The sequence below is a fragment of the Mycobacterium sp. NGS34 genome (assembly GCF_059812845.1).
The window spans coordinates 1-55,785 of record NZ_JCALDM010000007.1 but is presented as its reverse complement, the minus strand read 5'-3'; the positions used below and the strand labels follow the sequence as shown (position 1 = coordinate 55,785).

Annotated in this window: 55 protein-coding genes and 2 tRNA genes (1 of these 57 only partly in view); 28 read left to right on the top strand and 29 right to left on the bottom strand. The window is 69.7% G+C overall.

All coding sequences use genetic code 11. From position 1 onward, the window contains the following. From cds1 to AC5Y7V_RS18380, 4 genes are all read left to right on the top strand, one after another. Positions 1–607, top strand: the 3' portion of a protein-coding gene (gene cds1 / locus AC5Y7V_RS18395) for an L-cysteine desulfhydrase Cds1 (RefSeq protein ID WP_499881473.1). It extends 506 nt beyond the left edge of the window; the window shows 607 of its 1,113 coding nt (coding positions 507–1,113); its start codon lies off the left edge, out of view; it ends in the stop codon at positions 605–607. Positions 608–660: 53 nt separating this feature from the next. Then, a tRNA-Pro gene (locus tag AC5Y7V_RS18390) sits at positions 661–734 on the top strand. 194 nt (positions 735–928) lie between these two features. After that, positions 929–1,948 carry a hypothetical protein gene (locus AC5Y7V_RS18385; protein ID WP_499881472.1) on the top strand — a complete coding sequence of 340 codons (1,020 nt, stop codon included), beginning with the start codon at positions 929–931 and terminating at the stop codon, positions 1,946–1,948. A 124-nt stretch (positions 1,949–2,072) separates the two neighbouring features. Then, complete coding sequence (locus AC5Y7V_RS18380; RefSeq protein WP_499881471.1) at positions 2,073–2,507, top strand: nitroreductase family deazaflavin-dependent oxidoreductase; 435 nt, start codon at positions 2,073–2,075, stop codon at positions 2,505–2,507. 20 nt (positions 2,508–2,527) lie between these two features. Here AC5Y7V_RS18380 and AC5Y7V_RS18375 read toward each other — a convergent pair whose 3' ends face one another. The 5 genes from AC5Y7V_RS18375 to AC5Y7V_RS18355 form a co-directional block, all read right to left on the bottom strand. Then, positions 2,528–3,121, bottom strand: a complete 594-nt coding sequence (locus AC5Y7V_RS18375) for a restriction endonuclease (protein ID WP_499881470.1) — start codon at positions 3,119–3,121, stop codon at positions 2,528–2,530. A 60-nt stretch (positions 3,122–3,181) separates the two neighbouring features. Continuing rightward, positions 3,182–4,465, bottom strand: a complete 1,284-nt coding sequence (locus tag AC5Y7V_RS18370; RefSeq protein ID WP_499881779.1) for a cytochrome P450 — start codon at positions 4,463–4,465, stop codon at positions 3,182–3,184. A 92-nt stretch (positions 4,466–4,557) separates the two neighbouring features. Next, positions 4,558–4,854 (bottom strand): DUF4193 domain-containing protein, encoded by a 297-nt coding sequence (locus tag AC5Y7V_RS18365; RefSeq protein ID WP_499881469.1) that lies wholly within the window; start codon positions 4,852–4,854, stop codon positions 4,558–4,560. 126 nt (positions 4,855–4,980) lie between these two features. Further along, the gene (locus tag AC5Y7V_RS18360) at positions 4,981–5,244 is read right to left on the bottom strand and encodes a hypothetical protein (RefSeq protein WP_499881468.1); all 264 of its coding nucleotides are present in this window, start codon (positions 5,242–5,244) and stop codon (positions 4,981–4,983) included. A 73-nt stretch (positions 5,245–5,317) separates the two neighbouring features. Continuing rightward, complete coding sequence (locus AC5Y7V_RS18355; RefSeq protein WP_499881467.1) at positions 5,318–5,629, bottom strand: hypothetical protein; 312 nt, start codon at positions 5,627–5,629, stop codon at positions 5,318–5,320. A 143-nt stretch (positions 5,630–5,772) separates the two neighbouring features. On the opposite strand from AC5Y7V_RS18355, the gene AC5Y7V_RS18350 reads away from it, so the two are divergent. Next, a complete protein-coding gene (locus AC5Y7V_RS18350) occupies positions 5,773–6,465 on the top strand; it encodes an HAD family hydrolase (RefSeq protein WP_499881466.1) in 693 nt (230 codons plus the stop codon). Here the strand turns inward: AC5Y7V_RS18350 and AC5Y7V_RS18345 are convergent. Beyond that, on the bottom strand, positions 6,433–6,939 hold the full coding sequence (locus AC5Y7V_RS18345) for a DUF6328 family protein (RefSeq protein ID WP_499881465.1): 507 nt from the start codon (positions 6,937–6,939) through the stop codon (positions 6,433–6,435). The two genes, AC5Y7V_RS18350 and AC5Y7V_RS18345, sit on opposite strands and share 33 nt — an antisense overlap. Positions 6,940–7,044: 105 nt before the next feature. On the opposite strand from AC5Y7V_RS18345, the gene AC5Y7V_RS18340 reads away from it, so the two are divergent. Genes AC5Y7V_RS18340 through AC5Y7V_RS18330 form a run of 3 tightly spaced genes read left to right on the top strand, consistent with a single transcriptional unit; the run spans position 7,045 to position 9,926 of the window. Then, positions 7,045–7,605: a hypothetical protein gene (locus tag AC5Y7V_RS18340; RefSeq protein ID WP_499881464.1), complete on the top strand. Its 561-nt coding sequence runs from the start codon at positions 7,045–7,047 to the stop codon at positions 7,603–7,605. Next, a complete protein-coding gene (locus AC5Y7V_RS18335) occupies positions 7,606–8,922 on the top strand; it encodes a Dyp-type peroxidase (RefSeq protein ID WP_499881463.1) in 1,317 nt (438 codons plus the stop codon). It begins immediately after the preceding gene. After that, positions 8,919–9,926 (top strand): hypothetical protein, encoded by a 1,008-nt coding sequence (locus AC5Y7V_RS18330; protein WP_499881462.1) that lies wholly within the window; start codon positions 8,919–8,921, stop codon positions 9,924–9,926. Before AC5Y7V_RS18335 ends, AC5Y7V_RS18330 begins: the two co-directional genes overlap by 4 nt. 5 nt (positions 9,927–9,931) lie before the next feature. Here AC5Y7V_RS18330 and AC5Y7V_RS18325 read toward each other — a convergent pair whose 3' ends face one another. Then, a complete protein-coding gene (locus tag AC5Y7V_RS18325; protein ID WP_499881461.1) occupies positions 9,932–10,300 on the bottom strand; it encodes an STAS domain-containing protein in 369 nt (122 codons plus the stop codon). A 156-nt stretch (positions 10,301–10,456) separates the two neighbouring features. Between AC5Y7V_RS18325 and AC5Y7V_RS18320 the strand changes: the two genes are divergently transcribed. From AC5Y7V_RS18320 to AC5Y7V_RS18295, 6 genes are read left to right on the top strand one after another with little or no spacing between them, the layout of a single operon-like run. Further along, complete coding sequence (locus AC5Y7V_RS18320) at positions 10,457–11,350, top strand: STAS domain-containing protein (RefSeq protein ID WP_068101831.1); 894 nt, start codon at positions 10,457–10,459, stop codon at positions 11,348–11,350. A gap of 22 nt (positions 11,351–11,372) precedes the next feature. Beyond that, entirely contained in the window at positions 11,373–11,765 is a 393-nt protein-coding gene (locus tag AC5Y7V_RS18315; protein ID WP_499881460.1) for an STAS domain-containing protein, read from the top strand. Further along, positions 11,755–12,165: an anti-sigma regulatory factor gene (locus AC5Y7V_RS18310; RefSeq protein WP_499881459.1), complete on the top strand. Its 411-nt coding sequence runs from the start codon at positions 11,755–11,757 to the stop codon at positions 12,163–12,165. Before AC5Y7V_RS18315 ends, AC5Y7V_RS18310 begins: the two co-directional genes overlap by 11 nt. A 46-nt stretch (positions 12,166–12,211) precedes the next feature. Next, entirely contained in the window at positions 12,212–12,784 is a 573-nt protein-coding gene (locus AC5Y7V_RS18305; RefSeq protein WP_499881778.1) for a SpoIIE family protein phosphatase, read from the top strand. Next, complete coding sequence (locus AC5Y7V_RS18300; RefSeq protein WP_499881458.1) at positions 12,781–14,997, top strand: SpoIIE family protein phosphatase; 2,217 nt, start codon at positions 12,781–12,783, stop codon at positions 14,995–14,997. The genes AC5Y7V_RS18305 and AC5Y7V_RS18300 overlap by 4 nt, the downstream gene beginning before the upstream one ends. Positions 14,998–15,043: 46 nt before the next feature. Continuing rightward, positions 15,044–16,063 (top strand): iron-containing redox enzyme family protein, encoded by a 1,020-nt coding sequence (locus tag AC5Y7V_RS18295; protein ID WP_499881457.1) that lies wholly within the window; start codon positions 15,044–15,046, stop codon positions 16,061–16,063. Here AC5Y7V_RS18295 and AC5Y7V_RS18290 read toward each other — a convergent pair. The 8 genes from AC5Y7V_RS18290 to selD form a co-directional block, all read right to left on the bottom strand. Then, positions 16,060–16,254: a CDGSH iron-sulfur domain-containing protein gene (locus AC5Y7V_RS18290; RefSeq protein ID WP_499881456.1), complete on the bottom strand. Its 195-nt coding sequence runs from the start codon at positions 16,252–16,254 to the stop codon at positions 16,060–16,062. The genes AC5Y7V_RS18295 and AC5Y7V_RS18290 overlap by 4 nt on opposite strands. After that, positions 16,251–16,934, bottom strand: a complete 684-nt coding sequence (locus AC5Y7V_RS18285; protein ID WP_499881777.1) for a HemK2/MTQ2 family protein methyltransferase — start codon at positions 16,932–16,934, stop codon at positions 16,251–16,253. The genes AC5Y7V_RS18290 and AC5Y7V_RS18285 overlap by 4 nt, the downstream gene beginning before the upstream one ends. Positions 16,935–17,042: 108 nt before the next feature. Continuing rightward, on the bottom strand, positions 17,043–17,597 hold the full coding sequence (locus tag AC5Y7V_RS18280; RefSeq protein ID WP_499881455.1) for a type 1 glutamine amidotransferase domain-containing protein: 555 nt from the start codon (positions 17,595–17,597) through the stop codon (positions 17,043–17,045). A 208-nt stretch (positions 17,598–17,805) separates the two neighbouring features. Further along, positions 17,806–18,792 carry an LLM class F420-dependent oxidoreductase gene (locus AC5Y7V_RS18275; RefSeq protein ID WP_499881454.1) on the bottom strand — a complete coding sequence of 329 codons (987 nt, stop codon included), beginning with the start codon at positions 18,790–18,792 and terminating at the stop codon, positions 17,806–17,808. 126 nt (positions 18,793–18,918) lie between these two features. Next, positions 18,919–20,004 (bottom strand): NrfD/PsrC family molybdoenzyme membrane anchor subunit, encoded by a 1,086-nt coding sequence (nrfD, locus tag AC5Y7V_RS18270; RefSeq protein ID WP_499881453.1) that lies wholly within the window; start codon positions 20,002–20,004, stop codon positions 18,919–18,921. After that, positions 20,001–20,963: a 4Fe-4S dicluster domain-containing protein gene (locus tag AC5Y7V_RS18265; protein WP_499881452.1), complete on the bottom strand. Its 963-nt coding sequence runs from the start codon at positions 20,961–20,963 to the stop codon at positions 20,001–20,003. The genes nrfD and AC5Y7V_RS18265 overlap by 4 nt, the downstream gene beginning before the upstream one ends. After that, the gene (gene fdh / locus AC5Y7V_RS18260; RefSeq protein ID WP_499881776.1) at positions 20,938–24,231 is read right to left on the bottom strand and encodes a formate dehydrogenase; all 3,294 of its coding nucleotides are present in this window, start codon (positions 24,229–24,231) and stop codon (positions 20,938–20,940) included. Before fdh ends, AC5Y7V_RS18265 begins: the two co-directional genes overlap by 26 nt. A gap of 44 nt (positions 24,232–24,275) precedes the next feature. Beyond that, a complete protein-coding gene (selD, locus tag AC5Y7V_RS18255; RefSeq protein ID WP_499881451.1) occupies positions 24,276–25,268 on the bottom strand; it encodes a selenide, water dikinase SelD in 993 nt (330 codons plus the stop codon). Between the two features lie 27 nt (positions 25,269–25,295). On the opposite strand from selD, the gene AC5Y7V_RS18250 reads away from it, so the two are divergent. The 3 genes from AC5Y7V_RS18250 to AC5Y7V_RS18240 all read left to right on the top strand — a co-directional run bounded on the left by AC5Y7V_RS18250 (position 25,296) and on the right by AC5Y7V_RS18240 (position 28,380). Beyond that, a tRNA-Sec gene (locus AC5Y7V_RS18250) sits at positions 25,296–25,390 on the top strand. A gap of 18 nt (positions 25,391–25,408) precedes the next feature. Next, a complete protein-coding gene (gene selA / locus AC5Y7V_RS18245; protein ID WP_499881450.1) occupies positions 25,409–26,698 on the top strand; it encodes an L-seryl-tRNA(Sec) selenium transferase in 1,290 nt (429 codons plus the stop codon). Beyond that, positions 26,686–28,380, top strand: coding sequence for a SelB domain-containing protein (locus tag AC5Y7V_RS18240; protein WP_499881449.1), 1,695 nt, complete (start codon positions 26,686–26,688; stop codon positions 28,378–28,380). Before selA ends, AC5Y7V_RS18240 begins: the two co-directional genes overlap by 13 nt. Positions 28,381–28,392: 12 nt before the next feature. Here AC5Y7V_RS18240 and AC5Y7V_RS18235 read toward each other — a convergent pair whose 3' ends face one another. Continuing rightward, the gene (locus tag AC5Y7V_RS18235; protein WP_499881448.1) at positions 28,393–30,573 is read right to left on the bottom strand and encodes an FUSC family protein; all 2,181 of its coding nucleotides are present in this window, start codon (positions 30,571–30,573) and stop codon (positions 28,393–28,395) included. A gap of 96 nt (positions 30,574–30,669) precedes the next feature. Further along, on the bottom strand, positions 30,670–31,134 hold the full coding sequence (locus AC5Y7V_RS18230; protein ID WP_499881447.1) for a GatB/YqeY domain-containing protein: 465 nt from the start codon (positions 31,132–31,134) through the stop codon (positions 30,670–30,672). Between AC5Y7V_RS18230 and AC5Y7V_RS18225 the strand changes: the two genes are divergently transcribed. The 5 genes from AC5Y7V_RS18225 to AC5Y7V_RS18205 are packed head-to-tail and all read left to right on the top strand — an operon-like array spanning position 31,133 to position 36,616. Next, complete coding sequence (locus tag AC5Y7V_RS18225; RefSeq protein ID WP_499881446.1) at positions 31,133–32,524, top strand: DUF7847 domain-containing protein; 1,392 nt, start codon at positions 31,133–31,135, stop codon at positions 32,522–32,524. The genes AC5Y7V_RS18230 and AC5Y7V_RS18225 overlap by 2 nt on opposite strands. Positions 32,525–32,536: 12 nt before the next feature. Further along, positions 32,537–33,190: a DUF4129 domain-containing protein gene (locus AC5Y7V_RS18220; RefSeq protein WP_499881445.1), complete on the top strand. Its 654-nt coding sequence runs from the start codon at positions 32,537–32,539 to the stop codon at positions 33,188–33,190. Further along, positions 33,187–34,329: a DUF4350 domain-containing protein gene (locus AC5Y7V_RS18215; protein ID WP_499881444.1), complete on the top strand. Its 1,143-nt coding sequence runs from the start codon at positions 33,187–33,189 to the stop codon at positions 34,327–34,329. The genes AC5Y7V_RS18220 and AC5Y7V_RS18215 overlap by 4 nt, the downstream gene beginning before the upstream one ends. Then, complete coding sequence (locus tag AC5Y7V_RS18210; RefSeq protein ID WP_499881443.1) at positions 34,326–35,294, top strand: AAA family ATPase; 969 nt, start codon at positions 34,326–34,328, stop codon at positions 35,292–35,294. The genes AC5Y7V_RS18215 and AC5Y7V_RS18210 overlap by 4 nt, the downstream gene beginning before the upstream one ends. Continuing rightward, positions 35,294–36,616, top strand: coding sequence for a DUF58 domain-containing protein (locus AC5Y7V_RS18205; RefSeq protein WP_499881442.1), 1,323 nt, complete (start codon positions 35,294–35,296; stop codon positions 36,614–36,616). The genes AC5Y7V_RS18210 and AC5Y7V_RS18205 overlap by 1 nt, the downstream gene beginning before the upstream one ends. Positions 36,617–36,626: 10 nt before the next feature. Here the strand turns inward: AC5Y7V_RS18205 and AC5Y7V_RS18200 are convergent, their stop codons facing one another. Further along, positions 36,627–37,619: a stage II sporulation protein M gene (locus tag AC5Y7V_RS18200; RefSeq protein ID WP_499881441.1), complete on the bottom strand. Its 993-nt coding sequence runs from the start codon at positions 37,617–37,619 to the stop codon at positions 36,627–36,629. Between the two features lie 36 nt (positions 37,620–37,655). On the opposite strand from AC5Y7V_RS18200, the gene AC5Y7V_RS18195 reads away from it, so the two are divergent. Then, a complete protein-coding gene (locus tag AC5Y7V_RS18195; RefSeq protein WP_499881440.1) occupies positions 37,656–38,540 on the top strand; it encodes an RDD family protein in 885 nt (294 codons plus the stop codon). On the opposite strand, the gene AC5Y7V_RS18190 is transcribed toward AC5Y7V_RS18195, so the two are convergent. Beyond that, the gene (locus AC5Y7V_RS18190) at positions 38,537–38,926 is read right to left on the bottom strand and encodes a hypothetical protein (protein WP_499881439.1); all 390 of its coding nucleotides are present in this window, start codon (positions 38,924–38,926) and stop codon (positions 38,537–38,539) included. The two genes, AC5Y7V_RS18195 and AC5Y7V_RS18190, sit on opposite strands and share 4 nt — an antisense overlap. 211 nt (positions 38,927–39,137) lie before the next feature. Here AC5Y7V_RS18190 and AC5Y7V_RS18185 point away from each other — a divergent pair, with 211 nt between their 5' ends. Further along, positions 39,138–39,839: a PadR family transcriptional regulator gene (locus tag AC5Y7V_RS18185; protein ID WP_499881438.1), complete on the top strand. Its 702-nt coding sequence runs from the start codon at positions 39,138–39,140 to the stop codon at positions 39,837–39,839. 24 nt (positions 39,840–39,863) lie between these two features. On the opposite strand, the gene glpK is transcribed toward AC5Y7V_RS18185, so the two are convergent. Beyond that, positions 39,864–41,390: a glycerol kinase GlpK gene (gene glpK, locus AC5Y7V_RS18180; protein ID WP_499881437.1), complete on the bottom strand. Its 1,527-nt coding sequence runs from the start codon at positions 41,388–41,390 to the stop codon at positions 39,864–39,866. 125 nt (positions 41,391–41,515) lie between these two features. Here glpK and AC5Y7V_RS18175 point away from each other — a divergent pair, with 125 nt between their 5' ends. The 3 genes from AC5Y7V_RS18175 to AC5Y7V_RS18165 all read left to right on the top strand — a co-directional run bounded on the left by AC5Y7V_RS18175 (position 41,516) and on the right by AC5Y7V_RS18165 (position 45,500). Further along, positions 41,516–42,988: a glutamate-cysteine ligase family protein gene (locus AC5Y7V_RS18175; RefSeq protein WP_499881436.1), complete on the top strand. Its 1,473-nt coding sequence runs from the start codon at positions 41,516–41,518 to the stop codon at positions 42,986–42,988. Between the two features lie 7 nt (positions 42,989–42,995). Continuing rightward, a complete protein-coding gene (locus tag AC5Y7V_RS18170; RefSeq protein WP_499881435.1) occupies positions 42,996–43,673 on the top strand; it encodes a class I SAM-dependent methyltransferase in 678 nt (225 codons plus the stop codon). A 171-nt stretch (positions 43,674–43,844) separates the two neighbouring features. Next, positions 43,845–45,500, top strand: coding sequence for a PPE domain-containing protein (locus AC5Y7V_RS18165; RefSeq protein WP_499881434.1), 1,656 nt, complete (start codon positions 43,845–43,847; stop codon positions 45,498–45,500). 10 nt (positions 45,501–45,510) lie between these two features. Here the strand turns inward: AC5Y7V_RS18165 and AC5Y7V_RS18160 are convergent, their stop codons facing one another. The 9 genes from AC5Y7V_RS18160 to AC5Y7V_RS18120 all read right to left on the bottom strand — a co-directional run bounded on the left by AC5Y7V_RS18160 (position 45,511) and on the right by AC5Y7V_RS18120 (position 54,487). Then, complete coding sequence (locus tag AC5Y7V_RS18160; RefSeq protein ID WP_499881433.1) at positions 45,511–46,899, bottom strand: PE family protein; 1,389 nt, start codon at positions 46,897–46,899, stop codon at positions 45,511–45,513. Between the two features lie 296 nt (positions 46,900–47,195). Continuing rightward, complete coding sequence (gene egtE, locus AC5Y7V_RS18155; RefSeq protein WP_499881432.1) at positions 47,196–48,326, bottom strand: ergothioneine biosynthesis PLP-dependent enzyme EgtE; 1,131 nt, start codon at positions 48,324–48,326, stop codon at positions 47,196–47,198. Next, on the bottom strand, positions 48,323–49,288 hold the full coding sequence (egtD, locus tag AC5Y7V_RS18150) for an L-histidine N(alpha)-methyltransferase (RefSeq protein ID WP_499881431.1): 966 nt from the start codon (positions 49,286–49,288) through the stop codon (positions 48,323–48,325). The genes egtE and egtD overlap by 4 nt, the downstream gene beginning before the upstream one ends. Then, on the bottom strand, positions 49,285–49,983 hold the full coding sequence (gene egtC, locus AC5Y7V_RS18145; RefSeq protein ID WP_499881430.1) for an ergothioneine biosynthesis protein EgtC: 699 nt from the start codon (positions 49,981–49,983) through the stop codon (positions 49,285–49,287). The genes egtD and egtC overlap by 4 nt, the downstream gene beginning before the upstream one ends. After that, positions 49,983–51,278: an ergothioneine biosynthesis protein EgtB gene (egtB, locus tag AC5Y7V_RS18140; RefSeq protein ID WP_499881429.1), complete on the bottom strand. Its 1,296-nt coding sequence runs from the start codon at positions 51,276–51,278 to the stop codon at positions 49,983–49,985. Before egtB ends, egtC begins: the two co-directional genes overlap by 1 nt. Then, positions 51,275–52,543, bottom strand: coding sequence for an ergothioneine biosynthesis glutamate--cysteine ligase EgtA (gene egtA, locus AC5Y7V_RS18135; protein ID WP_499881428.1), 1,269 nt, complete (start codon positions 52,541–52,543; stop codon positions 51,275–51,277). The genes egtB and egtA overlap by 4 nt, the downstream gene beginning before the upstream one ends. Positions 52,544–52,685: 142 nt before the next feature. Beyond that, positions 52,686–53,333 carry a sensor domain-containing protein gene (locus AC5Y7V_RS18130; protein ID WP_499881775.1) on the bottom strand — a complete coding sequence of 216 codons (648 nt, stop codon included), beginning with the start codon at positions 53,331–53,333 and terminating at the stop codon, positions 52,686–52,688. A gap of 223 nt (positions 53,334–53,556) precedes the next feature. After that, positions 53,557–53,976, bottom strand: coding sequence for a hypothetical protein (locus AC5Y7V_RS18125; RefSeq protein WP_499881427.1), 420 nt, complete (start codon positions 53,974–53,976; stop codon positions 53,557–53,559). Positions 53,977–54,103: 127 nt separating this feature from the next. After that, complete coding sequence (locus tag AC5Y7V_RS18120) at positions 54,104–54,487, bottom strand: hypothetical protein (protein ID WP_499881426.1); 384 nt, start codon at positions 54,485–54,487, stop codon at positions 54,104–54,106. A gap of 347 nt (positions 54,488–54,834) precedes the next feature. Here AC5Y7V_RS18120 and AC5Y7V_RS18115 point away from each other — a divergent pair. Then, a partial coding sequence (locus AC5Y7V_RS18115; protein ID WP_499881425.1) for a PE family protein occupies positions 54,835–55,785 on the top strand: 951 nt, incomplete at its 3' end.

The following is a 55,785-nucleotide window of genomic DNA, read 5'->3' as shown; positions in this document are numbered from 1 at the left end:
CGCCACCGACTGGCGCGGCAACAACAACATCGCCGAGTCGATCTACGAGCAGATGCGCGACGAGCGACACCCCGTCCCGGAGTGGATCGTGGTCGGCGCGGGCACCGGCGGCACCAGCGCGACCATCGGCCGCTACATCCGGTATCGGCGGCACGCGACGCGGTTGTGCGTCGTGGACCCGGAGAACTCCGCGTTCTTTCCCGCCTTCGCCGAGGACCGCTACGACGTCGTGATGTCCGCCTCCTCACGGATCGAGGGCATCGGCCGCCCGCGGGTCGAGCCGTCGTTTCTGCCCGGCGTCGTCGACCGTATGGTCGCGGTCCCTGATGCGGCGTCGATCGCGGCCGCCCGCCACGTCAGCGACGTCCTCGGCCGCCGGGTGGGGCCGTCGACGGGCACCAATCTGTGGGGTGCCTTCGGTCTGCTCGCCGAGATGGTCTCCGAGGGCCGCAGCGGGTCGGTGGTCACCCTGCTGGCCGACAGCGGCGACCGCTATGCCGACACCTATTTCAGCGACGAGTGGGTCGGCGCGCAGGGGCTCGATCCGGCCGGCCCGGCCGAGGCGCTGGCCGAATTCGAGCGCAGCTGCGCGTGGCCGAGCCCATAGCCAGCGGTTTGGTCAGTCGACGGGCCGGTGCGATACGCTGTCGTGGCTTCAAGCGGGGTGTGGCGCAGCTTGGTAGCGCGCTTCGTTCGGGACGAAGAGGCCGTGGGTTCGAATCCCGCCACCCCGACCCTATTAGTCGTCCGGCGTCATACAGGACGACACTCGATTCGCGAACGCGATATCAGCGCTCATTCCCTCAGATCCGAGTAGCCGGCTACTCTATCGGCCGCGCATTTTTGGGTGAAGTATTTGTGAGGTCGGCGCCGTCGGCCTGACCGCATGGCGACTGTCGGCTGCCACCTGAGCGGAAGGGATGGCGTCATGGGTTTGGATCAGCAATGCCGGAATGCGAAGTCCATATGGAGCGTGATTGCCGCCGCTCCAGTCGATGCCGCTTTTGCGGGTCTGCTGACCGGCTTCATGATTTCCGCCATTGCCTTCTTGCTGGGCAGAGAACGGCAAGAGGACAAAATCCTTCACGCCGTTGCGCTATTTGCGCCCGGGTTGCTGGTTTTGGCGCTTGCGTGTAATCAGTTTGTCGGCATCGCGGCGGTAGCCCCGAACATGGGAAAGGAAGCCGCACCGCAAACCACGCCGGACGTTGTGTGCAGCGTTGCCTGGACCCAAGGGATGACGGCTCAGGGCATGCTGGGCGTGGGCTTCGTTGTCGCGGTCGCCGGGCTGGTCTGGATGATGGCTCACGCCGTGGACGGAAACGTTGGCCGCGACACCCAGGAAACCGGCGGTCACGACCGCAGAACCCTAATACATCTGGGCAACTTCCTCGTGTTCGTCGCCATTGCCACCGTGTCGCTGCTGTTGATGAACGGCTCGCTCAGTTACTACGACATGATGAGCACCGTCGGCGTGCATCCGCCGCGGCACTTGACGGCCGCAATTTGGTGGACGTTCGGATTAACGATGGTTGTTGACGCCGCGATAATCTCCGTCAGGACCGCGACGTATTACCACGTTCGGCATAAAAGAATCCGCGGTGAGTGGACTGACCGCGGCGAGTCCAAAAGGGCGCGAATCTTGCGGCGCGGTTCCGTTATTCTCGTGGTGGTGTTAACGGCCGGAATGGCCTTGGTGGCGCCTTTACACGCTGGCCTGGTCGCTCAAGAACATTCTGCGCCCGGCGGGGTAGCGGCATTCTTTGCGGTGGCCCTCGGCATGTTCCTTCCATTCGTGATTTTCCTGTTTATTTCCGCTTCGGTGCCGGGACCCGACTTCTGGTACTGGGACATCATCTTCGATACCAAGGGAACACGCGGAGCCGCCGCCTCGAAACCACGCAGCCGGAAGCCGGTTTCGGCCGCCCCGAATCGTCACGCAGGTTGATCCGATTCTCACCGACATCTTCATCCACGGCCTGCGGGCGCAGCTCGACTGGGGCGGCGGCTCTCGATTGGGTAACCCATGAGACGACCGCTATGAATCGTCAGCCGATGTGAGGAGACCCCTGGTGAGCGAGGCCAACGACTTCAACGAGCGCAATATCGCCGAGTTCCGTGCCAACCATGGCCGCGTCGGCGGCCAGTTCGAGGGGGCGCCGCTGGTCATTCTGCACACCGTCGGTGCGCGCAGCGGAGAGCCCCGGACGAACATCATGATGTATCTCCCCGACGGCGAACGGTACCTGGTGTTCGCCTCGAACAACGGCGCCGACGACAACCCCGCCTGGTACTGGAACCTGAAGGCCAACCCGGATGCCCGCGTCGAAGTCGGCGACGACATCGTCGACGTGCGTGCCACCGAGTTGCAGGGCGCCGAGCGTGACGACAAGTACGCCCTGCAGGCCGAGAAGTTTCCGGGATTCGCCGACTACGAGCGCAAGACGTCGCGGACCATCCCGGTTGTCGCGCTCACGCCGACCGGTGCGGCGAGGCCGCGGGAATGAATGTCGCGCCCGCGCTGCGCTTAGGCCTCTAACTCCGGTTGGACGCGCCGACGGTCGGCCCGCGCCCAGATCTGCACCTGCTCCCGCCCGACCAGGCGGCACCGGTGGGTGGTCGCCAACTGGCGGGCCGCCTTGGTGAACCCCTGATTGGTCACCACGACCGTTTGGTTGCAGCGGTGCTGCCGCGCGCCGGCCACCACCTGTTGGACGGCGGCCACCCCGACGGCCTTCGCCTGCCGTTTGCACTGCACCGCCATGCACGCGCCGTCGCGCTTCGCGATCAGGTCCACACCGTAGTCACCGGTGCTGGCGGTGTGCGCGACGCTCCAGCCCACGGTCCGAAGCTGCGCCGCAACGAATTCTTCGAACTCGACGCCCGACATTTCGTCGATGGCCGCCAGGTCCGACGCCGCGTACCGCAGGTCACGCCTGAGCTGCCGCCCGACGCTGTAGCGGTCGCGCCGAACACCGAGCCACAACTGGCCGACGACGGTCAGCGCGAGGCCGCCCAGACCGGCCGAAAATCCCGCCGGGACACTGCCGGTGGCCTGCTGGGTGAAATACCAAGGGACAGCGAACCCCAGCAGGAGGAAGGACCCGGCGATTAGCGACATGGCTCCCCACGGTGGCGATGCGGACTCGTGTGATGAAACGTAGCCGAGGGCTACGACAATTCAGCGGAGGCGAAACCGAACCCTGGTGCCGTGGCGCGGAGCGAGCATGATGGAGCGCCGCACGATCCGCTCCGGCTCCTCGTCGACGGCGCTGAACTCCCCCTCGCGCAGCAGCGTGTGCAGCACCGTGATCAGCTCGCGCATCGAGAACGCGGCGCCCAGACAGCGTTTGACGCCGCCCCCGAACGGCACCCACGCGTAGGTCTCGGGCCGGATCCCCAGGAATCTCTCCGGGCAGAACTCGTTGGGGCGCTCGTAGGTGTTGGGGTTGCGGTTGATCGCGATGATGTGGACGACGATCCGCGTGCCGGCCTCGACGAGGTAGCCGCCGATCGGAAACGGCTGCGCCGCAACGCGGGCCGTGAGCGGCGCCGGCGGCCGGACCCGCAGCGTCTCGTGGATCACCGCGGTCGTGAAGGCTTCCTCACCGCTCAGGGCTTCCTCACGCACCCGCCGTTCCGCGTCGGGATGATGCAGCAGCAGGTCGAAGATCCAGGCCAGCGTCGTCGCGGTGGTCTCGTGACCCGCCAGCATCAGGGTGATCAGGTCGTCGCGAATCTCGCTGTCGGACAGCCCTTCCCCGTCCTCGCCGCGCGCGCACATCAGCAGCGAGAGGATGTCGGGTTGCTCGCCCAGGCGCGGGTCTTCTCGCCGCCGCGCGATCAGCGGCAGGACGGCGTCATCGATCTCGCGGTTGGCCCGCGTCCGTTGCGGCCACACCCGCAACGCGCCCAGGTGGCGCAGCGCGTAGCGGGCGGTCAATTGCTCTGAGACGCCGAGGTTTAGCAAGCGCTCGAAGGGCCGGCCGAGCCGGCGGACCTCCTCGGGATCGTCGACGCCGAAGGTGACCCGGACGATCACGTCCAGCGTCAACGCCCGCGCGGCTTTCAGCATCTCGAACGGACGGTCGACGGGCCAGCTGTGCATCGCGGCGCGCGCGGAGTTCCGCATGATCGGCACGTAACCGCTCAGCGCGGCGCCGTGCAGCGGGGGCGTCAACAGCTTGCGCCGCCGCAGATGCTCGGGCTCCTCCTGCACGAACATCGACGCGGAGCCGTAGATGGCCGCCGCCGGTCCGACGCCCTCGCCGCCGAGCAGCACGTCAGGCGGCGCGGTGAAGACCTGCTTGGCCAGTTCGGGGTCGGACACGATGGCCACGTTGCCCAGGCTGAGAACGGGCATCGTCATGATCGGTCCGTATCGGCGGATCAACCGCAGCATCCGCCGTTCGCCGCCCGCGAGATAGGCGATCGCGTACGCCGCGGCGAACGCCGGCCGAAGCATGCGCGGAGCCGGCAGGCCGGGCGGACGGCTCAAGGGCACGCTGACGACAGAAACACGGCGGACCTAGTTGGTCAAGGCCGCCCGTGGCGCCATTACGCGCAGTCGGCGCAGACCGGAAGGCCGGAGCTCGAGGCGCGCAACCGGCTGCGGTGCTGCACTAAAAAGCAGCTCGAACAAGTGAACTCGTCGGAGCGCTGGGGTATTACCGTCACCGACAGTTCTTCGCCGGAGAGGTCCGCACCGGGCAGCTCGAAGAAGACCACATCGTTAAGGTCCTCGTCGACCACCGCGGTGGGCGCCCCGGCGGTCGCGAGTTCGCGTAGGGCGGACGCATCCGGGGTCTCGACGTCGGATACGCGGCGTGCGTCGTAATCGCTTGCGGTCGTCATAGCTGTTCCTTCCTGCTGAACGACGGGCGGACGCACTTGCCTGTACTCACCCGTGGCACAGTCGATACCCCAATCGGGTTCCGATCACACCTAATCGGCCCAAAAAGATGTCCATTGCGGGCCGGCTCAGCAGGCGATCGGCGCCCTGGCGTGCGCGGCGGAGCCGTCGGCTCGCGGGCCGTGGAGAAACAATGCGACGTTGAAGGCCCGGCGCTGACTCCGTGACACCCAAGCCAGGCCGAACCACGGCGCCGCGACGGCGAGCAGCAGCGCGACAACCGCCGCCCCTGCGTGCCCGGTGGCCAGCGCGAGAACGCCGACCGCCAGTCCGACCGCCCAGGTGCCGGCGGCCACGAGTCCCGGGATGCTGGGACGCGAGGGACGGGACATGTCGAGCATGGCCCCCTTTTACCCGGTCAAGCCGAAAATTAAACATTTCGGTTCCGGCCTGGCCGCGCAACGATCAGCTGCTGGGCGGGGGCGCGGGCCGGTCGGAATTCATTGCCTGCCAGCGCACTTCGGCGGCGCGCACTTTGCGGTGGGTCTGCAACAGCCAGGCGACGCCCGCGGCACCCGACACGGCGGCCAACAGCACCACCGCCGCACCGATCAGCACGTGCCCGGCCGCGAACGCGTACAAACCGATGGCCAGGGCGACCACCGCGAGGGCCGCCCACGCGAGGCCGGGCGCATTGGCACCGTACGTAAGCGATTCACCGGCGTGCTGCCGCGAAGTACGGTGGTGGTCAACCGGGTCAGTTTTCGGGGTGTCCAACTTCCCTCCTCGCGAAAAAGCTTGGGTGGCAGGGCGGTTCGTGAAGTGGAACGCGCCGAAGCCTCGTCTGCGTCTACCCGACGCCCCGACGGGCCAAACGACGCCGGAGTGTCAGCGGGCCCCCGCGCGGGTATGCGGCGCGAATGCACAGAGCGCCCGCCGTCCTGTTCGACGTGGACGGAACCCTGGTGGATTCCAACTATCTGCACGTCTACGCCTGGCAGCGCGCCTTCGACGCCGAAGGCCTGCCCGTCGCGGCGTGGCAGATCCACCGCTGCATCGGCATGGACGGCGACACGTTGGTGCGCACGTTGTCCAACGACGCGCCGGAGCGGGTGCAGGACCGGCTCAGCGACGGGCACAGCCGCCACTATCGCGAGGTCACCGCGCTGCTGGCGCCGCTGCCCGGGGCGCGCGAGCTGCTGCGCCGCGTCGCCGGCCTCGGGCTGCAAGTGGTGCTGGCCACTTCGGCGCCCGACGACGAACTCGAGGTCCTGCTCAAAGTGCTCGACTGCGATGACGTCATCGGCGAGAAGACGTCGTCTCGCGACGTCGACACCGCCAAACCGGACCCCGGCATCGTGCAGGTGGCGCTGGACCGGGCCGGTGTGGACGCCGGGGACGCCGTGTTCGTCGGCGACGCCGTGTGGGACGCCCACGCCGCCGCGGCCGCGGGACTGCCGTGCATCGGACTGCTGAGCGGGGGCATCTCGCGCGCCGAATTGGAGTCGGCCGGCGCGTCACCGATTTTCACCGATCCGCAAGATCTCCTGGAGCACCTGGAATCCACCCGGATCGGCGAGCTACATGCCGCGGCTGCGCAGCAACAGCGGTAGAACCCACCAAAAGAACCCGAACAGCGCCAGCGCACCGGCTCCCGCTATGAGCCCGGCGCTGCGTCCGGCGACCGAGTCGAAAACGATGACCGTCACCCCGGTCAAGGCGGTGCCGAGCAGCGCCAGACCGGCGTAGGCGCACCGGTGCGCGGCCGACACCAGGACCTGCAGGCGATGCCGCCGGAACAGCAGCCGGTGGATGCCGACCGGGGCGACGAGCAGCACCGTCGCCCCTACCGAACAACCGACGGTCACCAGGTACACGATCCGCATCGGTTCCTTGAGGACGTCGAAGCGCTGCTGGAACGGCAGCGTCAGCAGGAAACCGGTGAGCAGCTGTACGCCGGTCTGCACCACGCGCAGCTCCTGCAGCAGGCTGTTCCAATTGCGGTCCAGCCGTTCGATTTCGGTTTCGCCGCGCTGGCTGCGATCCCACTGCTGGTCATCTTCCGGATGATCGACGTCGTCACCCATAACACCGATCATCCCCCCGGACGCTTGATTTAAACGCCAAGACCTACCGAAGCGCAGCGCTGCGGTCAAGAATCAAGAAGTAGACCGACCGAGCGGGAGAACACCATGCCGAGCACCGATCACGAATGGAGCCAACCCGCCGCGATGGCCATCCCCGCGGAGGGATATCTCGAATTGCAGCGCGGCCGGTACGGCCCGGTCTTTCCGCGGACGCCCGCCTGTTACGGCTTCTCCATCATCGCCAAGGTCAAGCCCGGACGCGAAGACGTGATCCGCGAGTACGGCAAGACGATCGAGGCGGCGATAGCAGCCCAGCCCGACCTGCTGGCCCCGCTGCGCCTGCACTATCTGCGGTGGGTGCTGTTCGACGTCGGCTTCGGGCTGCACTTCCAGTACCAGGGGATCTTCGACACCGATTTCGACAAGTACACCGAGGACGCGATCAAGCTGTTCTCGCTGTCCGGCGTCACCACCGTTTTCACCAACCTGGAGGGTTTTCCCGAGGATTGGCAGACCAACCCGGACGCCTTCATCAAGTTCGTCCGCGAACACCAGTTCCCCAGCTTCCTCGAGTACGGCGAGTACCCGTACGTCACCGCCGACGAGATCAAAAAGGCGCTGCGCCTCAAGGCCGCCTTCTCCGACATGCTCGACCAGATGCAGTAAATGCTTGACCTCGACAACATCCAGCACATCCTGGTGACCCGCACCCCGGCGATGACGGGGCGCTACGAATTCCTGTCGTTCGACGATCCGGCGGGCGGGCGGGCGTGGCTGGGCGAGCTGGTGGACAGGGCCCAGTCGGCGGCCGACGCACGCAGGACGATGGACAGCCAGGACCGCTGGATCACACTCGCCTTCACCTGGAATGGCCTACGCGCGCTTGGTGTTCCGGAAGACTCGCTGGCCAGCTTCCCGGACGAGTTCCGGGAGGGCATGGCCGCGCGCGCCGACATTCTGGGCGACACCGGCGCCGCCCACCCGGACCATTGGGTGGGCGGATTGGCGGGCGACGACCTGCACGCGGTGGCAATCCTGTTCGCCCGCAACGAGGCCGAGCACCGACGTTGCACCGCGGTACACGACGACCTCGTCGCGCGTTGCCCCGGCGTGCGGGTGCTGTCGTATCTGGATCTCAACGCGACGCCGCCGTTCAACTACGCACACGATCACTTCGGATACCGCGACCGGTTGTCCCAGCCCGTGATCGAGGGCGCCGGCGAAGAGCCGACACCCGGATCCGGTGGACCGTTGCAGCCCGGCGAGTTCATCCTCGGCTACCCCGACGAAGAGGGCGTCGTACCGAAACTTCCTGAGCCCGAAGAACTGTCGCGCAATGGCAGTTACATGGCGTACCGGCGGCTGCGCGAGCACGTGGGCCTGTTCCGCGGCTACTTACAGGAGCATGCCGACACACCGGAAGGGCAAGAGCTTCTCGCCGCCAAGCTGATGGGCCGGTGGCGCAGCGGCGCGCCCCTAGTCCTCGCGCCGGAGCGCGACGACCCCGAGCTCGGCGCGGATCCCATGCGCAACAACGATTTCAACTACAAGGAGATGGATCCGTTCGGGTATGCCGTACCGTTGGGCTCGCACGCGCGACGGCTGAATCCGCGCGACACGACCGTCAACATGAACCGGCGCCGCATGATCCGCCGCGGCGCCACCTACGGCGAGGCGCTCCCCGAGGGCGCCGACGACGACGGCGCGGACCGCGGCATCGCCGCGTTCATCATCTGCGCCAGCCTCGTCCGCCAGTTCGAGTTCGCGCAGAACGTGTGGATCAACGACCGCAACTTCCATGAGCTGGGCAACGAGCGCGACCCGATCTGCGGAACACAGGACGGCACACTGGAATACAAGATTCCGAAACGCCCCATCCGGAAAGTCCTCAAGGGGCTACCGGCATTCACCACGCTCACCGGCGGTGCCTACTTCTTCCTTCCCGGCATCAACGGCCTGAAATATCTTGCGAGGACACCGTGAGCGCACCAGCACGCACCTACAACCAGAACCACGTTCCCCGCGCACACACACCCGGGCGCCGTCGCATCAGCATCTACTGGACCTGGAGCTACCCGTGGGAGGCCCAACGCGATCCCGCCGCGCTGGACAACCGGTTCTCGACGATGACCGAGGTCCGCAGGGTGGCCTGGCCGAACTACGAGACGCCGGAATGGGACGACGCGCACTTCCTGCAGGGCATCGCCGGGACGCTCGAGCTATTCCACCGCTCGACGCTGCACTTCCAGCAGCTGGCCGGCGAGGCGACCGGTCACCCGGTCGCGGTTTTCCAGCGCATCGACCAGGCCGGCTACAAGCTGCCGATCGACGAACGGGTGCTGGCCGACACCGACACCCTGATGGTGTTCGGGCTCGACCACGTGCTCGGGCAGGAAGAGGCGCAGCCCGAGGAGGTCGAGGCGATCCGGGACTGGCTGCGGCGCGAGGGCACCTGCCTGCTGCTGGCCCCGCACCACGACGTCGGCTTCACCGACGACCCCAAGCAGCGCCAGACGGAGTTCTTGCACCACGGCGACCCGCTCGTCCCCCGCCAACAGCGCTTCAGCCAGTACACCCGCTCCCTGATGAAGGCCCTCGACGTGCCCGTCCACAACAAATGGGGCCTACGGCCGGCGGTCGCCGACGGCGGCCAGATCGCGCCGCTGACCGGCTTCCGGGACCTGGACGCGCCCGGGCTCCTCGACGGCGTCACCACCTTCAACTTCCACCCGCACCTGCCGCACTACGAATTGACGGCGCCGAAAAGCGAGGCCCTGCGCGTGCTGGGGCGCCAGCGAGTCGACCCGACGCGGCCACATCCCTTCACCGAGGCGGGCAACACAGAATTCAACGCGCTGATCTGGATGCCGCCCGACGGACGCCGGGCCGGCGACATCGTGTTGGTCGACTCCACCCACTTCACGACGCTCTTCGGCGGTACCGAGAGCCTGGCGAACTTCTGGCGAAACCTCTCGCTGATGCGATAGGGCCGTCAGCGGTTGACGTTGCCGTCCCGGACGGCGGTCAACGCGTCGTCCAGCGTCGGGTACAGCGGGAAGGTCTTGTCCAGTCCGGTCAGGTGGATCGGTCTCCTGGTCGCCGGCCCGCGCGCGACGACACCGAACTCGGTGGACCTGCCGAGCTTTTCGTAGGTCGCGGCCAGGATCTTCAACCCGACCGAGCCCAGGAATTCCACCGCGGAAAGGTCGATGACCAGTGCCGTCGGGCCGTCCGCGATGACGGCGCTGATCGCCTGCTCGAGCGCCGGAGCGGTGACCAGATCGATTTCGCCGCTGACGCTGACCACGGACACACCGTCGTGGTCGGTAACCAGCGTGGTAATCGAATCAGGAGCTGACAATGGCGATCCTTTGTCCGGGCCTTGAGTGTGGTGCACAGCCTAGCCTGCCATGCGAACTGCGAGAAGAATATGCCCTCGACACCTGCGACGCGATTGCCCAGGCTAGTCTCCCCAATAGGCATACTGCGGAGCGCGACGCGGCACATGGGAGGCCAGATGTCAGATTCGCCGTTGGATCTCGGAACCACCAGCACCGCCGCGCAGACGGTCAGCGAGGGCCTGCTGCCCCAGCTGGTCCAGCACCTGCGGCAGAACCGCACCGTCCTGCGCGAGGAATGGGCCCGCCGCATCACCGAGGCCGAACTCCTCACCGCGATGACCCCGGAGGAGATCTTCTCCGAGGCGACCACCGTGTACGACAGCTACGTCGAGGTGCTCGAGACCGGTAGCGTCGAGGCGCTGCAGGACTACGCCCGCGACCTGTCGGAACGCATCATCCCGCGAGGCGTGGAAACCGACGAGGTCGTCGGCATCGTGCTGCTGCTGCGCGACGTGCTGGCGCGGTCGCTGTTCGAGAAGTACCAGACCGACTTCGAGATGCTCAACCGCGTCCTCGACGCCTACGAACCGGCGGCCAACCGCATCGCCAACACCGTGGCCGTGTCCTTCGTGCAGGAACGCGAGCGCATCATCCGCCAGCAGCAGGAGGCCATCCGCGAGCTGTCCACGCCGGTGCTGCAGGTGCGCGAGCAGCTGCTGATTCTGCCGATCATCGGTGTGCTCGACAGCCAGCGGGCCCGCCAGGTCACCGAACAGCTGCTGCGGGCGATCCGCGCGAACCGCGCGAAGGTGGTCGTCATCGACATCACCGGTGTGCCGACCATCGACTCCACCGTGGCCAACCACCTGGTGCAGACGGTCGACGCGTCGGGCCTGATGGGCGCCAGCGTCATCATCACCGGCCTGTCCTCCGAAATCGCGCTGACCCTGGTCACCATCGGGCTCGACCTGTCGAAGATGAACGCCGTCGGTGACCTGCAGGGCGGAATCGAAGAGGCCGAACGCCTGCTCGGTTACGAAGTCACGCGCACCGGCGAACAGACCGGATAACCACCATTAGCACGAGCACCCCATGCCAGTACCGATTCTGAAACAGGGCGCGATTCTGATCGCTTCGGTGCAGTCGGCGCTGACCGACTCCGACGCCGAACGCCTCCGCTTCGACCTGATGGAACGGGTCAGCAGGTTCCGCGCCCAGGGAATCATCGTCGACGTCACCGCCATCGACGTGATGGACTCGTTCGCCGCCCGCTCGCTGCGGACCATCGCCCACATGACCCGGCTGCGCGGCGCGGACACCGTGATCGTGGGTCTGCAACCCGAGGTGGCCTTCGCGATGGTGCAACTGGGCCTGGCGTTCGACGACATGAACACCGCACTGGATCTCGAAGAGGGCCTCGCACTGCTGAATCGCCAAGGCGGAGTGGGGAAGTCGACGACGATCGGGCGCGACGGTGGCGGGTGACATCGTCGTCGACATCCACAGCTCCGACGACATCGTCGCCGCCCGCAAGGCCGGACATCAGCTCGCACTCGATCTCGGATTCTCGCTGACCGACGTCACCATGATCGCCACGGCGATCTCCGAAATCGCGCGAAACATCACCAGCTATGCGGGGCGCGGGGCCGTCCGGATCACGGTGGCCGACCGGGAGGGGCGCGCGGCGCTGGTGGTGCGCGCCGAGGACGACGGTCCCGGCATCGCCGACATCGAGCGCGCCATGGAGGACGGGTACTCGACCGGACGCGGGCTGGGGATGGGCCTGCCCGGTGCCCGCCGCCTGATGGACCGGCTGGTGGTGGACTCGAAGCTCGGCCACGGGACGGTCATCGAGATGTGGAAGTGGGTTCCCGCCCGTGCATGAGAACGGCCGGCTGGGTCCGATCGAGTGGGCAAGGGCGGGGCGCCCGCTGCCCGGCGAGTACACGTCCGGCGATCAGGGCATCGCGATCGGCATCGACGATGGCGCCGCGCTGTTCGGCGTGGTGGACGGCCTCGGGCACGGCCCGGATGCCGCGGCCGCCGCGCTGCGCGCCGTCGACACGGTCAAGCGCGCCAGTGCCGAACGGTTGGAAGTCTTGATCCAGCTCTGCCATCGCGTGTTGGACGGCACCAGGGGAGTCGCAATGACGCTGGCGCGGGTGGACTTTGAGGCCGGCACGCTGTCGTGGACCGGCGTCGGCAACGTCACCGCCGATCTGGTGGCCAAGGCGCCGACCGGACTGCAGGTCCGATCCAGTGCGCGCCTCACCGGGGGCATCGTCGGCTACCGGATGCCGGAAATTAGGCCCGCCCAGGTACTTCCGATCCGCCCCGGTGACCTGTTGGTGATCACCACCGACGGCATAGCCGAGGATTACCTGGACCACATCGACTTCGCGTCGTCCGCCGTGGTCATCGCCGAAGGACTGCTGGGCAAGCATGCCAAGGAGACCGACGACGCCATGGTGCTGGCCGCTCGTCACCGGGGAGTGTCCAAATGAGCGGCAACCACGACTTTCACGCCGAGTACACCGTCGCCCTGCACGGCTACCTGGACGCGCGTGATGAGGACACCCTGGCCGTCGGCCACGAGCTCGGACGCCGCGCCCTGCAGGAAGACATCAGCGTGCTCGAAATCATCGAGCACCATTTCCGATTGGTCCAGGCGCTGGCCGAGAACTCGTCGGTCGACCGGCCCGCCGCGCTCGAATTCCTGCTGCAGACGCTCGCCCCCCTGGACGTCGCGACTCGCGGATTCCTGGACGGCACCAGGCGTTTCGCGCAAGAGCGGGCGCGCGCCGAGGGGCTGGCAGACCGCGACAAGTTCCGCACCGCACTGGTGAATTCGCTGCAGGAGGGCTTCTTCGTCGCCGATCACGAGGGGTCGGTGATCGAAATGAACAGCGCCCTCATCGAGATCCTCGGCTATCCCGCCGACGGGCTGCCATACCGCTGGCCGCACCCTTGGCTGGTCGACAAGAAGACCGCGCGCGAGCAGCAGGCACTGGTCCGCTCCAACGGCAGCGCCGAGTACGAAACCCCGATCCGGCATCGAGACGGACACCTCGCGTGGGTGATGGTCAGCATCAACGCGGTCAAGGAGGTCGGCAACGACCGGGACGTCTACGTGGGCACGATCCGCGACATCACCGCGGAGCGGGCCTTCGCGGCCCGGGAGAGTGCGGTGCTGCGGCTCGCGACCGCCGTGGCCGTGGCCAAGAGCGTCGACGAGCTGCTCGCGACCACCCTCGAGGAATGCCGGGCCGCGATCGACGTCCAGCGGGTGATCGCCGTCTCGTGGCCCGGCACCGGGGGCGAACCGACCATCCAGGTTGCCGGCGATCCTCCCGAATCCTCTTGGCGCAGTTTGGATCCCTGGCTGCAGAACACCTTCCAGGATGCCCGTCATCAGCTTCCGCTGACCGCCAAGACGGTCGACCGGCCCGAAAATCCCGGCAAGGCACAGGGATTGGTTGCGGTGCTGTCCAACACCGGGGACCTCGCGTTGTGGCTGGAGCTACGCACCCCGCGGTGGGTCAGCGCCGAGGACAGGTTGCTGGTCACGGTGCTGATCGGGCACCTCAGCCTGGCCATGCAGCACGTGCGCCAGTTCGAGAGCGCCCGTGAAACCTCACTGACCCTGCAGCGCGCCATGCTGCCCACCGTCCAGCCGCCCGCGGGCTTCGCCGTGTGCTACGAGCCCGCCGTGCCACCCTTGGAGATCGGGGGCGACTGGTATGACGTGCTGCAGATCGGCGACAACCGGATCGGCATCGTCGTCGGCGACTGCGTCGGCCGCGGCCTGCCCGCGGCCGCGATCATGGGTCAGCTCCGCAGCTCGGCGCGCGCGCTGTTGATCAACGGCGCCCAGCCGGCGCTGGTGCTCGAACAACTCGACCTGGCGGCGTCGCTCATCCCGAACGCCTACTGCACCACAGTCTTTCTCGCGATCTTGGACACCGAAACCGGGGTGCTGGAGTACAGCAATGCCGGCCACATGCCGGCGATGGTCGCCGGCCCGCGACCCGCGACCACGACGGTGGTGACCGACGCCGCCTCGGTGCCGCTCGCGGTGCGCCGGGAGGAACCGCGGCCGCAGGCCTCGCGGGTGCTGCCGGCGGGCTCGACGCTGATGCTGTACACGGACGGCCTGGTCGAGCGGAAATACGAGTCGATCGACATCGGAATCGCCAGGGCCGCAGACATTTTGCTCGAGACGACGAACCTGCCCCTGGAGGCCGTCCCGCAGACCGTGGTCCGCGCGCTGGCCCCCGCGTCGGGCTACGACGACGACGTCGCGATGGTGATATACCGGCACCGGCCGACACGGCTCCGAATCGAAAACGAGGCGGTCGCAGGGCAATTGGTGGACGTCCGGCATCGGCTGGCCACCTGGCTGCGCGCCGCCGAGATCCCGGAGGCGCTGGCCGCCGACATCGTGCTGGTCGTCAACGAGGCGTGCACCAACTGCGTCGAGCATGCCTACCGCGGACACCAGGTCGGGACGATGCTGCTCGAGGCGGAAGTGACCGATGGCCACGTCGGGACGCGGATCACCGACGCGGGTTCGTGGAAGACGCCGGCCGCCGACCCGGGCAACAGCGGGCGCGGCCTGGTGCTGATGCGGGCGCTCAGCGACACGATGGAAGTGCACAGCAGCCCCGAGGGCACCACCGTCGGCAATACATTCCGGATTCCCGAGCGCGCGGGCTGACGGGCGGCCGCCGTTTGCCCGGCCCGATTCTCGGGTAGTCATCGGCGTGACTCGCGCATCAATCACGGTCGAGCCCGCCCTGCCGGCGGCGCATGGACCGCTGTCAACGGCCGTCCGCCACGCGCTGGCAGGACCGCCCGCACACGACAACCTGATGCGCATCGGCGCGTCCGTGCGGGACTCCGACCCGTTCGGCCTGGATCTGCAGCTCGCGCTGTGCATGTGCTACGAGCTGCACTACCGGGGTTTCGCGGGCGTCGATCCCGCCTGGGAGTGGAATCCCGCGCTGCTGCGGTTGCGCGCGGAACTCGAACGCGGGTTCCTGGCGGGGGTGCGACGCGACGTCGGTGCCATCGACCCCGCGCAGACGGCGCAAGCCGAAATGGAGGCGATTTCCGTCGAGCCCGTCGATGGTGACGGGCCGTCGTATTTCTTGCGCGACACGGGAAGCTGGCAGCAGATGCGCGAATACTTCGTACACCGGTCTCTGTATCACCTGAAAGAGGGCGACCCGCACGCGTGGGCGATCCCGCGGCTGATGGGCACCGCCAAAGCGGCCTTCGTGGCCGTCGAGTTCGACGAGTACGGCGCCGGCCAGGGCCCGCGCCTGCACCAGCAGCTCTTCGCCGACCTGTTGACCGCGGCCGGGCTGGACGCGACGTATCTCGGTTACCTCGACGCCGTCCCCGCGGAGGCGTTGGCCGTCGTGAATCTCATGTCGCTGTTCGGGTTGCACCGTCGGCTGCGTGGCGCCGCGATCGGGCATTTCGCCTCGACGGAGATCACCTCGCCGCCGGGGTCGCGGCGGATGGTGCAGGCCTTGCAGAGGATGGCCGCGCCACCGGCCTGCGTCGGCTTCTACAGCGAGCACGTCGAAGCCGACGCCGTCCACGAACAGGTGGTGCGCATCGACGTCGTCGGCGACCTCGTCGCCCGGGAACCGCACCTCGACCCGGACGTCGTCTTCGGGATCCGCGCGCACGCCGCGGTGGAAAACCGCCTGGCGGACAAGCTCATCGAGGCGTGGAAGCAGGGCCGGACGTCGCTGCGCAGGCCGGTGGACTAGGCCTGCCTCTTGACGCCCCGGCAGCGGCGATGGCTGGTGTCGCACAACGGATAGTCGTCGCTGCGCCGGCAGGTGCAGATCGCCACCATGAACCGGTCGGACTCGACGACGTCGCCGCCGGGGGTCTCCACCCTCACCGGCCCGGAAACCAGCACGGGCCCGCCCGCCACCACCTGCACCCGCGTGGTCATGGCTTGTCCGCCCGGATCACCACGAGCTCCTCTTCCCGGCGCCCGCGCGGGATGCGCCCGGTGTCCTCCAGCCAGTTGGCCCGCGCCGACATGACGGGACCGAACGGAATCCATTTGGACGCTATGACTTCGCCCCTCATGCCGGCCCATTTCAGGCGGTCCAGGGATTGCTGGACGCCCGCGATCGCCGAGTGCACGAGCAGCAGGGAACCGCCGTCGCACAGCAACTTTGGCGCCGATTCGCACAGCGGATCCAGGACCAGCCGCCCATCTGGGCCCGCGTCCCAGGCCCACGAGGGTCCGGCGCTCGCCCGGGCCGGCTCGCCGTCGGGCGGGGCCGGAACGTAAGGCGGATTGGCCACCACCACGTCGAACGGCGCCCAGTCGACGGCGTCGGTCCAAGACCCCTCGCGGACGTCCACCTCCACGCCGGCCAGATCGGCGTTGCGGCGCGAACAACGCACCGCGTGGGGGCAGGTGTCGCAGGCGGTCACGCTGGCACAACCCATCTCGGCCGCGGCGATCGCGACGAATCCGCTGCCCGTGCAAAGGTCGAGGAGCCGCCGTCCAGGGATGAGCGCGGTGTGGTGCATCGCGTCGACCAGCAATCGCGAATCCTCTTGGGGCCGGTACACGTTATGCGTAACCGAGATCGCCGGTTCTGGATAGGTCGTTGTCAACGTCGGCCTTTCGGTCATCCTGGTAGAGATCGCCGTGGCGAGCACGGCCTGACCTGTGTAATGCCCGCAAACTTGCGGGTTAAACGGTGCGGTCCCGATCAGCGACGGCTACCCGGCGGCGCCGTGGGCGAATTGCTTGATGATGGTGTCGCAGAACGCCGGCAGGTCCGACGGCGAGCGACTGGTGATCAAGTTGCCGTCGACCACCACCTCTTCGTCCACCACGTGCGCGCCCGCGTTGCGCAAGTCGGTGCGGATGCTGGGATACGAGGTCAGCGTGCGCCCCACGGCCACGCCGGCCTCTACGAGCGTCCACGGCCCGTGACAGATCGCGGCGACCGGCTTGCCGGAGACGACGAAGTCGCGGACGAACTTGACCGCGGCGTCGTCGAGGCGCAGCTTGTCCGGGTTCACCGTGCCGCCGGGGAGCACCAGGCCGCCGAATTCACCCACCGACGCGTCCGACACCGCGCGGTCGACGGGGAAAGTGCCCGCGGGCTCGAGATCGTGTTCGCGGGCCTGGATTTCGCCGGGCTTCAGCGACAGCACCTCGACCTGGGCGCCGGCCTGCTCCAGTGCCTCGCGTGGCTGTTCGAGTTCCACCTTCTCGACGCCGTCGGCCGCCAGAATCGCAATCTTTGTCCCTTGCAACTCATTTGACATCGCGATACCTCCTTCACGGGTGGAGGACGACTTTTGTGCAGCCGTCCCGCTTGTGGGCACAAACAGCAATAAAATTGCTGCTACACAGCGTTTTGCGGCTTTCCGCCAGCCCGGCCCCAGCCCCTTGTCGGTACGTCAAACTTCCGGTGGCAGCCCGATGCCCACGTTGGCACTCGGATACCCCGGCAGGATGGGCCCAAACTTGCCGTCAACCGGACGCATTGCGCAGAGCGTCGAGCAAAGGCTGGGCTGCTTCCTTGAGGAAGAGCTCCTGCGTCTCGCCGCCGATCTGGACGAGCGCGATGTCGGTGAACCCCGCCTCCCAGTAGGGGCGGACGGCCTCGACGATCACGTCCAGGTCGGGCCCACACGGGATGGCGTCGGCGACGTCTTCGGGCCGCACGAATTGGGTCGCGCCGGCGAAGCCGGCCGGAGTGGGCAGGTCGGCGTTGACCTTCCAGCCGCCGCCGAACCAGCGGAACTGGTCGTGCGCGCGCTGGATGGCGGTGTCGCGGTCCGGGTCCCAGGACACCGGGATCTGGCCGACCACCCGCCCGCCCCCGGCGAGGTTGGCGGCCTGGCGGGCGGCGTGCCACTCGCGGACGAGTTCCCCGTCCGGCTCCACGGCGATCAGGTGTTCGGCCAGCTTGGCGAACTTGTCGACGCCCTTCGCGCCGGACATCGCCACCCCGATGGCAACCGGAACGTCGGGCAGGTCCCACAGCCGCGCCGAGTCCACCTGGAAGTACTCGCCGCTGAAGTTCACCAGTTGGCCGCTGAACAGCTCGCGGATGACCTTGATGGCTTCGCGCAGCATGTCCTGCCGCCGCTCGACGGTCGGCCAGCCCCTGCCGACGACGTGTTCGTTGAGGTTCTCCCCGCTGCCCAGGCCGAGGGTGAACCGCCCGTCGGACAGGATCTGCACGGTGGCGGCCTGCTGCGCGACGATCGCGGGGTGATACCGCATCGTCGGACAGGTCACATAGGTGTAGAGGTCCACCCGTTCGGTGGCGTGCGCCACCGCGCCCAGCACCGCCCAGGCGTTCGGCGCGTGTCCCTGCGACATCAGCCAGGGCGAGAAATGGTCGCTGCACACCTCGAAGTCGAACCCGCGATCTTCGGCCGACATTGCATGCCGCACAAGGTCTTTGGGTCCACTCTGCTCGGTCATCAAAGTGTAGCCAAAATTCGTCATAGCGAACGGGGTACCCGGGTGTTCGCGGACGTAACGTCTTTACATTCGCGAGCCCAACCCCACTGCGAAAAACCGTGCCGAAACTCGCAGCCAGGTTCGGCTCGCGGGCGCTTGAGAGCTGAACCGCTAGTCCGCGGTGGTGATGGAGTCCCCGGTGACGCCGGCCGCCCGGCGCGCCGCAAGCCTGCGCTTCTGCGGCTCGATCGTGTAGCGGGGATCGCGGGTCGACTCCAGCCCCGCCTCGAAGAAGCCGAACCGCAGCATGGCCGACGCCGCCAGCAGCGCCACCCCCGACAGGGCGGCGACGCCGCGGTGCCGCCCGCCGAGCAACGCGCCCAAACCGCCTGCGGCGGCGAGCCATTCGCTGCCCGCCAGCAACCGTCCTGGCCTGCCGTGGTGCAGCGGTTCCCTGGTCACCGGGTCCATCCGGTGTTCGGTGAACCTGGCGGAGACCAGATCGCTCACCGCGCCGATGACGGCCAGCGTGCGGGCGGGCCCGGCCTCGGCGACCGGGGTGGTGATCATCGCCAATCCCGAGGCGGCCAGGCTCGCCGAGCTGGCGAACACGAACGGCAGGTCCCGGTATGCGGCGTTCCACGTCGGCGTGGCGGTGTCGCTGAGCAGCACCGCGGTGTAGACGGCAAGCGGTGGCGCGAGGACCGCGGCTTCCAGCCCGGCCGGTCCCTCGACGGCACGCAGGACGGGCCGCAACGGGCCCAGCGGGATTCGCGCGCCGGTCATCCGGTCGAGCTCGGAGACCGCGGCGACGCCGATCCCGGCGCTGAAGAGGCTCAGAATCCACGACCCGACGCTCATCGGCGAGGTCAGCTTGATCGTGCGCAGCATGTTGACGAAACGCTCGGGGCGGCCGAGGTCCTTCACCAGCGCGCCGGCGCCCAGCATCACCGCGATCAGGGCGGACAGCCTGGTGTTGCGGCGCAACTTGGCCCGGCCGGTGAGCTGGGCGCCGGCCGCCAGCAGGCCCGACCCACCGGCGACGCCGCCCAGGAACAGGTATGCCGCCACTTCGTGTCCCCAGGGCGCGGGCTTGACCACCGGGCGTCCGTAGTACGAGCCGAACTCCGCTTCGGGGACCATCGGCATCTCGCGCGACCCGTCGCCACCGCCCCTGCGCCCCTTGCCCTTTCCGTTGCGGCGCCGCCCGCCGGTCGGCTCGGGCGGGCGCACGCTGTCGAATTCCGAGGTGGTCACCTGTTCCTCCAGAACGCCAGCACCGCGGCGCCGAACATGCCGGCCGCGGCCAGGCCGGCCCGCTTGAACATCTCGGGCAGGTCGGCCGTGCACACCCGCGGGTCGGGCGGCAGGCCGTAGACCTCCGGCTCGTCGAGCAACAGGAAGATCGAGCCGGTGCCGCCCACGCCGTCGTGCTCGTTGGCGCCGTAGAGGCGGGCCTCCGTCAGCCCCTGGGCATGCAGCGCGGCGACCCGCTCGCGCGCCTTGACCACCAGGTCGTCGTGGTCGCCGAACTTGATCGATGTCGTCGGGCAGGTCTGGGCGCACGCCGGTGTCTGGTCCTCGACCAGGCGGTCGTAGCACAGGGTGCACTTCTGGGCCACCCCGGTGACGGGTTTCTCCCCCGGGGAGCCCGGCCGCTGAGCCGGCGTCGTGTACGTGCCGTCGCTGCGGCGCTCGACCACGCCGAACGGGCAGCCGGCGACGCACGTGCCGCATCCGTTGCAGACGTCGTCCTGCACGACGACGGTGCCGAACTCGGTGCGGAACAACGCGCCCGTCGGGCAGACGTCCAGGCAGCCGGCGTGCGTGCAGTGCTTGCACACGTCCGACGACATCAGCCAGCGGAACTCGGGAGTGTCGGGCGGGCTGATGTCCGGGGGTCCGGGGGCGGTGGGCATGCCCAAATCGATGAGGGCGCGGCCGGATTCGCGTGCCTCCTCGATGCGGTCGCGGCCCTGCTCGACGAACGCCACGTGCCGCCACGTGCTGGCGCCCAGCGCGCCGGTGTTGTCGTACGACGAGCCCAGCAGCTCCAGCTCGCCGTCCTGCGGGTTGCGGTTCCATTCCTTGCACGCCACCTCGCAGGCCTTGCACCCGATGCAGATCGAGGTGTCGGTGAAAAATCCCTTGCGCGGCCTGCGATCCGCCCATCCCGCGTCGCTGGCCGGGTCAGTGGGTCCGCTCAGCTGGCCCATCGGCTCCCCCTTCCCAGACGGCGTCGCTGACGGCCACATTGCCGGTCTCGGCGGTGGCCCCCGAGCGAGACTGGTATTCGGCGATCAGGCGCAGCAGTTCCTCGCCCTGCGGCCGGCGGCCGGGTTGGATGTCACACGACCCGGCCTTCGACTCCTGGATCTGCACATTGGGATCCAGTGTCACGCCGAGCAGGTCGTTGGCCGCGTCGCCGCTGACGACGGCGTCACTGCCGACGCCCCAGTGGTACGGCAACCCGATCTGGTGCACCGTGTGTCCGCCGATGACCAGCGGGGCCATCCGCTCGGTGATCAGCACGCGGGCCTCGATCGCCGCGCGCGGCGAAATGATCGTGGCCCACCCGTAGGGCTCGAGGCCGCGCTCGGCCGCCAGTTCCGGGGACACCTCGCAGAACATCTCCGGCTGCAGCTCCGACAGGTAGGGCAGCCACCGGCTCATGCCGCCAGCGGTGTGGTGTTCGGTGAGCCGGTAGGTGGTGAACACGTACGGGTACACGTCGGCCCCAGGTTCCCCGGCGCTGGGCGCGCTCAGGTTGTCCTTGCGCGGGAACGTGATTCGCGCCGGGTTTCGTTGCTGGGGGTACAGCGCGTTGGCGACCGGCGACTCCTGCGGTTCGTAGTGCGTGGGCAGCGGCCCGTCCAGCACGCCCTTCGGCGCGAACAGCCAGCCCTTGCCGTCGGCCTGCATGATGAACGGGTCGTCGCCGGCCAGCGCGTCAGGGCCGCCGGTGTCGGGGTCGGGCCGGGCGCCGGGCGCCCGGTCGGCGACGAAGTCGGGCACGTCATCACCAACCCATCGACCCAACGTTTCGTCCCACCAGACGTATCGCTTGCGCTCGCTCCACGGCCTGCCGTCGGGGTCGGCGGACGCGCGGTTGTAGAGGATCCGCCGGTCGGCGGGCCATGCCCAGCCCCACTCCGATTGGCTGGGCGACGCACCGCCGCGCGGCACCCGGCGCGCGGCCTGGTTGGTGGCGTTCGCGTACACCCCGGTGTAGATCCAGCAGCCGGCGGCGGTCGACCCGTCGGCGCGCAACTCGGTGTACGACGACAGGGGATCACCCGAGCCGACGTGGTATCCGTTGATTTCGGCCAGCACCGCCTCGCCGTCGGGGTCGCCGTGTTCGTCGGTCGGGTAGTCCCACGTCAGGTCCAGCAGCGGCCGGTCGCGCTCGTCGGTCGAGCCGGCGAGGCGCTGCCGGATCCGCTTGCCCAGTTCGTAGAAGAAGGCCAATTCGCTTTGGCAGTCGCCGGGCGGCTCGACCGCCTTGTGGCGCCACTGCAGCAGTCGCTGCGTCTGGGTGAACGATCCGGCCTTCTCCACGTGCGTCGCCGCGGGCAGGAAGAACACCTCGGTCTCGATGTCCTCGGTTTTCAGTTCGCCCGAGGCGATTTCGGGACCGTCCTTCCACCAGGTGGCCGACTCGATCAGGTTCAGGTCGCGGACCACCAGCCACTTGAGGTGGGACATGCCCAGCCGCTGCATCCGTCCGTGCGCCGAGCCGACGGCCGGATTCTGGCCCAGCAGGAAGTAGCCCTCCACCTCGTCGGCCAGCATCCCGGTGACGGTCTGGTAGGTGCCGTGCGGACCGGTCAGGCGCGGCAGGTAGTCGTACGCCCAGTCGTTGTCCGCGCGGGCCGCGTCGCCCCACCACGCCTTGAGCAGGCTGATCGCGTAGGTGTCGGCGTTGGCCCAAAAGCCTTTCTGCCGTTTGGATCCCACCGCGTCGAGGTAGTCGCGCAGGGTGTCGTGGGTCCCCGCCTTGGGCATCGGCAGGTATCCGGGCAGCAGGTTGAACAGCGTGGGAATGTCGGTGGAGCCCTGGATGCTGGCGTGGCCGCGCAACGCCATGATGCCGCCCCCGGGCCGGCCGACGTTGCCCATCAGCAGCTGCAAAATGGTTGCGGTGCGGATGAATTGGGCCCCGAGGGTGTGTTGCGTCCACCCGACGGCGTATGCGAAGCAGGTGGTGCGCTCGCGCCCCGAGTTATCGACGATGGCGCGCGCCAGGTAGTCGAAATCCTCGCGGCTGATGCCGCAGACGTCCCGGACCATCTCCGGGGTGTAGCGCGCGTAGTGCCGCTTGAGGATCTGGAATACCGTCCGCGGGTGCTCGAGGGTGTCGTCGCGCACCACCCGGGCATGCGCGAGCGGTGGTCCCCCGCTGCCATGCTGGTCACCAGCCGCGCGCGCCGACGCCTCGGCGCCGCCCTCGCCAACTTCGGGCTCGGAGCCGTCCGGCTCCTCGTACGCCCACGTCGACGTGTCGTACTGCCCCGTGTCGGGATCGAAGCCGGAGAACAGGCCGTTCAGATCCTCGGTGTCCCGGAACTTTTCGTTGATCAGGGTGGCCGCGTTGGTGTACGCCAGCACGTACTCCCTGAACCACAGGTCGTTGGCGAGCACATGGTTGATCAGCGCGCCGAGCAGGACCACGTCCGAGCCGGCCCGGATCGGGATGTGCCGGTCGGACACCGCCGAGGTGCGGGTGAAGCGCGGGTCGACGTGGATCACCCGGGCGCCCCGGGCCCTGGCCTCCTCCACCCACTGGAACCCGACCGGATGGCACTCGGCCATGTTGGAGCCCTGGATGATGATGCAATCGGCGTTGGCCATGTCTTGCAGTGATTGGGTGGCGCCGCCGCGCCCGAAGGAGGTTCCCAGACCGGGAACCGTTGAGCTGTGTCAAATGCGAGCTTGGTTCTCGATCTGGATCGCGCCGGCGGCGGTGAAAAGCTTCTTGATCAGATAGTTCTCTTCGTTGTCCAGCGTCGCGCCGCCCAGCGAGGCGATGCCCATGGTGCGGCGCAGCAGCTGCCCCTTCTTGTCGATGTCCTGCCAGGTGTGGCGGCGGGACTCCAGGAGGCGGTCGGCGATCATGTCGATCGCGGTGTCCAGTTCGAGCGGCTGCCATTCGGTGGCTCGCGGCGCGCGGTAGAGCACCTTCAGTTGGCGGCCGGGCGAGTTGACGAGTTGCTCGCTGGCGGACCCCTTGGGGCACAGCCGACCCCGCGAGATCGGCGAGTCGGGGTCGCCCTCGATCTGGACCACCCGCTCGTCCTTGACGTAGACCCGCTGCCCGCAGCCGACGGCGCAGTACGGGCACACGCTCTGCACGACCCGGTCGGCGGTGGCCGTGCGTGGGGCGATGGCGCGGGTGTGCCTGGAGGTCACCGCGGACCCTCGGCCGAGCTTGTCCCCCGAGCGCAACTGACGCAGCACCGGCCATTCCAAGAAGATCTTCCGCATAGCCACGCACCTACCCTAATGCGTCACACCAAAACCCCGCCCGCTCAGCGCACCACGATCGTGTGCTCACCGCGGGGCACCAGCTCGCCGATGACGGGTGCGCCGGGAATCTCGCCGGCGATCAGCAAACCGCCGGAGGTTTGCGCGTCGGCGAGCAGCAGGGCCTCGTCCTCACCGACGGCGGACAGGTCGGCGTGCGGCGCCACCCAGTCGAGGTTTCGCCGCGTGCCGCCGCTGACGTACCCGGCCGCCAGCGCCGCCCGCGCGCCCTCCAGATACGGCACCGCCGTGGCGTCGATCACGGCGGTGACGCCGCTGGCCCGCGCCATCTTGTGCAGGTGGCCCAGCAGGCCGAAACCCGTTACGTCCGTTGCGCATTCGACGCCCGCCGCCAGGGCCGCGGCGGCCGCGTCGGCGTTGAGCGTGGTCATCGCGTCGATCGCCTGCTCGAAGCGCTCGCCGGTGGCCTTGTGCCGGCTGTTCAGCACGCCGACGCCCAGCGGCTTCGTCAGCGACAGCGGCGTGCCGGGCTTGCCGGAGTCGTTGCGCAGCAACCGGTTCGGGTCCGCGATCCCGGTGACCGCCAGCCCGTATTTGGGTTCCGGGTCGTCGACGCTGTGCCCGCCGGCGAGGTGGCAGCCGGCCAGGCCGCACACGTCCAGCCCGCCGCGCAGCGTCTCGGCCGCCAGCTCGAACGGCAGCACTTCGCGCGGCCAGCCCAGCAGGTTCACCGCGACCACCGGGCGCCCGCCCATCGCGTACACGTCGGACAGCGCGTTGGTGGCCGCGATGCGGCCCCAGTCGTAGGCGTCGTCGACCACCGGGGTGAAGAAGTCCGTCGTCGCGATCAGCGCCGTGCCGCCCTCGAGGCGCACCACCGCCGCGTCGTCGCCGCTGTCCAGCCCGACCAGCAATTCGCCGAGCGGGTCGCGCGGCGCCGCCGACCCGAGTCCCCGGACGACGTCCTCGAGTTCACCAGGCGGGATCTTGCACGCGCAGCCGCCGCCGTGGGCGTACTGGGTCAGTCGATAAGCCACAGTTACATAATTGCTGGCATGGTCCGAGGAGGCGTGTCCGGTCTGGTGACCGGCGCGGTCTTCAAAACCGTCGAACGGCAGACGCTGCCGCTGGCGGGTTCGATTCCCGTCCGCCTCCGCCATACTCCGTCGGGCCTGACATGAGCGACGCGCGCCGGCGGGTGCCGGGCACCGACGTCCTGCTCGCCGATCCGCGCCTGGTCGAGGCGCAGCGCGTGCTGGGCCGGGCGCTGGTGAAGTCGGTGATCGTCGAGGCGCAGCGACGGGCCCGCGCCGGGGAGATCGAGCCCGAGCGCGTCGCCGAGCACGCCGTCGCCGCCCTTCCCGCCACCGCGTCGAGCCTGCGTCCCGTCGTCAACGCCACCGGCGTCGTCGTGCACACCAACCTGGGCCGGGCGCCGCTGTCGCGGGCCGCCGTCGACGCGGTGGTCGCCGCGGCCGGGACGACGGACGTCGAGTTCGACCTGGCGACGGGCCGGCGCGCGCGCCGCGGCCGGGGGGCGCTGGCCGCCCTGGCCCGGGCGGTGCCCACCGCGGGCGGCGTGCACGTGGTCAACAACAACGCCGCCGCGCTGCTGCTGACCGCGCTGACGCTGGCCCCCGGCAAAGAGATCGTGCTCAGCCGCGGCGAGCTGGTCGAGATCGGCGACGGCTTCCGCATCCCCGAGCTGCTGGCGTCCACCGGTTCGCGGCTGCGCGAGGTCGGCACCACCAACCGCACCAGCCTGCGCGACTACGCCGACGCGATCGGGCCCGACACGGGTTTCGTGCTGAAGGTGCACCCGTCCAACTTCCACGTCACCGGGTTCACGTCGGCCGTCGACGTCACGCAGTTGAAAGACCTGGGCGTGCCGCTGGTTGTCGACATCGGCTCCGGGCTGCTGGCGCCGCACCCGGTGCTGCCCGACGAGCCCGACGCCACGTCGATGCTGCGCGACGGCGCCAGGCTGGTCACCGCGAGCGGCGACAAACTGCTCGGGGGTCCGCAGGCCGGCCTGCTCCTCGGCGACGGCGAGCTCATCGAGCGGCTGCGCCGCCATCCCGCCGCGCGCGCCCTGCGCGTGGATAAGCTCACCCTCGCCGCGCTGGAGGCGACGCTGACCGGCCCGCCGCCGCCGGTGGCCGAGGCGCTGGGCGCCGACGTGGCGCGGCTGCGGGCCCGCGCCGAATCCCTCGCCGCGCAGCTGCCCGAGCACGTTGGAGCGGTGGCGGTCGACTGCGTCGCCGCCGTCGGGGGCGGGGGTGCGCCGGGCGTCGAGCTGCCCAGCGCCGCGGTGAGCCTGCCCGAGTCCTACGCCGCCGCGCTGCGCGCCGGCAGCCCGCCGGTCGTCGGCCGCCTGGAATCCGGCCGCTGCCTGCTCGACCTGCGCACGGTGGCACCCGAGGACGACGGGCTGCTGGCGGCGGCGGTGCGGGCGTGTTCGTCGTAGCCACCGCCGGACACGTCGACCACGGCAAGTCCACCCTGCTGCAGCGGCTCACCGGCATGTGGCCGGACCGGCTGGCCGAGGAGCGGCACCGGGGCCTGACCATCGACCTCGGCTTCGCGTGGACCGAAATCGGCGGCCGTCAGGTCGCGTTCGTCGACGTGCCCGGCCACGAACGGTTCGTCGCGAACATGCTCGCGGGCGTCGGCCCGGTACCGGCCGTCCTGTTCGTCGTCGCCGCCACCGAGGGCTGGATGCCGCAGTCCGAGGAACACCTGTCGGCGCTCGACGCCCTCGGGGTCCGGCACGGGCTGCTGGTCATCAGCAAGGCCGACCTCGCCGACCCCGGCCCGGCCGTCGAGCGGGCGCGCGAACGCTTCGCCGCCACCTCGCTCGGCGACGTGCCCGTCGCGATCGGCACCGACCTCGAGCGGGTGCGCGCGGGGCTGGCGGCGCTCATCGACCGGCTGCCGCCACCGGACCGCGACGCGGACGTGCGGCTGTGGGTCGATCGATCGTTCACCGTCCGCGGTGCCGGCACGGTGGTGACCGGAACGCTGGCGGCCGGCACGATCCGGGTGGGCGACGAGCTGGAACACGCCGGCCGGCGCGTCACGGTTCGGGGGCTGCAATCGCTGGGCCGCGACCAGACCGCGGTCGGCGCGGTGGCGCGCGTCGCGCTGAACCTGCGGGGCGTGGACCGCCACGACATCGGCCGCGGGGACACCGTTCGCACGCCGCGCGTGTGGCTGGACACCGCGGAGATCGACGTCGGCCTGCGCTCGGCCGGCGCGCTGCACCGCCAGCTGGTGCTGCACGTCGGGTCCGCGGCCGTGCCGGTCCAGGTGCGCCCGCTGGGGACCGCCGCGGCGCGGTTGCGCCTGGCCGGGCCGCTGCCGTTGCGGGTCGGAGACGTCGGGCTGCTGCGCGATCCCGGTGAGCACCGGATCGCGGCCGGCATCGAGGTGCTCGACGTCCGGCCGCCCGGGCTGCGCCGCCGGGGCGCGGCGGCCGAGCGCGCCGCCGAGCTGGCGACCGGCCGGGCCCGTCCCCCCGACTGCGCGCGGGCGAGCGAACTGCGCGCCATGGGCCTGCCGGCGCGGGGGCAGCGGGTGGGCGACTGGGTGGTGGACCCGCGGTGGTGGGCGGAGCGGCGCGACCGTGCGACCGCCGCGGTGCGGCAGTGGGCGGACGACCATGACGTCGCCGCGGGCATGCCGCTGGAGACGCTGCGGCAGCGCGCCGGGCTGCCCGCCGCGGAACTGCTCCCGCCGCTGCTCGCCGGCACCGAGCTGGAGGTCGCCGACGGGTTGGTCCGTCCGCCCGGTGCGGGCCTGCCGCCTCGCGTCGACAAGTCGGTGCGTGCGATCGAGGAATGGCTGGCCGCCGAGCCCTTTCGCGCACCGGAGGCCGACGAGCTGGCCGGCCTCAAGCTCGGCCCCCGCGAGCTGGCCGCCGCGGTGCGCGCCGGGCGGCTGACCCGGATCGCCGACGGTGTGGTGCTGGGTCCCGACGCGTTCGACCGGGCGGCCGGTGTCCTGGCCCAGCTGCCGCAGCCGTTCACCGTCAGCGAGGCCCGCCGCGCGCTGGGCACCACCCGCCGGGTCGCCGTGCCATTGCTCGAGCGGCTCGACGACCGGCGCGTCACCAGACGGGCAGGCGACGGCACCCGGACCATGACCTGATCCGGCCGCGAATCACTGGGCAGCGGAAGTCGTTGCGGGAGAGTCGCTTCCGTATTCGACGGCCGAAACCAGCTCGAGTTGGGCGAGGTTGGCCGCCACCGTGACGAGAGGCTGCGCGGCGTCGGCCGCGTCGTCCCGCCCGCCCGCCTCCGCGCGCAGCGCCCGCGCGAATTCCGCGGCCATCTGACGGCCCGTCGCGGTGTCGCGCCCGCAGATCTGGTTGGCGGCGAACTCCAGGTGGGCGTCCAGCAGCGCCCGGGTGGACGGGAAGGCCCCGGCCGGCGGCAGCGCCCTGATGTCGGCGATGATGTCCGCCGTCAGCCGCACCCAGGTAGCCCGGTTCGCCGCCCGCACCACCGGGCTGCGCAGGTTGGCACCGTTGCCGGTCTCCGAAAGATAATGGCGCACAGCGTCATCCACCCTTCGGCTGCCGACCACCGCGTCGTGACTGAGGGCGGCGAGGTAGGCGTCGTCGGCCTCGTCCGGCCCCTGCGGGCGGGTGTGGGTGACGCGCAGCACGGCGGCCTGCAGATAGCGCACGTTGACGTCGCGCGCGGCATCGATCAGGGCGGACACCGCGGCCGTCGCCCCCCTGGGCCACAGCAGCAGCGACACCCCCATGCCCACCGCCGCGCCCACGGCGACGTCCTCGACGCGAACCAGTCCGATGCGCCAGCCGGTGGGGATCGTCAGGCCGAGGATGATCAACAGATTCAACGCGCCCATCGCCTGCACGGCGGTCAGGGAAACGAAACGCGGCAGGTAGGTCGCGCCGAACACCGTCACCGGCATCAGCAGCCACAGCACCAATGGTTCGGCGCCGACGGCGGCCAGCAGCAACCCGCCGAGGATGATGCCCAAGGCCGTGCCCATCACGGCCTGCACCACCCGGGTGCGGGTGCACAGCGCGCTGCTGCTGAGCACCAGCATCGTTCCCACCACGACCCAGAAGCCGCGGTCGAGCAGTTGCAGATGGGTGACGGCGACGGCCAGCGCCAACCCGACGCCCATGCGCAGGCCGTTGTGCGCCGCCACGGAACGGGTGGTCAGAAACGAGCTGACGATCGCCGTGCCGGCTACGGTCTCCGGCGACAGCCGGTCGGCGAAGCCGGTGGGCGGCAGTTGCAGTCCCAGGGCCCGCGCCCACACCGGTCGGGCATCGGCCGTCGCCGCGGCCGCGATGACCCGGCCGGTCAGGCTGACCGTTGCCGCGACCACCCGGCAGGTCAGCAGCCGCTCGCCGATCGCGGCCGCCGCCGCGTCGTCCGGGGCGTCCAGGATCAGCACCACGTGGTCGCGATAGGCGCCCCGCGCGTGCGAGCGCAGTTCGGGCAGCGCCCGGTCCAGCGCGGCGCGATTGGCGGCGAGTTGGCCCGATTGCGACGCGTCGAGCAGGCGGGCGCAGCAGCGTAGGACGTCGACGGCCGGCGGTTGGACCGGCCCCAGCATCGATCCCGCGTCGTCGTTGACGAGACCGACCGCCAGTTCAAGAAAGTCGACGAGGCGAACCAGCGCGCGGCTGCCCGCGCTCAGGCCGACCGGCCGGAAGTTGGCCGCCATGAAGTTGGTCCGCAGCGCATCCATCGCCTCGGACACTTCCGCGGCCGAGCCGACGCCGTCGATCCGATCGGCCAGCGTCGCGCACACTTTCGCGGCCCGGCGGCGCAGTTCGCCGTACTGCCGCGGGGGAAGGAGGAACAGGGCCGCCGGCACGCACAGCGCCAGCGCGATCACCCAGCCCAGCAGCCGCTCGTGGATCGGGCCGCCCGGGGTGCAGACCGGCCAGATGTAGAACAGCAGGGTCGCGCGCTGGCCGGCCGACATCGTCGCGCTGAGCATGCCGGCCAGGACCACCGCCACGCCGAGGAGAAACGTCAGCGTCACCGCCAGCCAGGCGACGGGCGCCACCAGCGTGCCGACGGTGATCAGGACGAAACCGTTGACGGCCAGGCCGAGGTAGGCCACCGCGCGCTGCTGGCGGTTGCCCGGAAATTCGGTGACCACCAGCAGCCAGAAAGCCCCGAGCAACGCGTACAGCGGCACCACCATGCCGCCCACGACGACGAAGGCGAACCCGGCCGTGAACGGCACCATGATCGCCGCGCGCACGGCGCGGCGCAGCGCGTCGCGCTCCGGATCCTTGGTGCGCAACACCCGCAACACGCGCCGGACCGGCGAGACCCAGGTCAGCATGACTGGATGATAGGGCCGTCGCCCTGAGGCGGTCGCGTCGAACTTTGGGCGCCGCGCCCAGACGCCCGATCCCCCAGCGACACAAGGCGATTGGCCCTACAGGCGCTCCTTCACCGCGGCCGACAGCCGCGCGCCGTCGGCCTTTCCCGCCGCGATCGTGGTGGCCGCCTTCATCACCATCCCCATCTGCTTGGGGCCCGGCCGTTCGCCGATCTCCTCGGCGACCTGGGCGATCGCGGTGTCCGCGACGTCGGCGAGCTCGGCCTCGGTGAGCGGCGTGGGCAGGTACTCGTCGATGATCCGCGCCTCGGCGTGCTCGTTGGCGGCGAGCTCGCCGCGGCCGTTCTGGGTGTAGATTTCGGCCGCCTCGCCGCGCTTGCGCGATTCGCGGGCCAGCACCTTGATGACGTCGTCGTCGGTGAGCTCGCGCGCCTGCTTGCCGGACACCTCCTCGGTCTGGATCGCGGCCAGCAGCATGCGCAGGGTCGCGGTTCGCAACTTGTCTTGGGCCTTCATCGCCTGGGTGAGGTCGGTCCGCAGCCGGGATTTCAGTTCCGCCATGGCCCAGACGCTACGCGCCGCGGCGCCGGGCAAGATTGAGAAATGCCCGGACCGCCGACAGGATGGAGCCCATGATCAACGACGGGCCCGGCCGCAAACCCGGTTATGCAGGCCTAAACGGCCTCGAAGGCCGTACCGCACGGTGAACGCGCTGCCGCCGCCCGGTTATCCGGGGTACCCGCCGCCCGGCCAATACGCTCCGGCCGGCTACCCGCCGGTCGCGTATGGCCCACCGCCCGGCTACGGCCCACCGCCCGGCTACGGCCCGGCGCCCGGCTACGGCCCACCGCCGGGTTACGGCCCGCCGCCCGGTTACGGCCCGCCACCGGGTTACGGGCCGCCGCCCGGATACGGCGCCCCACCGCCCGGATACGGCGCCCCACCGGGATACGGCCCGCCGCAGTTGGTGCCCGGGGCGCTCAAGCCGGGGATCATCCCGCTGCGGCCCCTGACTCTCAGCGACATCTTCAACGGCGCGGTCGGCTTCATCCGGGCCAACCCCAGGGCGACGCTGGGGCTGACCGCGATGGTGGTCGTGGTCATGCAGCTCATCTCCATGCTCGCGGCGTTCGGCCCGTTGGCCGCCTACGGCAGGATCACCGTCGCGCGCTCCAGCGAGCTCAGCGGCGGCGTCGTCGGCGCGTGGCTGGGCTCGATGGCGGCGGGGATGGTGGTCACCTGGCTCGGCGGGATGCTGCTGTCCGGCATGCTCACCGTCATCGTCGGGCGGGCGGTGTTCGGATCGCCGATCACGATCGGCGAAACCTGGGTCAAGATTCGGGGGCGGCTGCTCTCGTTGCTCGGGCTGGCGCTGCTGGAAGGTGTCGCGGTGGCGGCCATTTTCGGGCTGGTGGCGGTGATCATCGCGCTGTTGGCGGTCGCTGGCGCCCCGGCGCTGGCGGTCCTCTTCGGCCTCCCGCTGGTGCTCGCGGCGATCGTGGCGCTGGTCTACCTCTACACCATGGTGTTGTTCGCGCCGGTGCTGATCGTGCTGGAGCGGCTGCCCGTCATGGAGGCGATCACCCGCTCGTTCCGGCTGATCCGTGGCGGCTTCTGGCGAGTGCTGGGGATCCGGACCCTGACGTTCATCGTCGCATCGTTCATCGGCAACGCCGTCGCGCTGCCGTTCAGCATCGTCGGCCAAGTGTTTCTCATCAGCGGCGGCGCCCCGTCCACCGGCGGGCTGCTGCTGAGCAGCGCGATCGCATCGGTCGGGTCGGCGATCGGCCAGATCATCATCGCGCCCTTCAACGCCGGGGTCATCACGCTGCTCTACACCGACCGCCGCATGCGGGCCGAGGCGTTCGACCTGGTGCTGCAGACGGGCGCAGCGGGCGGGCCCTACGCGGGCGCGTCCACCGACAACCTCTGGCTGACCCGGCCGGTTTAGGACCAGCGCACAGTGCCTTCCATCGACATCGACCGCGATGCCGCCCATCAGGCCGCACAGATAGAGCTGGGCAAACCGATCTATACGAAAGGTTCGGCGGCCCAACAATTCGCCGAGTGGGTCAACGAACTGATCTACCGGCTGCTGGACAAGACCGCCTCGATACCGGGCGGCTGGTTCACCACCAGCGTGCTGCTCATCCTGGTGGCGATCGCGGTCGTGGTCGCCGTCCGTATCGCACGACGCACCATGCGCACCAACCGCGGCGGCGACTACCAGCTGTTCGAGGCCGCCCAGCTCACCGCGGCGCAGCATCGCGCCACCGCCGAAAGCTATGCCGCGCAAGGCGATTGGTCCGCAGCGATTCGGCATCGGCTGCGCGCCGTCGCGCGCCAACTCGAGGAGACCGGCGTGCTGGAACCGGCCCCGGGCCGCACCGCCAACGAGCTGGCCTCCGACGCCGGCGCGGCGCTACCGCACCTGGGCAGCGAACTGTCCGAGGCCGCAACGGCATTCAACGACGTGACCTACGGCGAGCGGCCCGGAACCGAGGCCGCCTATCGAATGATCGCCGCCCTCGACGACCATCTGCGGTCGCGCTCGGCCGCCGCGGCGCCGGCGACGGACCGGCCCGAGGCCACCGACTCCTGGGCGCAGGTCCGATGACGACGACGCGTCCGGCGGCGGCAATGCCGTTGCGGCGGTGGCGAACGTGGGCCTGGGCGGTCCTCATCATCGTCGCGCTCGCCGTCATCGCCGGTATCAGCGCCTACCTGACGGCACCGCGGCCCGGCGCCCGGATGGATCCGAAATCGACCGAGCCGGACGGGGCGCGCGCGCTCGTGACGCTGCTGCGCGACGGCGGCGTCGAGGTGGTGGTGGCCGACACCGTCGCCGATGTCGAGCGCGCGGCGCGACCGGGCACGCAGATCCTGGTGGCGCAGAGCCAATACCTCACCGACACCGTGCTGCTGGACCGGCTGGGCCACGCCCCCGGCGATCTGCTGCTGGTGGAGCCGACGGTGCGCGCGCGGGAGGCACTGATGCCGGGAATCCGCATGTCGGCCGGCAGCACGTCATTCGACAAGAACCCGAATTGCTCGCTGCGAGAGGCGAATCGCGCCGGAACGGTGCGATTCGGGCCCAGCGAAACCTACCGCGCCACCGACCGCCGGGACATGACGAGCTGTTACGACGGGATCCTCGTCCGCTACCGCGACGACGGGCGGACGGTCACGGCCGTCGGCAGCACCGACTTCATGACCAACGGGAGCCTGCTGCAGGCGGGTAATGCCGCGCTGGCGATGAACCTTGCGGGCGCGCGGCCCCGGCTCATCTGGTACGCGCCCCACCGCATCGAAGGCGAAACGTCTTCCCCCGCATCGATTTCCGACCTGATCCCGGAAAACGTGACCTGGATCGTCTGGCAACTGTGCCTGGTCGTGCTCCTCGTCGCCCTGTGGAAGGGCCGCCGGCCGGGCCCGCTGGTCGCCGAGGAACTGCCCGTCGTGGTGCGCGCGTCGGAGACCGTCGAGGGCCGCGGCCGGCTCTACCGGTCCCATCGGGCCCGCGACCGCGCCGCCGCGGCGTTGCGCACCGCCACGGTGCAGCGGCTGCTGCCCCGCCTCGGCCTCGGCCCGGGCGCGCCGGCACCCGCGGTGGTGGCGACCGTGGCCCGACGCTGCGGCGCGGACCCAGGATTCGTTTCCTACCAGCTGTTCGGGCCACCGCTGGCCACCGACAACGACCTGCTACAACTTGCCCGTGCGCTCGACGACATCGAAAGGCAGGTCACACGAACGTGACGCAAACACAAATCCCCGGCGCTGAGTCGGCGCGCGAATCGCTGCTGGCGTTGCGGGCCGAGCTCGCCAAGGCCGTCGTCGGGCAGGAGGGGGTGGTCAGCGGCCTGGTCATCGCGTTGTTGTGCCGCGGCCACGTGCTGCTGGAAGGCGTTCCGGGAGTGGCGAAGACGCTGCTGGTGCGGGCGATGTCGGCCGCCCTGCAACTGGAGTTCAAGCGGGTGCAGTTCACCCCCGACCTGATGCCCGGCGACGTCACCGGCTCGCTGGTGTATGACGCGCGCACCGCCGCGTTCGTGTTCCGGCCGGGCCCGGTGTTCACCAATCTGCTGCTGGCCGACGAGATCAACCGAACCCCGCCGAAGACTCAGGCCGCGCTGCTCGAGGCGATGGAAGAGCGTCAGGTCAGCGTCGAAGGCGAGGCCAAGCCGCTGCCCGACCCGTTCATCGTTGCCGCGACCCAGAACCCGATCGAATACGAGGGCACCTATCAGCTGCCCGAGGCCCAGCTGGATAGGTTCCTGCTCAAACTGAATGTGACGCTGCCGTCGCGCGACGCCGAGATCGCCATCCTCGGCCGGCACGCGCACGGCTTCGATCCCCGCGACCTGTCGGAGATCAACCCGGTGGCCGGGCCGGAGGAGCTCGCGGCCGGACGCAAGGCGGTGCAACAGGTCCTGGTCGCCGACGAGGTGCTGGGCTACATCGTCGACATCGTCGGCGCCACCCGCTCATCGCCCGCCCTGCAGCTGGGCGTGTCGCCGCGCGGGGCGACGGCGCTGCTGGCCACCGCGCGGTCGTGGGCGTGGCTGTCGGGCCGCAACTACGTCACTCCCGACGACGTGAAGGCCATGGCCCGCCCGACGTTGCGACACCGGGTCATGCTGCGCCCCGAGGCCGAGCTCGAAGGGGCGACGCCCGACGGCGTGCTCGACGGGATCCTGGCGTCGGTGCCGGTGCCCCGCTAGTGATCCTGACTGGGCGCACCGGGCTGCTGGCGCTGATCGGCGTCCTGCCCATCGCGGTATCGCCCTGGCCGACAAGGGCTTTCGTGATACTGTTCGTGTTGCTGGCGACCTTGGTGGTCGTCGACGCCGCGCTGGCGGCCAGTACCCGCGCGTTGCGCTATACCCGCACACCGGACTGCTCGGCCCGGCTCGCGCAGCCGGTGACGATCGGCCTGCAGGTGCACAACGGCGGACGTCGGCGGTTCCGCGGGCAGATCCGCGACGCCTGGCCACCCAGCGCGTGCGCCGAGCCGCGGACTCACGCCGTCAACATCGCGGCCGGGCAGGCGCATCCGCTCGAGACCCGGCTGCGCCCGGTTCGTCGCGGCGACCAGCGCGCCGCCGCGGTGACGGCGCGATCGATCGGGCCGCTGGGGTTGGCCGGGCGGCAGGGTTCGCGGCCGGTGCCGGGTCAGGTCCGGGTATTGCCGCCCTTCCTGTCGCGCAAGCACCTGCCGTCGCGGCTCGCCAAGCTGCGTGAGATCGACGGGCTCCTGCCGACGCTGATCCGCGGGCAGGGAACCGAATTCGATTCGCTGCGCGAGTATGTCGTCGGCGACGACGTGCGCTCGATCGACTGGCGCGCATCCGCCCGGCGTGCCGACGTGGTGGTCCGCACCTGGCGACCCGAGCGTGACCGGCGCGTGGTGATCGCGCTCGACACCGGGCGCACGGCGGCGGGTCGCGTCGGCGTCGACCCGACCGCGTCCGACCCGGCGGGGTGGCCCCGGCTGGACTGGGCGATGGACGCCGCACTGCTGCTGGCCGCGCTCGCATCGCGGGCCGGCGATCACGTCGACTTCCTCGCCCACGACCGGGTGAGCCGGGCCGGCGTGTTCGGCGCGTCGCGCACCGAGCTGCTCGCCCAGCTGGTGGACGCGATGGCCCCGCTGCAGCCGGCGCTCGTCGAATCCGATTGGCGCGCAATGGTTGCCACCATCCTGCGGCGCACCCGGCGACGGTCGCTAGTCGTGCTGCTGACCGACCTCAACGCGACCGCCCTGGACGAGGGCCTGCTGCCGGTGCTGCCGCAGCTGTCGGCCAAACATCACGTGATGATCGCCGCCGTCGGCGACCCGCGCGTCGACCAGATGGCCGCCGGGCGCTCGGACCCCGCCGCCGTCTACGACGCGGCGGCCGCCGAACGGTCCCGCAACGATCGCGGCGCGATCGCGACGCGGCTGCGGCGCGGCGGGGTGGAGGTCGTCGACGCCCCGCCCACCGAGATCGCGCCCGCGCTCGCCGACCGCTATCTGGCGATGAAAGCCACCGGGCGACTGTAACTTTCGCGGCTCAGCCGGTGGGCACCACGTCGGGCGCGTCTTCGGTGTCGCCGGTCTCGCCGGCCTTCGCCGCGCGCCGACCGAAATACACGATGTAGGACAGGAATGCGGCCTCGGCGATGATCCCGATGCCCACCCGGACGAACGTCGGCAACGGTGACGGCGTCACCAGCGCCTCGATCAGCCCCGAGACCAGCAGCACACCCACCAGCCCGACGGCGACCGACACGACGCCGCGGCCCTGTTCGGCGAGGACCTGTCCGCGGGGGCGGTCGCCCGGCGAAATCACCGACCAGCCCAGCCGCATCCCCGTTGCGCCCGCGAGGAATACCGCCGTCAGCTCCAGCAGCCCGTGCGGGATCAACAGGCCCAACAGGATGCCGCCCTTGCCGGCCTGGAACATCAGCCCGGCGATCAGCCCGAGGTTGGCGGCGTTGTTGAACAGGATGATCGGGATCGGCAGGCCCAACACGACCGACATGGCGATGCATTGCGCCGACACCCAGGAGTTGTTGACCCAGATCTGCAGGGCGAACGCGGCGGCCGGGTGCTCGCTGTAGTACGACGCGACATCGTGGTTGACCAATTCGTCGATGTCGCTTGGCGTTCCGAGGGCGGACTGCACCTCCGGGTTCCCGGCCACCCACATCGCGATGATGACCACGACGGCGAAAAACGCGACCGCCGTGCCCAACCACCACCGCCAGGTGCGATACGCAACCACCGGGAACGACACCGTCCAGAAGCGGACGAACGTACTGCTCAGCGGGGCATGGGCACCCGTCACGACGGAGCGGGCGCGCGCGACCAGGCTCGACAGCCGGCCGATCAGCAGCGAATCCGAGGACGCCGACCGCAACATCGACAGGTGGGTGGAGACCCGCTGGTAAAGCTCGACGAGTTCGTCGACCTCGCCGCCACTCAGCGACCGGCGCCTCTTGACCAACTGGTCGAGGCGGTCCCACGTACCGCGATGGGTCAGCACGAATGCGTCGACGTCCACCCTGCGCAGCCTAATCGGCCTGTACCGTTCGGTGTTATGTCGGAGGTGGTGACCGGGGACGCCGTGGTGCTCGACGTGCAGATCGCCCAGTTGCCGGTGCGGGCGGCCAGCGCGCTGATCGACATCACGGTGATCTTCATCTGCTACGTGCTCGGCATGATGCTGTGGGCGGCCACCCTCACCCAGTTCGACACCGCGCTGAGCACGGCCGTCCTGCTCATCTTCACGGTGCTGGTGATCGTCGGCTACCCGTTGGCGTTCGAAACCGCCACGCGGGGAAGGTCGGTGGGCAAGATCGCGATGGGCCTGCGGGTGGTGTCCGAGGACGGCGGCCCAGAACGCTTCCGGCAGGCGCTGTTTCGGGCGCTGGCGTCGGTGGTGGAGATCTGGATGCTCGCGGGGAGTCCCGCGGTCATCTGCAGCATCTTCTCACCCAAGGGCAAGCGCATCGGCGACGTCTTCGCCGGCACCGTCGTCGTCAGCGAGCGCGGCCCCCGGCTGAGCCCGCCGCCGGTGATGCCGCCGTCGCTGGCGTGGTGGGCGTCCTCGCTGCAGCTGTCGGGGCTGGGCGCCGGCCAGGCCGAGGTCGCGCGGCAGTTCCTGTCCCGCGCTTCGCAACTCGATGGTCAGCTGCGACTACAGATGGCGTACCGGATCGCGGGCGACGTCGTGTCGCGCATCGCACCGCCGCCACCGCCCGGCGCCCCGCCGGAGTTGGTGCTCGCGGCGGTGCTCGCCGAGCGCCATCGCCGCGAACTGGCCCGGCTGCAACCCCAGCTGCAACCCCAGCCGCCCACGATGCCCCCGGCTGGCCCGTGGCCGGCGCCGGCGCCGGCCCCGCCGCCCGTGCCGTGGCCGCAGCAATCCCAACAGCAGCGGGCCCCGGAGCCGGATCCCGGCGGCTTCGCCCCGCCGGGCTAGCCGGAGACGGCCGCCGCCATCAGCGCGACGTCGGCGACCAGCAGCGCCCAACCGACCAGCGGAACAGCGATTCCGCCGCGGCGCTTTGCGGTGAAGAACGAGATGAGAAGGACGACAAACGCCACCACGGGTGCGCCGTAGAACGCGACACCGAAGTCGATGCCGCCGCGGCCCAGGTTGGGACAACTGCGGTCGCTGCATCCGTCGGTGCTCATCACCGCGCCGAGCGCGAAGAGCATCACGATGGCCGCGGCGGGCACCGTCGCCAGCGCCAACCCCCAGTTCACCCACGGCCACGCGCCGCGGCCCCGGGCGTCGTCGCCCCGGGTGGGCTCGGCCGCGCTCTGCGTTCCGCCGCCGATCGTCAGGTTGTTGTCAGCGTTCATCCCTCAGGTCCTACCCGCCGTCCGCGGGATGCAAACCGCGCGGCGCCGGCGACGCGAAATTCATTTTCCCCAGGTCAGCGCGGTTTCGGCGCGCCCGGACCACGTCCTTGCGGAATATCTCGTTGCATCGCGTTAGTTTCCGATATATCGTGATATTCCGTAGCGCGCGATCGGCGCGCTACCCACAAAGCATTGAGAGGAACTACCAACCATGAGCAACCCATTCACACCCCCCGAGGGCCCCTTCGTGGGCCGGCCCGGTTTCGGCTTCGGCCCCGACCCGGTGGACCGGCGCGCCCTGCACGACGCCCGGCGACAGGCCCGGCGGGAATTCCGCGAACACCTCCGCGACCACGCCGGCGACCACTTCGGGCCCGGTTTCGGGCCCGGATTCGGTCCCGGGTTCGGCCCTGGCTTCGGCTTCGGGTTCGGCCCCGGTGGGCGGCGCGGCGGACGGCGTCGTGGCGGCTCCGGCCGCGGACGGCGCGGCGACGTGCGCGCGGCCATCCTGGCCCTGCTGGCCGAACGGCCGATGCACGGCTACGAGATGATCCAGCAGATCGCCGAGCGCAGCAACGGGATCTGGCGGCCCAGCCCCGGGTCGGTGTACCCGACGCTGCAGCTGCTGGACGACGAAGGCCTGATCAGCGCCAGCGAAACCGACGGCAGCAAGAAGCTTTTCGAGCTGACCGACGAGGGACGCGCGGCGGCTGAGAAGATCGAGACCAAGCCGTGGGACGAGATCGCCGAGGGCGCCGACCCGGGCGCGGTCAACCTGCGCGCGGCCATCGGCCAGCTGTTCGGCGCGGTCGCGCAATCCGCGCACACCGCCACCGACGAGCAGCAGCAACGCATCGTCGAGATCATCAACAACGCCCGCCGCGAGGTCTACGGCATCCTCGGCGAGGACTGAGGTCCGGCGGCAGCGGGCCCTGGATCAGGTCACATCGACCCAGTCCAGGGTGCGCTGCACGGCCTTGCGCCAACCCGCGTATCCCGCCTCGCGCCGCTCGTCGTCCCAGGTCGGCGTCCAGCGCTTGTCCTCCTGCCAGTTCGCCCGCAGATCCGACGGATCGGCCCAGAACCCGACGGCCAGGCCCGCCGCGTAGGCGGCGCCGAGCGCGGTCGTCTCGGCGACCACCGGCCGCACCACGTCCACGCCCAGCACGTCGGCCTGGATCTGCATGCACAGCTCGTTGCCGGTGATGCCGCCGTCGACCTTCAGCACCTCAAGGCGCACACCGGAATCCGCCTTCATCGCGTCCACCACATCGCGGCTCTGATAGCAGATCGCCTCCAGCGTCGCGCGCGCCAGGTGCGCGTTGGTGTTGAACCGGGACAGCCCCACGATCGCGCCGCGGGCGTCGGATCGCCAGTAGGGGGCGAACAACCCGGAAAACGCCGGGACGAAGTACACCCCGCCGTTGTCGGGGACCTGACGGGCCAGCGACTCGCTCTGCGCGGCACCGCTGATGATGCCGAGCTGGTCGCGCAGCCACTGCACCGCCGAGCCCGTGACCGCGATCGAACCCTCGAGCGCGTACACGGGTTTGGCGTCGCCGAACTGGTAGCAGACCGTGGTCAGCAGGCCGTTCTTCGACCGCACGATCGTCTCGCCGGTGTTGAGCAGCAGGAAATTGCCGGTGCCGTAGGTGTTTTTGGCCTCGCCCTCGGCCAGGCACACCTGACCGACCATCGCCGCGTGCTGGTCGCCCAGGACTCCCGTGATCGGCACCTCGCCGCCCAGCGGCCCGGTTTCCAGCGTCACACCGTAGGGCTGCAGGGGCGATGACGCCGCGATCGCCGGCAGCATCGCGCGGGGGACGCCGAAGAGCGACAACAGCTCGTCATCCCAGTCGAGGGTTTCCAGGTTCATCAGCATGGTCCGGCTGGCGTTGGTCACGTCGGTGGCGTGCGCGCCGCCCCGTGGGCCCCCGGTGAGATTCCACAACACCCAGGTGTCGGCGGTGCCGAACAGGGCGTCACCGCGTTCGGCGGCCTCGCGGACCCCGTCGACGTTTTCCAGGATCCATTGCAGCTTGCCGCCGGAGAAGTAGGTCGCCGGCGGCAGGCCGGCCTTGCGGCGAATCACGTCGCCACGGCCGTCTCGCTCCAGCGCGGAAGCGATCCGGTCGGTGCGGGTGTCCTGCCAGACGATCGCGTTGTAGTACGGCCGGCCGGTCCGTTTGTCCCAGACCAGCGTGGTTTCGCGCTGATTCGTAATCCCCAGGGCCGCCAGGTGTTTCGGCGTCAGCTTGGCGCGGTTCAATACCGACATCAGCACCGACGACGTGCGCTCCCAGATCTCCACCGGGTCGTGCTCGACCCAGCCGGCGCGGGGCAGGATCTGTTCGTGCTCGAGCTGATGGCGGGCCACTTCGGCGCCGTCGTGATCGAAAATCATGCAGCGGGTGCTGGTGGTGCCCTGATCGATTGCGGCTACGAATTCAGCGGACTCGGCCAACTAGCTCTCCTCCACCCGTGATTGAGACTCCTCACGTCCATGATGGTCTACCCACCCTCTCGCCGTCAGCACTGGTCAGCCTGTCGCCCTTGCGTTGCCGCCGGTAAACCTGTTGCATCGGCGTTGTGGGCGAAGAGGTCAAGCGCACCACGTATGACCGCGCGCAACGCTCGGAATATCGGCGCAAGGTGCGGTTGTGCCTGAACGTCTTCGAGACGATGCTCGCCCAGTCGCGCTTCGATTCCGACCGTTCGCTCACCGGCATGGAGATCGAATGCAACCTCGTCGACGCGGACTACCAGCCGGCCATGTCGAACCGGTCCGTGCTGGAGGCCATCGCCGACCCCGCCTTCCAGACCGAATTGGGCGCCTACAACATCGAATTCAACGTCCCGCCCCGCCCGCTGCCGGGGCACACGGGGCTCGACCTCGAGGCCGAGGTGCGGGCCAGCCTGAATGACGCCGAGGCCAAGGCCAACTCGGGTGGGGCGCACATCGTGATGATCGGCATCCTGCCCACGCTGATGCCCGAACACCTCTCCGAAGGCTGGATGAGCGAGTCGAAGCGGTATGCCGCCCTCAACGACTCGATCTTCTCCGCCCGCGGCGAGGACATCCCGATCGACATCTCCGGCCCGGAGCCGCTGAGCTGGAACGCCGCCACCATCGCGCCCGAATCCGCTTGCACCAGCATGCAATTGCACCTGCAGCTCGCCCCCGAGGAGTTCGCCGCGAACTGGAACGCGGCCCAGATCCTCGCGGGCCCGCAGCTGGCGCTGGGGGCCAACTCGCCGTACTTCTTCGGCCACCAGCTGTGGTCGGAGACCCGGATCGAGGTGTTCACCCAGTCCACCGACACCCGTCCCGAGGAGCTCAAGGCCCAGGGCGTGCGGCCGCGGGTGTGGTTCGGCGAACGCTGGATCACCTCCGTGCTGGACCTGTTCGGAGAGAACATCCAATATTTCCCGTCCCTGCTGCCGGAGGTTTCCGACGAGGACCCGGTCGCCGAGCTGGCCGCGGGACGCACCCCGCAATTGCCCGAGCTGCGCCTGCACAACGGCACCGTGTACCGGTGGAACCGGCCCGTGTACGACGTCGTCGACGGGCGCGCGCATCTGCGGCTGGAGAACCGGGTGCTGCCGGCCGGGCCGACCGTCATCGACATGCTGGGGAACTCCGCCTTCTATTACGGCGCGCTGCGCGGCCTGTCCGAAGACGAGGACCCGCTCTGGAAGAGGATGGGTTTCCTTGTGGCGCGGGAGAATTTCCTCGAGGCGGCGCGCCACGGCATCGATGCCCGTCTGCTCTGGCCCGGCATGGGCAAGGTGTCGGCGCGGGAGCTGGTGCTCGACACCTTGCTGCCGATCGCCGACGAGGGACTGCGCCGCTGGGGTGTCGACGCCGAGGTGCGCGACCGGTTCCTGGGCGTCATCGAGGGGCGCGCCCGGGCCGGCCGCAACGGGGCCAGCTGGCAGGTCTCCACCGTGCGTACGCTGGAAGACGGCGGCATGAGCCGGCCCGCGGCGCTCGCCGAAATGCTGCGGCGGTATTGCGAACACATGCATGCCAACGCGCCGGTGCACACCTGGGATAGATAGGGGAACCATGTCATCCGACATCATGGACTGGGACGGCGCGTACCGCGAGGAGGGCGAATTCCAGGGGCCACCGCCGTGGAACATCGGTGAGCCGCAGCCGGAATTGGCGGCGCTGATAGCGGCCGGAAAGTTCCGCAGTGACGTGTTGGACGCCGGGTGCGGGGTCGCCGAGCTGTCGCTGGCGCTGGCCGCGCAGGGCTACACCGTGGTCGGCATCGACCTCACGCCGACCGCCGTCGCCGCCGCCACCAAGGCGGCCGCCGAGCGGGGCCTGACCACCGCCGCCTTCGTGCAGGCCGACATCACGTCCTTCACCGGCTACGACGGACGCTTCTCCACCGTCGCGGATTCGACGCTGTTCCATTCGCTGCCGGTGGAGGGCCGCGACGGATACCTGCGCTCGGTCCATCGCGCGGCCGCGCCGGGCGCGAGCTATTTCGTGCTCGTGTTCGCCAAGGGCGCCTTCCCCGCCGAGATGGAGCCCAAGCCGAACGAGGTCGACGAGGACGAGTTGCGCGCCGCGGTGAGCAAATACTGGGAGATCGACGAGATCCGGCCCGCCTTCATCCACGCGAACATCCCGGCACTGGCCGACGCGCCGTTCGAATTCCCGCCGCACGACCGCGACGAGAAGGGGCGGATGAAGTTGCCGGCCTTCCTGCTGTCGGCGCACAAGGCCGGCTGAGGGTTTACGGCGCCACGCTTCGGTCAATTCGACCTTGCTTTTGCGGAAAAGGAAGTGCCGACCTTGCGGTAGCCGTAGCATTGCGGCTTGGATTGCCCGATTCCATCAGCCGCCCCGTTGCGTCAAGCGAATCGGGAATCCGGAAACCGGAATCGGTTGGGAGGTCTACCGATGACCAATTTCATGGTGTTGCCCCCGGAAATCAATTCTCTGCTCATGTTTTCGGGCGCGGGTTCGGCGCCCATGTTGGAGGCGGCGACGGCCTGGGACGTGTTGGCCGCCGAACTGGGTGCGGCGGCATCGTCGTTCGGATCGGTGACCTCAGGGCTGGCGGGTCAGGCCTGGCAGGGTGCGTCGGCGCAGGCGATGACGGCCGCGGCCGCCCCGTACACGGGGTGGCTGAGCCAGGCCGCGACGCAGGCGGCCTCGGCGGCCGGGCAGGCCCGCGCGGTGGTGAGCGCGTTTGAGGCCGCGCAGGCGGGCACGGTGCACCCGATCCTGGTGGACCTCAACCGTAATTCGCTGGTGCAAATGGTGATGTCGAACTGGTTCGGTCTCAACGCGCCGGCGATCGCCCAACTCGAAGCTGACTACGAGGCCATGTGGGCCCGGGACGTGTCGGCGATGTCGGGCTATTACTCCGGCGCGTCTGCCGCCGCGGCACAGTTGGCACCCGCGCAGACACTGCAGGACGTGCTGGCAACCCTGCCCAACCTGGGCATCGGCAACATCGGCAACGCCAACCTCGGCAACGGCAACACCGGCAGCGCCAACGTCGGCACCGGCAACACCGGCAGTTCCAACCTGGGCGGCGGAAACCTCGGCAGCGGCAACGTCGGCAGCGGAAACCATGGCAGCAACAACTTCGGCTCCGGCAACATCGGCGCCGGAAACATCGGCTTCGGAAACAACGGCGGCACTACCACCACGGGCCGAAACGTGGGAATGGGAAATACCGGCGTCAACAACTTCGGCTTCGGGAATACCGGTGCCGGGAATTATGGTGGCGGAAACACCGGCGACGGGAACGTCGGTGCGGGGAACAACGGCACCAACGACATCGGCTTCGGACTTACGGGAAGCAATGAGATCGGTATCGGGAACACCTATTTCAACACCGCAACCAACCAATTCAGCTTCGGCGGCCTGAACTCGGGTAGCGGCAACATCGGCATCGGGAACTCGGGCACCAACAACATCGGCTTCTTCAACTCGGGTACCGGCAATATCGGCATGTTCGACTCGGGCAGCAATACCCTCACCCACGGCCTCAACAATGTCGGCATCGGAGAATCGCACATCGGGAACTTCGGCGTGGGGAACTCGGGCGACGTAAATTTCGGCATCGGCAACACAGGCACGCTGAACACCGGCTTGTTCAACTCGGGCCAGCTAGACACCGGCCAGGGGAACGCGGGCGCATGGAACACGGGTTTCTGGAATTCGGGCGACATCAACACGGGCAATGGGAACTCGGGCACCGTCAACACTGGCTTCTGGAATTCGGGCACCGCGAACACGGGCTTCGGGGCCACCGGCGACACCGGTGCCACTGACTCGGGTTTCGGCAACACTGGCCCCGATGTCTCGGGCTTCTTCAACACCTCTAGCGGTGGCGGATTAAACGGCTTCGTGTCGGGCTTTGGAAACACGGCCATCGGCAACGGGGGCATCAGTGTGACCGGCGAGATGTCGGGCTTTTTCAACACCGGCGTCCCGAACAGCTTATTCCCCAACCTATTTGGCGCGGTCTCGGGATTGTCGAACACCGGCGCCTTTACATCGGGCTTATTCAGCCTGAGCTCACTGCTTGCCGGACTGTCGTAGCGGCGCCTGGTTAGGGGCCGGTGCCCAGCAGGCTGGCCGCGACGTCGTTGACGATCGAAAGGAAGTTGTTCGCTTCGACGCTCAGCCCGTTCAACCAGGTGGGGATGGGCGGGATCGTGAACTGGTCGTACTGAACGGGCGCCACGGTGATTTGGGGGATGTCGACCCCGGGCAGGCTGAAGCCGCCGACACCGACGGGCGGGATGGTCAACGGCGCCGAGGCGAAGCCCGGCCAGCTGACCTGCGGCAGCGTGAAGCCGCCGACACCGATCGGCGGGATGGTCAACTGCGCCGTGGCGAACGCCGGCCAACTGAGCTGCGGCAGCGTGAAACCGCCGACAGCGATGGGCGGAACGGTGACCGATGGGATGGTGAAGCCGGACAAGCTGACGGCCGGGAGCGTGTAGGCGCCGCCGCTCGGGTTGCTGATCATCAGGGTCGGCAGGGTGAAGGCGCCGACCTGGATACTGGGGAGCCCGAATTGGGTGATGAAGCCCGGAGTGTTGAAGCCGAGCGATGGCGCGAAATCGAACGACTCAAGGTTGATGTCATAGTCCGGGAAGAGGACGTTCCCGGTATGCAGGTGGACCACCGTCTGGCCGCCACCCGGAACATTGATATCCGGGATCTGTATCTGGGGAAGGTTGATCTGGGGAACGGTTATCGACGGCAGGCTGAAGCCCGTCACCTGGATCAGCGGCGTCTGGAACGCCTGTATCGTCACCGCGGGCAGGTCGATCGGCGGCACCGTTATGGCGGGTGTCGTGATCTGTGGCAGGTTGAAGGCACCCACGGTGATGTTGGCGGGCGTCGTCCCGGCCGGGATGTTGATCGACGGTATCGACAGCTGCGGCAAGTTGAACGGAGTCACCGTCAGGTTCGCGAGCGTGGCGCCGGCCGGAAAGTTGATGGGCGGAATGGCGAGCTGGGGCAGATTGAAGGGGGCGACGCTGATCGGGGGCACGTGCACCGCCGGCAGGATGAACCCGGGTGTGCTGATCGTGAATTGAATGCCACCGGTCCCGATATTGATGTCGACGAGGCCGTTGAAAAGGTTGAAGGTTCGGTAGGTCGCGGCGGGTACGGCCGCCGCCACGGCTGCGGGGGCCGCCTGCCCTGCGTTAACCGCCTCGGCGCCGACGTATGCCGACGCGCCCGCGGTCAACAGTCTTTCGAACTCCGCATGAAAGGCCTGCGCTTGGGCGTTGAGCGCCTGAAATTGCTGGCCGGCGCTGCCGAAGAGCAAGGCGATCGCGCTCGATACCTCGTCGCCAGCGGCGGTCGCGATCGCCGTGGTGGGTCCCGCGGTCGCGGCGGCCTGGGTCAGCGAGGCGCGAATGCCCGCCAGGTCTTGGGCCGCGCCCTGCACCGCTTCCGGCACGGTGATCACATAGGACATCTCCATCTCCTTTCCCGCACGCCGCAAAGGAGCGAGCTAGCTGAATGAGGCTGCGGCCGAAGCCAATTCACCGGCCAGCCGTCCCGGGGCGAGTTGATCCGAAGGAGCATCGCGGAGAAATCCATCACGCACCCCTTCCCACCGGCTGCATCGTCGACGGCGAGCCGTTGCAGGTCCCGATCCCTGATTCGCCGCGCGCTACAGAAGCCAAAAGTTACCCCACACATGCCCAATAAGAACAGGCCTTTTCATACTTTCGGTCAAAATCGCGGTCGAAATTGACGAATCCGGTATTTTCAGCCGGTTGCCGCGGTGGCCGCGATCAGCGCCTCGGCGAAGGTCTCCAGGTCGTCGGCGGTGGTGTCCGCGTGGGGCGAGATCCGCAGCACCGGGGCGGACAGTTCCCGCGGCGCGCGCGCCACCCCGGCGTAGGTCGTCACGATCCGTCGCTCGGCGAGCAGCCACGCCCGCACCGCTTCGGGGTCGGCGCCGTCGACGGGGGCCAGCGTCGTGATGGCGCTGGGCTCCTCGGCCTCTTCGACCACCAGCCAGCCGTCGACATCGCTCAGCAGGCTCCGGGCGATCGCGCCCAGCTCGGCCAGCCGGGCACGCACCGAGTCCGGCCCGGCTGCCAGGTGCTCTCCCACAGCAACCGAAAAGCCCACCCGCGCGGCGACATTGGCTTCACCAAAGCCGAGTTGCTGCGCCACCGACAGTTGCGACGCCCACTGCGGCGCCGGAAGCCGCGGCACCAGCCGGTCCATCAGCCCGGGCCGGGCGGCCAGGACACCGACGCCGCGCGGTCCGGCGATCCACTTGCGCGACGACGAATACATGGCGTCGGCGCCCACCGCGCAGTCGATGTGGCCCAGCGCCTGTGCGGCGTCGACCACCAGCGGCAGGCTCAGCTGACGGCAGAGTTTGGCCACCATGGCAAGCGGTTGCACCACGCCCCGGTGGCTGGCCAGCGGGGTGAGATGCACTAAATCCGGTGGGTCGCTTTCGAGTTCGAACGCCGCCTCGTCCAACGCCAGCCTGCCGTCGTCCAGGGTCGGCAAGGTCCGCACCTCGAACCCGTAGGCGGCCATCACGGCCAGGTTGGGGCCGTACTCGCCGGGCAGGCAGGCCAGCGTGCGCCGGTCGGCCGGCCAAGCGCCCAGCAGCAGATCGAGCGCGTGCAGGGAGCCGGTGGTGAACACCACCTCGGCGTCGGGTGTGCCGCACAGCGTCGCGACCGCGGCGCGTCCGGCCTCGAGCACCGGGTCGGCCGCCTCGGCCGCGACGTACGCGCCGACCTCGGCCTCGTGCAGCGCATGCTTGGCCGCCGCGTCCAGGGCCGCGAAGCTCTGGCGCGAGCAGGCGGCGCTGTCCAGGTGCAGCCCGGCCACGGGCGGGCGGGCCGCCCGCCATCGGTCGGCCAGGCTCACTTAACCGCCAGCGACAGCCCGAAGTCGCCCGCGGCGTCGGTCCACCAACGAATGCGGCGCAGCCCGGCGGCGGCCAACTCGGCGCTGACCCCGTCCGGGCGGAACTTGCACGACACCTCGGTGAGCATTTCCTCGCCGTCCGCGAAATCGACGGTCAATTCGAGCGCGCCGACTTGCACCCGCTGGCGCCGGCCGGACCGCAGCCACATTTCGATGCGCTCCTCGTCGGTGTTCCACCGCGCCACGTGCTGGTAGGCGTCGATGTCGAAGTCGGCGTCGAGTTGGCGGTTGATCACCGCGAGCACGTTTCGGTTGAACCGGGCCGTCACCCCGGCGGCGTCGTCGTAGGCGCGGACCAGCCGGTCGGCGTCCTTGACCAGGTCGGTGCCCAGCAACAGGCTGTCCCCCCGCCGCATCACCCCGGCCAGCGTGGCGAGGAACTGCGCGCGCGGACCGGGCGTGAGGTTGCCGATGGTCGACCCCAGGAAGACGAACAGTCGCCGCCCGCCGTCGGGTATCTCGGTCAGGTGTTCCTCGAAATCCCCGCAGACCGCGCTGATTTCGACGCCCGGGTACTCGCGCTGGATGGCGGTCGCGGTCGCCGACAGCACGTTGGCGTCAACGTCGAACGGCACGAACCCGCGCAGCGAGCCCCGGTCGCGCAGCGCGTCCAGCAGCCGCCGGGTCTTCTCCGACGTCCCGGCGCCCAATTCGACCAGCGTGTCGGCTTCGCTGGCCGCCGCGACCTCGCCCGACCGGGCGCGCAGGATCTCGGCCTCGGCGCGCGTCGGGTAGTACTCGGGCAACCGGGTGATCTGGTCGAACAGGTCGCTGCCCACCGAGTCGTAGAACCACTTGGGCGGCAACGACTTCGGTGTCTGCCGCAGGCCGTCGAGCACGTCGCGGCGCAGCGCGTGGTACGCCGAGTCGGCGGCGAGGTGGTTGGACAGCGTCAGCGTCATGAAGAGCCTTTCGAATTGAGGGGCGTCAGCGTGACCCCCCGCTCGGTGACCTCAACCAGGTGGCGGTCCGGCACGTCCTGCCAGTCGGGCGCGTCGTCGTACGGTTCGCTGGCCAGCACCACCCCGTCGTCGCGGGGCAGGACGAACAGGGTGTCGCCCCAGGCGGTCGCCAGCAGCCGAGAGCCGTTGGCGGCCAACACGTTCAGCCGAGCCAACGGGTCGGCCGCCCCGATTTCGGCGATGGTGTCGGCCAGCGCGTCGAGCCCGCGCTCGAAGATGGTGGCCGCAAGGATGGCGCTGTCGCAAGCCGATTCGGCCGACGAGGTGAACGGCAGCACCGTGCGGTCGACGATGCCGTTGTGCGACAACAGCCAGCGGCCGTCGGTAAACGGCGCCGTCGCGCTGGCCTCGATCGGCATGCCCACGGTCGCCGAGCGCACCGCGGCCACCACGCAGTGGCTGCGCAGCGCCGGCGCCACCGAATCGAACGACGCGTCGCCCCACAGCGGCGCCGGGCTGCGCCAGCGCCGGGGCACGTTCCCGTCGAAAAACCCGATGCCCCAACCGTCGGCGTTCATCAGCCCGTGCTTCTGGCGGCGCGGGGCGTACGACTGCACCCGCAGCCCGCACGGCGGGTCCAGCACCAGCGAGGAGACGGTGACGTCGGCGCCGAGCCAGCCCAGGTGACGGCACATCAGTCGGTCACGTCCCACGCCAGGCGGACACCGGAGAAGATCTGACGCCGGATCGGGTGGTCCCAATTGCGGAAGCTGGGCCGCACGATCCCCCGCTCGACGGCCCACGAGCCGCCGCGCAGCACCCGGTAGTCGCCGTCGAAGAACGGCTGCGAGTAGCGCTCGTAGATCATCGGGACGAACCCCGGCCACGGCCGCAGCGGCGAAGAGGTCCACTCCCAGACGTCGCCCAGCATCTGCTCGGCGCCGTAGGCCGAAGCGCCGGCGGGATACGCGCCGACGGGGGCGGGCCGCAGCGCGGTGCCACCCAGGTTGGCCAGGTCGTCGGACGGCTCCCGCTCCCCCCATGGGTAGCGGCGCCGGGCGTCGGCCGCCGGATCCCACGCGCAGGCCTTCTCCCACTCGATCTCGGTAGGCAGCCGCGCCCCGGCCCAGGCCGCATAGGCCTCGGCCTCGAAATAGGTGACGTGCTGCACCGGCTCGTCGGCGGGGATGTCCTCGATGTAGCCGAAACGGGCGCGGGTTCGGCCGTCGGAACTCCAGAACTGCGGCGCGGTCAGACCCGCGGTCTGCCGGTGCTGCCAGCCGCGCTCGGACCACCACCGCGGCTCGTCGTAGCCGCCGTCGTCGATGAACCCTCGCCACTCGCCGTTGGTGACCGGGACCCGGCCGATCCGGAAGGCGGGCACGTCGACGACGTGGGCGGGGCGCTCGTTGTCGAGCGAATACGGTTCGCTGGCCGCGTCCACACCCAGCACAAACGGGCCGCCGGGGACCAGCACCGACGTTCCCGCCAGACCGGGCCGGCCGCCGGGCAGGGCCGGGGCGTCGCGCAGCAGCGGCGCGCCGGTGCGCAGGTTGAGCGCCTGCAGCATGGTCTCGTCGTGCTGGTTTTCGTGGCTGACCACCAACCCGAAGGCGAACGTCGCTTCCACACCGGCGGGATCGTCGGGCAGGGCGTCGAGCGCGTCCAGTGCGGCGGACCGCACGGTGCGGCAATACGACCGCGCGCGCTCCGGCGACAGCAGCGGCAACTCGACGCGGCTGGCCCGGGAGTGTTCGAAAGCGTCGTAGAGGCCCTCGACGGCCGGCGGCAGGATCCCCGGGCGGGACGGATCACCGCCGCGCAGCAGCCAGAACTCTTCCTGCTGACCGATGTGCGCGAGGTCCCACACCAGCGGGCTCATCAACGGGTCGAACTGCCGCCACAGCTCGGCGTCGTCGAACTCGACCAGCCGCAGCGTCCGCGCTCGCGCCCGCGCCAAATCGTCGGCCAGCTTTTCCCGAGAAGTCACGGGCCCCCTTGCGGCCAGCGCGCGGCCCTCGAGACCGTCGCCTCGATGCCGTGCTCGATCACCTCGTCGGAGAAGTCGTCGCCGGGACATCGGCCCCGCTCGACTCCGCTGACCAACCGTTGCATCGCGTCGGTCAGTTCCGCCGGCGCCCGCTCGGCGGCGACGGCCACGCATTTGTTGGCCGCCGCGTAGAGCCGGCGGTCGCGCAGGCCCACCCGGGCCGCGACGTCCCACGCGGTGGCGACCGGTTCGACGGCCTCGGCCGCGAGGTCGGCGGCGACCGGGTCGTCGAGCAGCACCACCAACGTGAACACCACCGCGGGCCACAGGGCGTCCGGCACGCTGTCGAGGTAGCGGATCTCCAGCCACTGTCTCGGTCGCACCGGCGGGAACAGCGTGGTCAGGTGGTATTCCAGGTCGGCGATCGTCGGACGCCGGTCACCGAGCAACACCCGGCCGTCCACCCAGTCGGCGAAGGGCACCCACCGCGTGACGGCGGTGGCGTCGGGGTTGTGCACCAGCATCACCGGGGCCTTGAGCGCGTAGCGCGCCCAGTCGGTGCCCGGGTCGTCGCCGCTGGCCCCCAGAATGGGCCCGCAGCGGGCCGAGTCCATGTCCCCCCACACCCGCTGCCGGGTGGAGACCCAGCCGGTGAATTCGCCGCCCAGCATCGGGGAGTTGGCGGCGATCGCGATCATCGTGGGGCCCAGCGCGTGCGCCAGCCGGACCCGCGCTGCCCAGCCGTCGCGCGGCCCGGCGTCCACGTTGACTTGGATCGACGCGGTCGACGTCATCATCGCCGCGCCCGCCTCGCCGGAGCGGCTGGCGCGGAAGAACTGTTCCATGGCGCGGTAGCGGGCACCGGGGTTGATGCGCTTCGGCGGCCGCAGCGGATCCGCCCCGAGGAAAACCAGGCCCAGCCCGGCGTCGGCGAAGGCCGACCGCAGCACGGCTTGATCCCGATTCATCGCGTCGACGGCGGCCAGCACCCCGTCCGCGGGCGGGCCGGACAGTTCGACGGCTCCGCCGGGTTCCACCGTGACGGCGCTGCCGCCGGGCAGGGTGGGCAGCTGCTGGAGAACGGCCGCGATTTCGGCCCAGCGCGGCCTGCGGTGCGGGTCGGCCGGGTCGTGGCAGTGGCCCTCCAGCTCGAGACCGATGCTCCGCAGCGGGCCGTCAACGAGGCAGCCGTCGGCGATGTATTCAGCGGCGGCCGCCGCGTCGGCCATTTCGGCCTGAGCGGCGCTGGCCGGGGCGAACGTCATATCACGATTCCTCCAGGACGCGCCGCTTGTTGCGTAGCCAACGGAAATTTCAACGCCACTACTTCATCTTGCAGATCGCACCGACATATTCCCGTCCTGCCGGACTTTCCCGTGACGGACCACCCGAAGATCCGGATCCACGCTACTGACCCAGCGCGTTCTGCATGGCCCCGGCCAGCACGTTGACCGCGGGTCCCGCGTTGCCAGATTGGCAGACCTTGGCCTGCAACAATACGTTTTCGCGCAGCCTGGTTTGATCGAAGCACCGGCGGTCGGTGCCCGCCTCCTGCTTCGTCCAGTTCGCGTCCGCGCCCGTGGCCGGGCCGCCGTCGAACGACCACACCTGCGTGATTCCGTTGTCCAGGTGCATCGCGGTGGTTTGGCCCGAACAGCCGACGGTCCGGTCCACCACGCGATGGAAGGCCCGCCCGGCGGCGTCGTTATTGGCGAATACGCCGACGGCCTGCTTCACCAAGTGGGTCTGATCGCTGGCCGACGTCTGGGTGGTCGCCCCGTTGAACGACGCGAGATCCGGGTCGTCGAAGACCTCGGGCAGCCCGATGTCGGCCCAGTTGTTGCAAACCGGAACGTCGACCGAATAGCCCTGGAACGGCTGCGTGAACACCGACTCCCAGCCCATGGGCCCGCCGACGATGTTGCCGACCGATCCCTTCGCCAGGACCGCGTAGTTCACCACCCCGGGCTCCGACGGGTGAGCGACCGCCACGGGGACACCCAACGCTCCCCCGACCGCCACCCCGATGGTCATCACCGCAGCGCGGATGCGCATGGTCATGGTTTTCGATCATGCCAGGGCGGCCGCCGGGTGGCGAACACCGATTTTCGGGCCGGGACCCCCTTCTCGACACAGTTGCCGAAGAGGGGGCCGCTTACATTTCCAATACTGTTGTGCGCCAACCGGTCTCCGGACCCATCGCCGGGGTTGTCGCGTAACGGCAATCGGCCCAACAACTTTCGGCGCGGCGGGACATAAGGGGCCCGCGCAGTTTCGTCTACGGGCGCGGATTGCCCGGCGTGTTCGGCGCCGGTGCCGGGGCGCTGGGCGTCGGCGTCTGGCTGGGCCCCCCGGGACCGCCCGGCCCGAAGCCCGGCGGCGGACCCCACGGGCCGCCCATGCCCGGACCCCATGGGCCGCCGTACTGCCACGGTCCACCACCCGGTCCACCGGGGCCGCCGGGTCCACCGGGGCCGTACATCATGCCGTGGTGGTGCTTGTAGTAGTGCCAGTGATGGCCGATTCCCACGACCATGGCACCGGCGAAGAAGACGGTCGAGAGGATGAAGACGATCCCGGCGACGATCACCACCCACGCGGCGGCGACATATACCCGGGGAGGCTTGACCGGTGTGTACGCAGGCGGGGCCGCGGCGACGGACGTCGGTTGCGTTGACGGTTCGGGTGTTTGGGTCATGCCTTGAATACTGCCCCCGCCGCCAACCGCGAGAACAGGTCCGAGACACAAATGTTGCTGTGAATCGAGCGGCCCGGCGCTCGTGCGAGCGCCGGGCCATCGGATGTGGGTTTAACGACCCGCGGGGCTACGGGGTCCGCGTGGGGGCGACGGACGACGGAATCTGGCTGGGCCCCGGGGCGCCGGGGGTCGCCGAGGCGGGGCCGCCGCCCTGTACCGCCGCGGGTGGTCCGGCCGGTCCGCCGGGTCCGCCCGGGCCGCCGGGGCCGAAGCGGTGCGGATGCATGAACGCCGCGTGGTGCTTGTGGTGGTGCATGCCGCCGTGGCCGTGCCCGAGCGCCATCCCGGTGAAGAAGATCACCGAGATGATGAACACGACTCCGGCGACGATGGCAACCCATGCCGCGGCGAGGAAGACCTTGGGGGTCCGGTATAGCACCGACGCTGCCGCCGGTGCGGGTTCAGTTGCGGTAGCGGTCCGCACGGTTGGGGTTTCAGATGTTTCACTCATGAGACAAATGATGCGTGCGTTAGGAGTAGTTGTGGCTATGCGCTAGTTAAGTAGCAGCTATGAGCCGAAACCCCGCCTCACCTGGCAAAATCGCTCGGCGTCGTCCCACGGTCGCCCCCACGACGGGTCTGCTTCAGCGGACGGCGTTCTGGTGGCCGCGACGGCCTCGGCGGTCACCCGCCGGACCGACTCCGGCGCGGGCGCGACATGGCCGAGTCTTCGGCAAAACCGCAGATCCGGCAGCCGCTGGGTTACGGTGAGCCGGTCCTGATCACCCTCCTCCGGTTCGTGCAGCGAGCGAAGGTGCGGGACGTCCTTGTCTGTCGCGACCGAGTGAGAGGTGCGGGATGTCGTTTGTGATCGCAGTGCCGGAGACGATGGCGTCGGCGGCTTCCGATGTGGCGGGTCTCGGGGCGACGATCGGCGAGGCCAGGGCGGCGGCGGTGGCTCCGACCACCGGCGTGCTCGCCGCCGCCGGTGACGAGGTGTCGGCGGCGATCGCGTCGCTGTTTTCCAGCCACGCGCAGGAATTCCAGGCGGTCAGCGAGCAGGCGGCGGCCTTCCACAACCAGTTCGCGGAGGCGTTGGCCGGCGCGGGAGGGTTGTATGCCAGCGCGGAGGCGGCCAACGCCTCGCCACTGGAAATCGTGCTGGGCGCGATCAATACCCCCTTCCTCACGTTCCTGGGACGCCCGCTGATCGGCAACGGCGCCAACGGCGCCGCCGGGACCGGGGCCCCCGGCGGGGCCGGCGGGATCTTGTTCGGCAGCGGCGGCAACGGCGGGTCCGGCGCGCCGGGACACAACGGCGGAGCGGGCGGGGCCGCCGGTCTGTTCGGGGCGGGCGGGGCCGGGGGCGCCGGTGGTCCGGGCGGCCTGTCCACCACCGGCGGTGTCGGCGGGGCCGGCGGCGCCGGCGGGCTGTTCTTCGGTGCCGGCGGGACCGGCGGGGTCGGCGGGTTCGGCTCCGTCACCGGCGGGGCAGGCGGCGCCGGCGGGGTCGGCGGGCTGTTCGGCGGCCACGGCGGGTTAGGCGGCGCCGGCGGGCTCGGCTCGACTACCGGCGGTGCCGGCGGGGCCGGCGGCGCCGGCGGAATGCTCGGCGGCGCCGGCGGTATCGGCGGGGCAGGCGGGGTGGGATCCGCGCTCGGGGGCGGCGGGTCAGGCGGCGTTGGCGGGTCGGGCGGACTGTTCGGCGCCGCCGGCGCCGGCGGGACCGGCGGGGCCGGCGCCACCACCGGCGGGAATGGTGGGGCCGGCGGAAGCCACCTGCTGTTCGGCGCGGGCGCCGCGGGCGGC

What these genes read in the sequence shown, in the direction of transcription:
- AC5Y7V_RS18120 (WP_499881426.1), bottom strand. Translation starts at nt 54,487, where the DNA reads ATGAGTGAAACATCTGAAACCCCAACCGTGCGGACCGCTACCGCAACT.
- AC5Y7V_RS18360 (WP_499881468.1), bottom strand. Translation starts at nt 5,244, where the DNA reads ATGTCCCGTCCCTCGCGTCCCAGCATCCCGGGACTCGTGGCCGCCGGC.
- AC5Y7V_RS18170 (WP_499881435.1), top strand. Translation starts at nt 42,996, where the DNA reads ATGTCATCCGACATCATGGACTGGGACGGCGCGTACCGCGAGGAGGGC.
- selA (WP_499881450.1), top strand. Translation starts at nt 25,409, where the DNA reads ATGAGCGACGCGCGCCGGCGGGTGCCGGGCACCGACGTCCTGCTCGCC.
- AC5Y7V_RS18320 (WP_068101831.1), top strand. Translation starts at nt 10,457, where the DNA reads ATGTCAGATTCGCCGTTGGATCTCGGAACCACCAGCACCGCCGCGCAG.
- AC5Y7V_RS18125 (WP_499881427.1), bottom strand. Translation starts at nt 53,976, where the DNA reads ATGACCCAAACACCCGAACCGTCAACGCAACCGACGTCCGTCGCCGCG.
- AC5Y7V_RS18315 (WP_499881460.1), top strand. Translation starts at nt 11,373, where the DNA reads ATGCCAGTACCGATTCTGAAACAGGGCGCGATTCTGATCGCTTCGGTG.
- AC5Y7V_RS18340 (WP_499881464.1), top strand. Translation starts at nt 7,045, where the DNA reads ATGCCGAGCACCGATCACGAATGGAGCCAACCCGCCGCGATGGCCATC.
- AC5Y7V_RS18165 (WP_499881434.1), top strand. Translation starts at nt 43,845, where the DNA reads ATGACCAATTTCATGGTGTTGCCCCCGGAAATCAATTCTCTGCTCATG.
- AC5Y7V_RS18375 (WP_499881470.1), bottom strand. Translation starts at nt 3,121, where the DNA reads ATGTCGCTAATCGCCGGGTCCTTCCTCCTGCTGGGGTTCGCTGTCCCT.
- egtD (WP_499881431.1), bottom strand. Translation starts at nt 49,288, where the DNA reads ATGACGCTGACGCTGTCCAACCACCTCGCCGCCGACTCGGCGTACCAC.
- AC5Y7V_RS18230 (WP_499881447.1), bottom strand. Translation starts at nt 31,134, where the DNA reads ATGGCGGAACTGAAATCCCGGCTGCGGACCGACCTCACCCAGGCGATG.
- AC5Y7V_RS18185 (WP_499881438.1), top strand. Translation starts at nt 39,138, where the DNA reads ATGAGCAACCCATTCACACCCCCCGAGGGCCCCTTCGTGGGCCGGCCC.
- AC5Y7V_RS18385 (WP_499881472.1), top strand. Translation starts at nt 929, where the DNA reads ATGGGTTTGGATCAGCAATGCCGGAATGCGAAGTCCATATGGAGCGTG.
- AC5Y7V_RS18275 (WP_499881454.1), bottom strand. Translation starts at nt 18,792, where the DNA reads ATGACGAATTTTGGCTACACTTTGATGACCGAGCAGAGTGGACCCAAA.
- AC5Y7V_RS18335 (WP_499881463.1), top strand. Translation starts at nt 7,606, where the DNA reads ATGCTTGACCTCGACAACATCCAGCACATCCTGGTGACCCGCACCCCG.
- AC5Y7V_RS18225 (WP_499881446.1), top strand. Translation starts at nt 31,133, where the DNA reads ATGGCCCAGACGCTACGCGCCGCGGCGCCGGGCAAGATTGAGAAATGC.
- AC5Y7V_RS18370 (WP_499881779.1), bottom strand. Translation starts at nt 4,465, where the DNA reads ATGCTTCGGCCGGCGTTCGCCGCGGCGTACGCGATCGCCTATCTCGCG.
- egtA (WP_499881428.1), bottom strand. Translation starts at nt 52,543, where the DNA reads ATGACGTTCGCCCCGGCCAGCGCCGCTCAGGCCGAAATGGCCGACGCG.
- AC5Y7V_RS18160 (WP_499881433.1), bottom strand. Translation starts at nt 46,899, where the DNA reads ATGTCCTATGTGATCACCGTGCCGGAAGCGGTGCAGGGCGCGGCCCAA.
- AC5Y7V_RS18350 (WP_499881466.1), top strand. Translation starts at nt 5,773, where the DNA reads ATGCACAGAGCGCCCGCCGTCCTGTTCGACGTGGACGGAACCCTGGTG.
- AC5Y7V_RS18190 (WP_499881439.1), bottom strand. Translation starts at nt 38,926, where the DNA reads ATGAACGCTGACAACAACCTGACGATCGGCGGCGGAACGCAGAGCGCG.
- AC5Y7V_RS18365 (WP_499881469.1), bottom strand. Translation starts at nt 4,854, where the DNA reads ATGACGACCGCAAGCGATTACGACGCACGCCGCGTATCCGACGTCGAG.
- egtC (WP_499881430.1), bottom strand. Translation starts at nt 49,983, where the DNA reads ATGTGCCGTCACCTGGGCTGGCTCGGCGCCGACGTCACCGTCTCCTCG.
- AC5Y7V_RS18300 (WP_499881458.1), top strand. Translation starts at nt 12,781, where the DNA reads ATGAGCGGCAACCACGACTTTCACGCCGAGTACACCGTCGCCCTGCAC.
- AC5Y7V_RS18265 (WP_499881452.1), bottom strand. Translation starts at nt 20,963, where the DNA reads ATGGGCCAGCTGAGCGGACCCACTGACCCGGCCAGCGACGCGGGATGG.
- AC5Y7V_RS18345 (WP_499881465.1), bottom strand. Translation starts at nt 6,939, where the DNA reads ATGGGTGACGACGTCGATCATCCGGAAGATGACCAGCAGTGGGATCGC.
- AC5Y7V_RS18195 (WP_499881440.1), top strand. Translation starts at nt 37,656, where the DNA reads ATGTCGGAGGTGGTGACCGGGGACGCCGTGGTGCTCGACGTGCAGATC.
- AC5Y7V_RS18280 (WP_499881455.1), bottom strand. Translation starts at nt 17,597, where the DNA reads ATGTCAAATGAGTTGCAAGGGACAAAGATTGCGATTCTGGCGGCCGAC.
- AC5Y7V_RS18235 (WP_499881448.1), bottom strand. Translation starts at nt 30,573, where the DNA reads ATGCTGACCTGGGTCTCGCCGGTCCGGCGCGTGTTGCGGGTGTTGCGC.
- AC5Y7V_RS18290 (WP_499881456.1), bottom strand. Translation starts at nt 16,254, where the DNA reads ATGACCACGCGGGTGCAGGTGGTGGCGGGCGGGCCCGTGCTGGTTTCC.
- AC5Y7V_RS18215 (WP_499881444.1), top strand. Translation starts at nt 33,187, where the DNA reads ATGACGACGACGCGTCCGGCGGCGGCAATGCCGTTGCGGCGGTGGCGA.
- AC5Y7V_RS18130 (WP_499881775.1), bottom strand. Translation starts at nt 53,333, where the DNA reads ATGCGCATCCGCGCTGCGGTGATGACCATCGGGGTGGCGGTCGGGGGA.